The sequence below is a fragment of the Pseudomonas sp. MF6747 genome, assembly GCF_963890955.1.
Taxonomy (GTDB): Bacteria; Pseudomonadota; Gammaproteobacteria; order Pseudomonadales; family Pseudomonadaceae; genus Aquipseudomonas.
The window spans coordinates 1-57,339 of record NZ_CAWPSZ010000052.1 but is presented as its reverse complement, the minus strand read 5'-3'; the positions used below and the strand labels follow the sequence as shown (position 1 = coordinate 57,339).

The window sequence follows — 57,339 nt, the reverse complement described above, 5'->3', positions numbered from 1 at the left end:
CCCGTGTTGCCGGGCGTGGTGCAGGTGGAATGGGCCTTTAACCTCGGCCAGCAGTTGCTCGACCTGCCCGCGACCTTTGCCGGCTTGGAAGTGCTCAAGTTCCAGCAACTGGTGCGCCCCGGCGATCAGGTTGAACTGCACCTGCGCTTCGACCAGGAGCGCGGCAAGCTGTATTTTGCCTACCGCAATGGCGTCGCCGCCTGCTCCAGTGGCCGCATAGTGCTGGAGGCGCCAAGTGCATAACCGTCGATGGCCAGCGGGCCTGGTGTGTCGAGCGGGCTTCCTGTGGCGAGCGGGCTTGCCCCGCGTTGGGCTGCGCAGCAGCCCCAAAACCTGCCAACTCGGTATGCCTGAGACACCTCGGTTACCTTGCGGGGGCCGCTTCGCAGCCCACCGTGGGGCAAGCCCGCTCGCCACAACAAGCGCGCTCAGCACAGTAAGTGCGCTACCAGTCGGTTGGGTCAGCCATGCATAACCCCTGCGCCCTGATCCCGGTCTACAACCATGAAGCCGCCGTGCCCGCCGTGGTCCACAGCCTGTTGAACAGCGGCCTGCCGTGCCTGCTCGTCGACGACGGCAGCAGCCCGGTGTGCGCGGCGGTACTGGCGCAATTGGCGACACTCGAAAACGTCACCCTGCTGACCTTGCCCAACAACCAAGGCAAAGGCGGCGCGGTCATGGCCGGTTTCCGCGAAGCCGCGCGCCTGGGCTTCACGCACGCGCTGCAAGTGGACGCCGACGGCCAGCACGACCTGCGTGAAGTCGAGAGTTTCCTCGACGCCTCACGCACGCACCCAAATGCGGTGATCTGCGGCTACCCCGAATACGACGACACCGTGCCCAAAGGTCGCCTCTACGCGCGCTACTTGACCCACGTGTGGGTCTGGATCAACACCTTGTCGCTGCAAATTCGCGACTCGATGTGCGGCTTTCGCGTGTACCCGCTGTCACCTACGCTGGCCTTGATGGACTCGGCCTACATCGGCACGCGCATGGATTTTGACTCCGACATCCTGGTGCGCCTGGCCTGGCGCAACCAACCCATGCGCTGGCTGCCGACAAAGGTGCATTACCCTGCCGATGGCCTTTCGCACTTCCGCCTGTTTCGCGACAACGTGCGCATCTCGGCCATGCACACGCGGCTGTTTTTCGGCATGTTGGTGCGCGCGCCGATGATTCTGTGGCGACGGTGGCAGGCATGAGCGAGCGCACCAAACACTGGGCCGACCGCGAGGAGCGCGGCAGTTTCTGGCTGATGAAGCTCACTGCCGTCGCCGCCAGGGTCCTCGGCCGCCGCCTGCTGAGCCCGTTGCTGTACAGCATCGTGCTGTACTTCTTCCTGTTCGGCCGCACCGCCCGCCTCAGCGCGTGGGAATACCAACAGCGCCTGGCCGACTGGAGCGGGCGCGATGAGCTGCGGCCCACACATAAAAAAGTCTTCGGTCAGTTCATGGCGTTTGCCGACTCACTGCTCGACAAACTCGACGTGTGGAACGGCAAGCTGCGCCTGGAGCAAATCGAAATCAACGACCCGGCGCAATTGCGCGGTCAACTGCGCGGCGAGCGCGGGCAGATGCTGGTCGGCGCGCACTTGGGCAACCTCGAAGTGTGCCGCGCGCTGGCCGAGATCGGTGAACAAGTCACCATGAACGTGCTGGTGCACACCAAGCACGCCGAGCGTTTCAACCGCCTGCTGGGCGAAGCCGGGGCCACGCATCTGCGCCTGATCCAGGTCAGCGAACTGGACCCGGCGACCATGCTGCTGCTCAGCCAGCGCCTGGACGACGGCGAGTGGCTGGCGATTGCCGGCGACCGCGTGCCGCTGCACGGCGGGCGCAAGGTGCGCGTGGATTTCCTCGGCGTTGACGCGGCGTTCCCGCAGGGCCCGTGGCTGCTGGCCGGGCTGCTCAAATGCCCGGTCAACCTGCTGATGTGCCTGAAGCATAACGGTCGCTATCGCCTGACCATCGAGCCGTTCGCGCAATTGATCGAATGGAAGCGCAGCACCCGCGAGCAGGTCATCGCCCTGTGGACCGCGCGCTACGCCGCACGCCTGGGCCAGTTCTGCCTGGAAGCGCCCCAACAATGGTTCAACTTTTACCCTTTCTGGAAAACCGATGACGACGCATCTTGAGCCAGTAACCTTTGGCGAACGCGCTTTGCGCATTGAAGACGTGCTGGCCTTGGCCAACCGTCAGGCGCCCACGCAGTTGCAGGGCGACGCAGCGTATCGCCAGCGCATAGCCAAAGGCGCGCAGTTCCTCGACTCGCTGCTGGACAAGGAAGGCGTGATCTACGGCGTGACCACCGGCTACGGCGACTCGTGCGTGGTGGCGGTGCCGTTGCAGTACGTCGAGGCGCTGCCGCGTCACCTGTATACCTTCCACGGCTGCGGGCTGGGCAAGTTGCTCGACGCCCAAGCCACCCGCGCGGTGCTGGCGGCGCGTTTGCAGTCGCTGTGCCACGGCGTGTCCGGGGTGCGTGTGGAATTGCTCGAGCGCCTGCACGCGTTCCTCGAACACGATGTGCTGCCGCTGATTCCGGAAGAAGGCTCGGTAGGCGCCAGCGGTGATTTGACGCCGCTGTCCTACGTGGCCGCGACCTTGTCCGGCGAGCGTGAAGTGATGTTCCGTGGCGAGCGTCGCCAGGCGGCTGACGTGCACCGCGAACTCGGGTGGGAACCGCTGGTACTGCGCCCCAAAGAAGCCCTGGCTTTGATGAACGGCACTGCCGTAATGACCGGCCTGGCCTGCCTGGCCTTCGCCCGCGCCGACTACCTGCTGCAACTGGCCACGCGCATCACTGCAATGAACGTCGTGGCGCTGCAAGGCAACCCGGAACACTTCGACGAGCGCCTGTTCGCCGCCAAGCCGCACCCGGGGCAGATGCAAGTCGCTGCGTGGCTGCGCAAAGACCTTGCGATTGATGCGCCGACCGCGCCGCTGCACCGCCTGCAGGACCGCTACTCACTGCGCTGCGCACCGCACGTACTTGGCGTGCTGGCCGACAGCCTGAACTGGCTGCGCTCCTTTATCGAAATCGAACTGAACAGCGCTAACGACAACCCGATCATCGACGCCGAAGAAGAGCGCGTGCTGCACGGCGGGCACTTCTACGGCGGGCACATCGCCTTTGCCATGGACAGCCTCAAGACCCTGGTGGCCAACGTCGCCGACCTGCTCGACCGCCAGCTCGCGCTGCTGGTGGACGTGCGTTACAACCACGGCCTGCCGAGCAACCTGTCCGGCGCGCCGGCCGACCGCGCGATGATCAACCACGGTTTCAAGGCCGTGCAGATCGGCACCAGCGCGTGGACCGCCGAAGCGTTGAAAAACACCATGCCGGCCAGCGTGTTCTCGCGCTCCACCGAGTGCCATAACCAGGACAAAGTCAGCATGGGCACCATTGCCGCCCGTGATGCTATCCGCGTGCTGGAATTGACCGAACAAGTGGCGGCCGCCACGTTGCTCGCGGCCAACCAGGGTGTGTGGCTGCGCGCCCAGGCGGACGATGCGCGCCCCCTGCCACCGGCGCTGGCAGCCATGCATGAAGCGCTGGGTAAAGACTTCCCGCCGGTCATCGAAGACCGTGCGCTGGAGGGCGAGCTGCGCCTGTGCCTGAAACGTATTGCCGAGCAACACTGGAGGCTGCATGCGTAGCCAGGGCGTGTTGCATTGCGACACTGAAATCCTCGTGCCGTTTTTCGACATCGACACCATGCACGTGGTGTGGCACGGGCATTACGTGAAGTACCTTGAAGTGGCGCGCTGCGCGCTGCTGGACAAGATCGGCCATAACTACACGGCGATGCTGGAGTCCGGCTACGCGTGGCCAGTGATCGACATGCAGCTGCGCTACGTGCGCGGCGCGGTGTTCGGCCAGAGGATCAACGTGCGCGCCAGCTTGGTGGAGTGGGAGAACCGTTTGAAGGTCAATTACCTGATCACAGACCTGGCCAGCGGCGAACGCCTGACCCGCGCCAGCACCGTGCAAGTGGCGGTAGAAATCGCCAGCCGCGAGATGCAGCTGGCCTCCCCCAACATCTTCACCGACGCCGTAGAAAGGGCCCTGAAATGCTGACCCCTGTGGGAGCGGGCTTGCCCGCGAAGGACGTTAACGATAACGCGAACCGCCTGACACTGCGCAGCGCCCTCAGGTTCTTCGCGGGCAAGCCCGCTCCCACATTGATCGGGTTGTTGCTGAGCTTCAGCGCCCATGCTTTTGATCTGCAACAGCTCAGCGATCAGTTGGCCAAGCCCTCGGTGATCCACGGCAACTTCATCCAGGAAAAACACCTGCGCGCCCTGCCCCAACCCTTGGTCAGCAAAGGCACCTTCGTGCTCGCCAAAGACCACGGCCTGTTGTGGCTGTTGAAAACCCCGCTGCAGCAGGACTACCGCATCAGCGCCCAAGGCATTGCGCGCCGTGACGCCAATGGCTGGCAACTGCTGCCGAACAAGAGCGCCGGGGCCGAGCAGAACCGCCTGTTCCTCGCTGTACTCCAAGGCGACAGCAGCGGCCTGCAACGCGATTTCGAATTGCAGCTGCAAGGCGAAGCCAAGCAGTGGAAGCTGACGCTGATCCCGCGCTCATTGCTGCTCAAGCAGGTTTTCACCCAGATCAATATCGACGGCGGCGAATTGGTGCAGACCATCCAACTGCTCGAAACCCAAGGCGACAGCACCGTGCTGCGCATGCAGGACAGCACCGCCGCCCAACCGTTAAGCGATGCGGAGCAACACGACTTTGCCCAGTGAGCGCCTGCTGCCGCGCCTGTTCCTGATCCTGCTGGTGGCCGTGCTGGCGCTGGCCGGCTGGCAGTGGCGCCATGGCGCGCCGCTGTCGGCCAACCTCATGGAGCTGGTGCCGGGCAGCACGCCGGATGCGCTTGAGCTAAAAGCCGAACAACGCATGCAGGAGCCGCTGAACCGCGAAATGCTGGTATTGGTCGGGCATGCGGATCGGCAAAAAGCCGTGGCGGTGGCGCAGCAATTGGGCGAGCGCTGGCAAGCCAGCGGGCTGTTCGAAAAAGTGCAGTGGAACCTGCAGGCCGACTTGCCGGCCCTGCGCGAGCAATTGCTGCGCGGGCGCCTGGCGATGCTCTCGGCCAAGGACCGCGAGCAACTGATCGAGCACCCCGACGCGTTCATCCAACAACGCGTGCAAGCCCTGTTCGATCCCTTCACCGGGTTCAGCCTGGTGCCGAGCCAGGACGACTGGCTGGGCCTGACCGGGCGTATCCAGAACAGCCAGCCGCAACACGGCTCGGTGCAATTGGATATCGGCAGCGGCGCCTTGATCGCCGATGCCGACGGCAAAAGCTGGGTGCTGCTGCGTGCGCGCACCACCGGCAATGCCTTTGATATGAAACTGCCGGTGCAAGTGGCGGATCTGCTCCAGGCCAGCCGCGCGCAGGCCGGCGAGCAAGGCGCGCAATTGCTCGCCGCCAGTGGCTTGCTCTACGCGGCCAATGGGCAGCAGCAGGCGACCCGTGAAATTACCTGGGTGGGCGGCGGCGCCACGCTGGGCATCCTGTTATTGCTGTTGCTCGCCTTCCGCCGCTGGCGTGTGCTGCTGGCCTTTGTGCCGGTGCTGGTGGGCATGTTGTTTGGCGCGGTGGCCTGTGTGGCGCTGTTCGGCCATATGCATGTGATGACCTTGGTGCTCGGCTCCAGCCTGATCGGCGTGGCGGTGGATTACCCGCTGCATTACCTGTCCAAAAGCTGGAGCCTGCAGCCGTGGCGCAGTTGGCCGGCGTTGCGCCTGACCCTGCCGGGGCTGAGCCTGAGCCTGGCGACCAGTTGCATCGGCTACCTGGCGCTGGCCTGGACGCCATTCCCGGCGCTCACCCAGATCGCGGTGTTCTCTGCCGCCGGTCTGGTCGGCGCCTACCTGTCAGCCGTGTGCCTGTTGCCCGCGCTGCTCCAAGGCGTGGACCTGCGCCCGGCGCAATGGCCGCTGCGCATCGCTGAAGGCCTGTGGGTGCTGCGGGCCACCTTGATCAAACACTTACCGAGCCCGCTGCTCCTGGCGCTGGTGCTGCTGTTTTGCGCTGGCGGCCTGTGGCACCTGAACAGCAAGAACGATCTGCGCCAATGGATCGGCGCCCCGCCGCAATTGCTGCAGGAAGCCCAGGCCGTGGCGCGCATCACCGGGTTCCAGCCCACCAGCCAGTTCTTTCTGGTGCGCGCCGACAATCAGCAGCAGTTGCTCGAACGTCAGGCAGCCCTGGGCCAACGCCTGGATCAACTGGTGAACATGGACAAGCTGCAGGGCTACCTGGCGCTCAACCAACTGGTCAACCTGCCCGCCGAGCAGCAACGGCTGCGCGACGCTTTGAATCAATTGCCGCAACACTGGCAGCCGCTGTTGGACCTGGGCGTGCCCGCCAGCGCCCTGCACGCCGAAATCGCGCAACTGCAAGCCTTGCCCATCGAAGACATCGACGCGGCGCTGGTCGGCCCGCTCGCCGAGCCTTGGCGCACGCTGTGGCTGGGCCCGGTGGACGGCGGCGTCGCGGCGATGGTCAGCCTGCAAGGCCTGAACAACCCGGCGCTGCTACGGGTGCAGGCGCTGGACTTGCCTGGCGTGCAGCTGGTGGATCGCCTGGGCGACTTGAACCGGGTGTTCGCCGACACGCAGATCAGCGCCGCTGAATTGAAATTGATGTCGTGCGTGCTGATCGTGCTGTTGCTGATCGTGCCGTTCGGTGTCGGCGGCGCCTTGCGCATCGTTGCCCTGCCGCTGCTCGCAGCGCTGTGCAGCCTGGCCAGCCTGGGTTGGCTGGGCCAGCCACTGACCTTGTTCAGCCTGTTCGGCCTGCTACTGGTCACGGCGATCAGCGTTGACTACGCGATCTTGATGCGCGAACAGATCGGCGGCCCTGCCGTGAGTCTTTTAGGTACGCTGCTGGCAGCGCTGACGACCTGGTTGTCGTTCGGCCTGCTGGCGGTGTCGAGTACACCGGCCGTGAGCAATTTCGGCCTGTCGGTCAGCCTGGGCCTGGCCTTCAGCTTTATGCTGGCGCCCTGGGCCGGCCATCAGAAGCACGCCTTATGAATGTGATTATCGCCATAGCGGCAAGGAGCCCTCGTGCCCACAGTTGAAATGGAACGTCGCCAGGTGGTGGTGATCGGTGCCGGCCCGTCCGGTGCCATCGCCGCCGCGCTGTTAAAGCGCAACGGGCATGATGTATTGATTATCGAGCGCCAGCATTTTCCACGCTTCTCGATTGGCGAAAGCCTGCTGTCGCACTGCATCGATTTTATCGAAGAAGCCGGCATGCTCGAGGCCGTGCAGGCAGCGGGTTTCCAGGTAAAAACCGGCGCTGCGTTTGCCTGGGGCGAGCGCTACAGCGCGTTTGATTTTGGCGACACGTTCAGCCACGGCAAACCCACCACCTTCCAGGTGCAGCGCGCTGAATTCGACAAACTTTTGGCCGACCAGGCCGCCTTGCAAGGCGTCGACATTCGCTACGGCGAAAGCGTCGTCGGTGTGGATTTTGCCGGCGACAGCCGCTACCTGCATGTGCGCCGCGAGAATGGCAGCGAGTACCACCTCAAGGCCAAATTTATCCTCGACGCCAGCGGCTACGGCCGTGTGTTGCCGCGCCTGCTGGACCTTGAGGCGCCATCGGATTTCCCGGTGCGCCAGGCGGTGTTCACTCACGTCGAAGACCGCATCGAACACGCCGGTTTCGACCGCACCAAAATCCTCGTGACCACCCACCCGACCCAGCGTGACATCTGGTTCTGGACCATCCCGTTCAGCAATGGCCGCTGCTCGGTGGGCGTGGTCGCGGCGAAGGCGCATTTCGACGGCCGCGACAGCGACCTCGACGCGTGCCTGCGCGGCTTTATCGCGGAAACGCCGAGCCTGGCCGGCGTGCTGCAAAACGCCGTATGGGACACGCCTGCGCGCACCATCGGCGGCTACTCGGCCAACGTCAAAACCCTGCACGGTCCGGGCTTTGCGCTGCTGGGCAACGCGGCGGAATTCCTCGACCCGGTATTTTCCTCCGGCGTGACCATCGCCATGCGCTCGGCGAGCATGGCGGCGGGCTTGCTGCACCGCCAACTCAAGGGCGAAACAGTGGACTGGCAAACCGAGTTTGCCGAGCCGTTGAAACGCGGCGTCGACACTTTCCGCTGCTACGTCGAAGGCTGGTACGCCGGCACCTTCCAGGATGTGATTTTCCATCCGGGCAGCTCGCCGGACATTCGCCGGATGATCAGCTCGATCCTCGCCGGCTACGCGTGGGATGAGCGCAACCCGTTTGTCAGCGAGCCCAAGCGGCGGTTGCGGATGTTGTCGGAGATTTGCGCGGGTGAGCCGGTATGAGCAGTCCAGCGCTGGAAAAAAACTACCTGAGTAAAAACTACGTCGAAGAAACCAGGTTCGGTTTCTGGTTCCTGCGCAGCCACACTTGGCAGCACCACGTGTTGCGCGTGGCGATCAACGACCTGCGCGGCCTGTTCACCGAGCCATTGCCGGTCGCGCCGGTGCTGCTGGACGCCGGTTGCGGCCAGGGCAAGTCGTTCCAGTATTTGCAGCAGGTGTTCGCGCCGCAGCGCCTGATCGGTGTGGATGCCGACCCGCATAGCCTGGCGCTGAGCAAGGCCGAAGCCGCGCGCCAGGGCCTGGCCGTCGAGCTGATCGGCAGTGACTGCGCCACCCTTGAGGTGCCCGACGCCAGCGTCGATGTCGTGTTCTGCCACCAGACCTTCCATCATCTCGTCGAACAGCATCGCGCCTTGAAGGAGTTCTACCGCGTGCTCAAGCCGGGCGGCTACCTGCTGTTTGCCGAGTCCACCGAAGCCTATATCGATACCTGGGTGATTCGCTGGTTGTTCCGCCACCCGATGCACGTGCAGAAAAGCGCCGACCAATACCTGGAGATGCTGCGCGAGCAGGGTTTTGAATTCGCCCCGCAGAATGTCTCGTACCCGTATCTGTGGTGGAGCCGTTCCAGCGATTTTGGCCTGCTCGAGCGCTGGGGCCTGCGCAACCCGCCACCGGTGGGCCAGCGCGAAGAGACGCTGGTCAACTGCGTGGCGCGTAAACCTTTCGCGAGCGCCGCACCATGATCCGCCTGCTGTTGATCGGTTGCCTGTTGCTGCTGAGCGCCTGCGCCAGCCAACCGCCGTTACCCGCAAAAATCCCGGCGCTGGCCTTGCCGATGCAATTGCATGTGCAGCGCCTTTCGGGTGGCCAGAGCCAGGACTGGCTGTTGGTGATCCAGCGCGAAGGCGCGGCCCTTCGCTGGTCGATGATGGACCCGCTGGGCATTCCCCAGGCCCGGCAAAAACTGCTCGATGGCCAGTGGCAGGCCGATGGTCTGCTGCCGCCCAACCCGGCGGCGCGCGAACTGTTTGCCGCCTTGCTGTTTGCCCTGACTTCATCGGATGACGTGCGCGCGCTTTACCCGAGCGCCCAGGCCATGGACCTCACGCGCACGCTGCCGGGTCATTGGCAAATCGTCTATCAGTCTTCAGAGGTGTTCAGCGTGAACATGACGGGCCAACCGCTGAGCTATCGCATCACCCCGCTGGGGGCCGCTCGATGACGGCTTATCTGAATGCTCTGGGCGTGATTTGCGCCCTGGGACGCGGCCAGGCCGAGGTCAGCCGCAGCCTGTTTGCCGGCGACTGCTCGGGCATGCGCGCCGAGAGCGGCTGGGTGCCGGAACGCGTATTGCCGGTTGGCGGCGTGCGCGGCGAGCTGGTGACTATTCCGGCCGAACTGAACCAGCAAAGCAGCCGCAACAACCAGTTGTTGCTGGAAGCAGCGTTGCAGATCGAGGGCGAGATCCGCCACGCCATTCACACCTATGGCGCCTCGCGAGTCGGCGTGGTGCTGGGCACCAGCACCTCGGGCATCGACGAGGCCAGCCGTGGCATCGCCAATTACCTGCGCGACAAGCAGTTCCCCGGCGACTACGACTACCAGCAACAGGAACTCAGCGCCCCCGCCAACTTCCTCGCCGACTGGCTGCAACTGAGCGGCCTGGCCTATGTGATTTCTACCGCCTGCACCTCCAGCGCCCGCGCGCTGATGAGCGCCCAACGCCTGTTGGACCTGGGGGTGTGCGACGCGGTGATCTGCGGCGGTGTCGACAGCCTGTGCAAGCTGACGCTCAACGGTTTTACCGCGCTGGAGGCGGTCTCCAGCGAGCGCTGCAATCCGTTTTCAGTGAACCGCAATGGCATCAATATCGGCGAAGCGGCCGTGCTGTTTCTGATGACCCAACACCCTGCGCCGATTGCCCTGCTGGGCAGTGGCGCCAGTTGCGACGCGCACCATATTTCTGCGCCCGAGCCTACCGGCAAAGGCGCATTGCAGGCGATGCGCAAGGCCTTGGCCAGCGCGAAGCTGGTGCCAGAGCAGATCGGTTACTTGAACCTGCACGGCACCGCGACCCAGCACAACGACGCCATGGAAAGCCTGGCCGTCGCCAGCCTGTTTCCCCACGGCGTGGCCTGTTCGTCGACCAAACCCATGAGCGGCCACACCCTCGGTGCAGCTGGCGCGCTGGAAGCGGCGTTCTGCTGGCTGAGCCTGACGCACGGCCGCGTGCCGCCGCATGTGTGGGACGGCCAGGCCGACCCGGCGCTGCCCGCCCTGCAATGGGCGCAGACCGGCGACACCTTGGAAAAACGCTGCCTGATGAGCAACTCGTTTGCCTTCGGCGGTAACAACGTCAGCCTGATAATCGCAGAGGCCCCATGATTGATTGGCCACTCGCCCAATTGCTGCCCCACGCGGGCGACATGATCCTGATCGACCAGGTGCTGTCGTTCGATGAAGAGCAGATTCACACACGCCTTACCGTCAAGCCCGGTGGCCTGTTCAACCGCCCGGACGGCAGCCTGCCGGCCTGGGTCGGGATCGAGCTGATGGCCCAGAGCGTCGCCGCGTATGCCGGGTGCCGCGCGCGCCAGAACGGCGAGGCCGTGGAGCTGGGCTTCCTGCTCGGCACGCGTAAGTTCGAGTGCAACGTGGAACACTTCCCGGCAGGCGCCGAGCTGCGCATCCACGGCCTGCGCTCGCTGGAAGACGACAACGGCATGGGTGTGTTCGAATGCCACCTCACCGGCGACGGTATCCAGGCCAGCGCGCGCTTGAACGTATTTCGACCGCCCCAGGCGGCCACCTATTTAGATGAACCGAAGGACGAAACGCCATGACTGAATCCGTACTGGTCACCGGCTCCAGCCGTGGCATCGGCCGCGCCATTGCCCTGCGTCTGGCGCAGGCCGGGCATGAAATCGTGCTGCATTGCCGCAGCGGCCGCGCGCAAGCGGACGCGGTGCAGGTCGAGGTTGAAGCCCTGGGCCGCAAGGCGCGGGTGCTGCAGTTTGACGTGGCCGATCGCGCCAGCTGCAAGCAAATCCTTGAAGCCGACGTGGAGCAGCATGGCGCCTACTACGGCGTGGTGCTCAATGCCGGCCTGACCCGTGACGGCGCGTTCCCGGCCTTGTCCGAAGACGATTGGGACATGGTGATGCGCACCAATCTCGACGGTTTCTACAACGTGCTGCACCCGGTGATGATGCCGATGATTCGTCGTCGCGCCGCCGGCCGCATTGTGTGCATCACCTCGGTGTCGGGGCTGATCGGCAACCGTGGGCAGGTCAATTACAGCGCGTCGAAGGCCGGTCTGATTGGCGCGGCCAAGGCGCTGGCCATCGAGCTGGGCAAGCGCAAGATCACTGTCAATTGTGTAGCGCCCGGCTTGATCGACACCGCGATGCTGGACGAAAACGTGCCGGTCGAAGAGCTGATGAAAATGATCCCCGCGCAGCGCATGGGTACCCCGGAAGAAGTGGCCGGTGCAGTGAATTTCCTGATGTCGGCCGAAGCCGGCTACATCACGCGCCAGGTGCTGGCCGTGAACGGAGGCCTGTGCTGATGAAACGCGTCGTCGTCACCGGCATGGCCGGCATGACCTCCCTGGGCAGCGATTGGGACACCATCGCCGCCAACTTTCGCGCCAACCGCAGCGGCATTCGGCGCATGGACGAGTGGGACCGCTTCACCGAACTGAACACGCGCCTGGCCGGGCCGATTGACGATTTCGTGGTGCCCGCCCACTGGACCCGCAAGCAACTGCGCAGCATGGGCCGCGTGTCGCGCCTGGCGGTGTGGGCGGCGGAACAGGCGTTGCAGGACGCCGGCTTGCTCGGCGACGAGTCGATCAAGGACGGGCGCATGGGCGTGGCCTGTGGCTCGTCCACCGGCAGCACCGACGAGATCAAGGCATTCGGCAACATGCTGCTGAACTCGGTCGCCGAGGGGCTGAATGCCAACTCCTATGTGCGCATGATGCCGCACACCACGGCGGCGAATATCAGCATCTTTTTTGGCCTCACCGGACGGCTGATCCCGACGTCCAGCGCCTGCACCAGCGGCAGCCAGGGCATCGGTTATGCGTATGAAGCGATCAAGTTCGGACGCCTGCCGTTGATGCTCGCCGGCGGCGCCGAAGAGCTGTGCCCCACCGAAGCCATGGTGTTTGATGCGCTCTACGCCACCAGCCTGAAAAACGACGCGCCGCAGACCAGCCCACGTCCTTACGACAGCGGCCGTGATGGCCTGGTGATTGGTGAAGGCGGCGGCATGCTGGTGCTCGAAGAACTGGAACATGCGTTGGCGCGCGGTGCGCACATCCACGCCGAACTGGTCGGCTTCGGCAGTAACGCCGACGGCCAGCACACCACCCGCCCGGAGCAGAAAACCATGCGCCGCGCGATGGAGTTGGCCCTGGAAGATGCCGGGCTTGAGCCTTCTGCCATTGGCTACGTGAACGGTCACGGCACCGCCACCGACCAAGGCGACATCGCCGAAACATTGGCCACCAGCAGCCTGTTCGGCAGCCGCATGCCTATCAGTTCGCAGAAAAGCTTTCTTGGCCACACCCTGGGCGCATGCGGCGCGCTGGAGTCGTGGTTCAGCATCGAAATGATGAACCGCGACCAGTACGTACACACCTTCAACCTGGATGTGGTCGACCCGCAATGTGGCGAGCTGGATTACCTGCAGGGCGGCTTTCGCGAGATGCACCACGATTACGTGATGAACAACAACTTTGCGTTTGGCGGCGTCAACACCTCGCTGATTTTCCGTCGCTGGGCCTGATTTTTTAATTGATTGGAGAAAATGGAATGTCTTCCTTGCTACGCGCCACCCTGATCACCCTGGCCTTGCTGACCGCCGGCGGTTGCACCAGCAAACCCGTGCTCAACACCCAGCACGCGCTGCCGGCCGGCACTCAGGTGAGCGAAGAAACCATGAAGCAGGTCATCGTCACGGCCCTGCAAAAACGCGAGTGGACCGTGCAGCGTTTCAGCCCACAACTCGTGCAGGCCGAGATCACCGTGCGCAACCAGTTCTACGCAGCCATCGACATCCGTTACAGCCGCAACAGCTACGCCATCACTTACCGCGACAGCCGCGACCTGGGCTACAAGGACGGCAAGATCCATCGCAACTACAACCGCTGGGTGAGCATGCTCGATCGCGACATCATGGCGGCGCTGCGCAGCAATGGCGTGAGTAACGCACCCGGATCGGCGGCGCAGTCGTTTGAGCAGACAGGGGCGTCGAAGCAGAACTGAGGATCGCGGTCCGTCAGAAACGACAAAGGGCGCCTTTCGGCGCCCTTTTCACAAACAGGTTGGCTTGTCATCGCCGCTTCCTGCCTGGCTCTGCGATGGCTGGTTACCCAGGATCCTCAGAGTCTCACAAGCCCCTTTCGGGAACTCGGCCAGTATGCCTGAAAACAACTCGGCTGCAATCGGTGGCAAAACGCCGCTTGTTCTTTACCCACTTCATCGCAACCCCAGCGCACTGCGCACCGCTGCTTTTATTGCTGAAAACTGATCATTGGTGAGCTCCGCGATTGTGTAAGTTCGTTTTCCACGACGGTCTTTGCTTTTGATTCGATCCAGTCGCCCCAGGCTTACGGTCGCCACAATGTCGCACTTCGCCCAGCAGATGGGGTTCGCGCCCTGCAGATGACTGTCTAGCTGCAAATGATGCGCCAGCAGCGTTTGCGGGGCGGTGGTACTCAAAGGCACGACCGTCACCAGCAGCTTATTGGTTCGGTGTTTGCGTATCACAATCACGGGTCGAACCTTGATGATTTCCGGGACCTCATAGCCTCGAAAATCACACATCAACACGCTGCCCTCCTTGGGCTGATAGAGCAGTGGCATCCATATCACTCGCTTGAAAAAGAGCGATTCTGCGCAGGTTTCTGGCTAATCACTAAGCCAGTTCCGTTACCTGATATGTGACTTCGCCTACACCACGGCCTTGCGCGTCAACAACTCCACAAACGCCTTCGCCCTCGGCGACTGCGCGCCCTTGCGCTGCACCAGCCACACCGCCGTGACCGCCTCCTGATCGAGCAGCGTGCGATACACCACGCCATCAATGCGTATGCGCTGGTAAGACGCCGGCAGCACCGACACGCCCAAGCCCGCCGCCACCAACCCGATAATCGTCATCGCCTCCCCCGCTTCCTGGGCGAAGTGCGGGCTGAAGCCTGCGTCACGGGCCAGGCTGAGCAATTGGGCATAAAGGCCGCTGCCATAGCTGCGCGGGAAGAATACAAACGGCTCCTGCGCCAATTGCGCCAGGTGCAAACCGCGTTCGCTGCCTTCCGCCAGCGGGTGGCCGGCGTTGAGTACGGCTACCAGCGGTTCGCGCATCAGCTCGATGACACTCAGCGAATCCGGCAACGGCAGCGGGCGCATCAGGCCGACCTGGATCGATTGATCCACCAACGATTCGGCCACTTCGGTGCTGCTCATTTCCTGCAGGTTCAAGTGCACCGCCGGGAAGGCCTGACGAAACGCAAAGATCGCCTGCGGAATGCTCGAATTGAAGGGCGCGGACGAGGTGAAACCAATCTTCAGCTCCCCCAGCTCTCCCAACTGCGCACGCCGAGCGACATCCGCGGCCTTATCGACCTGCGCCAGCACCAGTCGCGCCTCTTGCAGGAACAACCGCCCGGCCTCACTGAGCTCGACCCGACGATTGGTGCGCTCAAACAAGCGCGCGCCCACCTCTTGTTCCAGGGCCTGGATCTGCTGGCTAAGCGGCGGCTGCGAGATGCCCAGCACCTGTGCAGCGCGGCCAAAATGCAGTTCTTCGGCGACGGCGATGAAGTACCGCAGGTGACGCAATTCCATGCAAACCTCATTAGGTCGTAAAAGCTATCAAACAGGTCGAACAATATATTGGAAAGAATCATTAGCCAGCTATATTCTTTTTGCATTGCCAGTCCTGGCAGGCTTTCCCTCGCCGAGGTCCCCGTGAAATCTGCTGTCGCTTCATCCGCTCAAGAAATCCCGCCTACCGCCCTGGATGAGGTGGTGGCCCAGCTCAACGAACAGTTCATCGAAAAAGGCACGCCGATGTTCATGCGCACCGTGCTGGCGCTGTTCTCCGGTGGCTTTGCCACCTTTGCCCTGCTGTATTGCGTGCAGCCGATGATGCCCGCGCTGTCCCACGAGTTTTCCATCAACGCGGCGCAGAGCAGCCTGATCCTGTCAGTCGCCACCGCCATGCTCGCGTTTGGCCTGCTGATCACCGGACCGATTTCCGACACCCTCGGGCGTAAACCGGTGATGGTCGCCGCGCTGTTTTGCGCCGCCCTGGCCACCATCGCCAGCGGCCTGATGCCGTCCTGGGAAGGCATCCTGCTGATGCGTGCGCTGGTCGGCCTGTCCCTGAGCGGCCTGGCAGCCGTTGCGATGACTTACCTGAGCGAAGAGATCCACCCGCAACACATCGGCCTGGCCATGGGCTTGTACATCGGCGGCAACGCGATTGGCGGCATGAGCGGGCGCCTGATCATGGGCGTGCTGATCGACTTCGTCAGTTGGCACACCGCCACGCTGATCATCGGCGCCCTGGCGCTGATCGCTGCCACGGTGTTCTGGAAGATCCTCCCCGAGTCGCGCAACTTCCGCGCCAGCAGCCTCAAACCGCGCAGCCTGGTGGACGGCTTCGTGATGCACTTCAAGGATGCCGGCCTGCCCTGGCTTTTTCTCGAAGCCTTCCTGCTGATGGGCGCGTTCGTGACGATGTTCAATTACATCGGCTATCGCCTGCTGGCGTCGCCTTACGCGTTGAGCCAGGCCGTGGTCGGCCTGCTCTCGCTGGTGTACCTCTCGGGCATCTACAGCTCGGCGAAAATCGGCTCGCTGGCCGACCGCCTTGGCCGGCGGCGCGTGTTGTGGGGCACGATCGTATTGATGCTGTCGGGCATGTTACTGACCCTGTTCACCCCGCTGTGGCTGGTGGTGCCGGGCATGCTGATCTTTACCTTCGGCTTCTTCGGCGCGCACTCGGTGGCCAGCAGCTGGATCGGCCGGCGCGCGGTCAAGGCCAAGGGGCAGGCGTCGTCGCTGTACCTGTTCTGCTACTACGTGGGCTCAAGCATTGCGGGGACGGCGGGCGGGTTCTTCTGGCACTTTGCCGGGTGGAACGGGATTGGCGGGTTTATCGTGGCGCTGTTGATTGGCGCGCTGCTGGTGGCGCTGAAGCTGGCGAAGTTGCCACCGCTGGGGAATGTGCAGGCCTGAGGCTTTCTCGCTTTTAATGTGGGAGCTGGCTTGCCCCCGATAGCAGTGTGTCAGCCAATGAATGTGGTGGCTGATACACCGCTATCGGGGGCAAGCCCCCTCCCACATTTGTTGCGCGTGTTATTCGTGGTACTGCGCCGACAGCTCGTGCACCGCGCGCAAGAACGCGCCGGCATGCTCCGGATTCACTTCCGGGGTGATGCCATGGCCGAGGTTGAACACGTGCCCCGTGCCCTTGCCGTAGCTGGCCAGGATGCGGCCGACTTCGGTGCAGATCGCTTCCGGCTTGGCGTAGAGCACGGTCGGGTCCATGTTGCCTTGCAGCGCGACTTGGTTGCCAACGCGACGGCGAGCTTCGCCAATGTCGCAGGTCCAGTCCAGGCCGAGTGCATCGGCGCCGGCATCGGCGATGCTTTCCAGCCACAGGCCGCCGCCTTTTGTGAACAGGATGACCGGCACTTTGCGGCCTTCGTGTTCGCGGATCAGGCCGCTGACGATCTTGCGCATGTAGGCCAGGGAGAACTCCTGATACGCCGCCGCCGACAAGTTGCCACCCCAGGTATCGAAAATCTGTACCGCTTGCGCGCCGGCCATGATCTGGCCGTTGAGGTAGGCGGTAACCGACTGCGCCAGTTTATCCAGCAGCAGGTGCATGGCCTGCGGGTTGTCGTAGAGCATGGCTTTGGTCTTGCGGAAGTCTTTCGACGAGCCGCCTTCGACCATATAGGTGGCCAGCGTCCACGGGCTGCCGGAGAAGCCGATCAGCGGCACGCGGCCGTTCAGCTCGCGGCGGATGGTGCTGACGGCGTCCATCACGTAGCCCAGGTCTTTGTGCGGATCGGGGATCGGCAGTGCTTCGATGTCGGCCAGGGTGCTGACGACTTTCTTGAAACGCGGGCCTTCGCCGGTTTCGAAGTACAGGCCTTGGCCCATGGCGTCAGGGATGGTCAAAATATCGGAGAACAGGATGGCCGCGTCCAGTTGTGGGTAGCGGTCCAGCGGCTGCATTGTGACTTCGCAGGCGAACTCCGGGTTCATGCACAGGCTCATGAAGTCGCCGGCGTGGGCGCGACTGGCGCGGTATTCCGGCAGGTAGCGACCGGCTTGACGCATCATCCACACGGGCGTGACGTCTACGGGTTGCTTGAGCAGGGCACGAAGGAAACGGTCGTTCTTGAGGGCAGTCATGTCGGCATCCGCAAAAAAAGTGCGGGCATTTTCTCAGAGCGCGACGCAAAAGGCACGGAGTGAGCCGTGCCTTTTGTCTATCGGGTCAATTTGTCGCGGATATCAAAGCGCTGCAAAACCAATGTGGGAGGGGGCTTGCCCCCGATTGCAGTGTGTCGATTTCAGTATCTGCAACTGAACCACCGCTATCGGGAGCAAGCCCCCTCCCACATTTTGATCCCATTTCAACCTGGGATCAGGGGTCAGACCTGCAAGTAATCCAGGATACCTTCGGCGGCGTTGCGGCCTTCGAAGATCGCGGTTACCACCAGGTCAGAGCCGCGCACCATATCGCCACCGGCGAAGATTTTCGGGTTGCTGGTCTGGTGCTTGTACTGGCCTTGTTCCGGGGCTACAACGCGGCCCTGGCTGTCGGTCTGGATTTCGAACTGCTCGAACCACGGCGCCGGGCTTGGGCGGAAACCAAAGGCGATGACCACGGCGTCGGCCGGGATGATTTCTTCGGAACCCGGGATCGGCTCAGGGCTGCGACGGCCACGGGCATCCGGCTCGCCGAGACGGGTCTCGACCACTTTCACGCCTTCAACACGGTCCTCGCCCACAATGGCGATCGGCTGGCGGTTGTAGAGGAATTTCACGCCTTCTTCCTTGGCGTTCTTCACCTCTTTGCGCGAGCCGGGCATGTTGGCTTCGTCACGGCGATAAGCACAGGTCACCGACTTGGCGCCCTGGCGGACCGAGGTACGGTTGCAGTCCATCGCGGTGTCGCCACCACCCAGCACCACAACTTTCTTGCCTTTCATGTCGACGAAATCTTCCGGCGACTTTTCAAAGCCCAGGTTGCGGTTGACGTTGGCGATCAGGAAGTCGAGCGCGTCATACACGCCCGGCAGGTCCTCACCGGCAAAGCCGCCTTTCATGTAGGTGTAGGTGCCCATGCCCATGAACACGGCATCGTATTCGGCGAGCAGTTGCTCCATGGTGATGTCTTTGCCGATTTCGGTATTGAGACGGAACTCGATACCCATGCCGGTGAAGACTTCACGACGGTTGCTCAGTACGGTTTTTTCCAGCTTGAACTCGGGGATGCCGAAGGTCAGCAAGCCACCGATTTCCGGGTTCTTGTCAAACACCACCGGGGTCACGCCACCACGCACCAGCACGTCGGCACAGCCCAGGCCCGCCGGGCCCGCGCCGATGATCGCAACGCGCTTGCCGGTTGGCTTGACCTTGGACATGTCCGGGCGCCAGCCCATGGCGAACGCGGTGTCGGTGATGTACTTCTCCACCGAACCGATGGTCACCGCCCCAAAGCCGTCGTTGAGGGTGCAGGCACCCTCGCACAGACGGTCTTGCGGGCACACCCGGCCGCACACTTCCGGCAAGGTGTTGGTCTGGTGCGACAGCTCGGCGGCGGCGAGGATGTTGCCCTCGGCCACCAGTTTGAGCCAGTTGGGAATGAAGTTGTGCACCGGGCACTTCCATTCGCAATACGGGTTACCGCAACCCAGGCAGCGGTGGGCCTGGTCGGCCGAATGCTGGGGTTTGAAGGGCTCGTAGATTTCCACGAACTCTTTCTTGCGTTGACGCAACAGTTTCTTCTTCGGATCTTTGCGCCCGACATCGATGAACTGGAAGTCGTTATTCAGACGTTCAGCCATGTTAAAACCTCATCAAACTCTTCAGGCGCATATCACTGCGGGTTGGCACGGATGCTGGAAAGCAACGATTTCAGGTTGGCAGCCTTGGGCTTGACCAGCCAGAAACGACGCAGGTAATCATCGAGGTTTTCGGCGAGGTTACGACCCCATTCGCTGCCGGTCTCCTCGACGTACTCGTCCAGCACGTGCTGCAAGTGGTTCCGGTAGGATTCCATGGCTTCGCCGCTGATCCGCTGGATCTCGACCAACTCGTGGTTGACCTTGTCGACGAAGGTGTTGTCCTGATCGAGCACGTAGGCGAAACCGCCGGTCATGCCCGAACCGAAGTTGTAACCGGTCTTGCCCAGTACCGCGACAAAACCCCCGGTCATGTACTCGCAGCAGTGATCGCCCGTGCCTTCCACCACGGTGTGGGCACCGGAGTTACGCACGGCGAAACGCTCACCGGCCGTGCCGGCGGCGAACAGCTTGCCACCGGTGGCGCCGTACAGGCAGGTGTTGCCGATGATCGCGCTTTCCTGCGACTTGTAGACGCTGCCGATGGGCGGAACGATCACCAGCTTGCCGCCGGTCATGCCTTTGCCCACGTAGTCGTTGGCGTCGCCTTCCAGGTACATGTTCAGGCCGCCGGCGTTCCACACGCCGAAGCTCTGGCCCGCAGTGCCTTTGAAGCGGAAGGTGATTGGCGCTTTCGCCATACCCTGGTTGCCGTGCTTGCGTGCGATTTCGCCGGAGACGCGTGCGCCAATCGAACGGTCGCAGTTGCAGATATCAAGCGCGAATTCGCCACCGCTGGCGTCGTTGATTGAGGAGCTGGCCATTTCGACCATCTTCTCGGCCAGCAGGCCTTTGTCGAACGGCGGGTTGCGGTCCACCTGGCAGAATTGTGGCTTGTCTGCCGGGATGTGGTCGCTGCCCAACAGCGGCGTCAGGTCCAGGTGCTGTTGCTTGGCGGTCTGGCCTTCGAGGATGTCCAGCAGGTCGGTACGCCCGATCAGCTCTTCCAGCGAGCGCACGCCCAGCTTGGCCAGCCACTCACGGGTTTCTTCGGCGACGTAGGTGAAGAAATTCACCACCATGTCGACGGTGCCGATGTAGTGATCCTTGCGCAGCTTCTCGTTCTGAGTGGCGACGCCGGTGGCGCAGTTGTTCAGGTGGCAGATGCGCAGGTATTTGCAGCCCAGGGCGATCATCGGCGCAGTGCCGAAGCCGAAGCTTTCGGCGCCGAGGATCGCAGCCTTGATCACGTCGAGGCCGGTTTTCAGGCCGCCGTCGGTCTGTACCCGAACTTTGCCACGCAGGTCGTTACCGCGCAGGGTCTGGTGGGTTTCCGCCAGGCCCAGCTCCCACGGCGCACCGGCGTACTTGATGGAGGTCAGCGGCGATGCGCCGGTGCCGCCGTCGTAGCCGGAGATGGTGATCAGGTCGGCATAGGCCTTGGCCACGCCGGCGGCAATGGTACCCACGCCGGCTTCCGCGACCAGTTTCACCGAGACCAATGCCTGCGGGTTGACTTGTTTGAGGTCGAAAATCAGCTGCGACAAGTCTTCAATCGAGTAGATGTCGTGGTGCGGCGGTGGCGAAATCAGGGTCACGCCGGGCACTGCGTAACGCAGCTTGGCGATCAGACCGTTGACCTTGCCGCCGGGCAGTTGCCCGCCTTCACCCGGCTTGGCGCCCTGGGCGACCTTGATCTGCAGCACTTCGGCGTTGACCAGGTATTCCGGAGTGACACCGAAACGGCCGGTCGCGACCTGCTTGATTTTCGAGCTCTTGATGGTGCCGTAGCGCGCCGGGTCTTCACCGCCTTCGCCGGAGTTGGAACGCGCACCCAGGCGGTTCATGGCTTCGGCGAGGGCTTCGTGGGCCTCAGGCGACAAGGCGCCGAGGGAAATACCGGCAGAGTCGAAACGCTTGAGGATCGATTCCAGCGGTTCGATCTCGCTGATGGCCAGCGGCGTGTCCAGGGTTTTCACCTTGAACAGGTCACGGATCATCGACACCGGGCGGTTATCCACCAGCGCGGTGTAGGCCTTGAACTTGGCGTAGTCGCCCTGCTGCACAGCGGCTTGCAGGGTGCTGACCACGTCCGGGTTGTAGGCGTGGTATTCGCCACCGTGCACGAACTTGAGCAGGCCGCCTTGCTGGATCGGCTTGCGCGCGCTCCAGGCTTCGGCTGCCAAGGCTTTCTGTTCAGCTTCGATGTCGACGAAACGCGCGCCCTTGATGCGGCTCGGCACGCCACGGAAGCTCAGCTCGCAGACTTCTTCGGACAGGCCGATGGCCTCGAACAGTTGCGCGCCGCGGTAGGACGTGACGGTGGAGATGCCCATCTTCGACAGGATCTTCAGCAGGCCCTTGGTGATGCCTTTACGGTAGTTCTTGAACACCTCATAGAGGTCGCCCAGCACTTCGCCGGTGCGGATCAGGTCACCGAGCACTTCGTACGCCAGGAACGGGTACACCGCCGACGCGCCGAAACCGATCAACACCGCAAAGTGGTGCGGGTCACGGGCGGTGGCGGTTTCGACGAGGATGTTGGAGTCGCAACGCAGGCCTTTTTCGGTCAGACGGTGGTGCACCGCGCCGGTGGCGAGCGAGGCGTGGATCGGCAGCTTGCCTGGGGCGATGTGGCGGTCGGTCAGCACGATCTGGGTACGGCCGGCGCGCACGGCTTCTTCGGCCTGATCGGCGACGTTACGCACCGCGGCTTCAAGGCCGAGGCTCTCGTCGTAGTTCAGGTCGATGATCTGGCGGTCGAAGCCTGGGCGTTCCAGGGTCATCAACGAGCGCCACTTGGCCGGAGACACCACCGGCGAGCTGAGGATCACACGCGAGGCGTGCTCAGGCGATTCCTGGAAGATGTTGCGCTCGGCCCCGAGGCACACTTCCAGCGACATCACGATGGCTTCACGCAGCGGGTCGATCGGCGGGTTGGTCACCTGCGCGAACTGCTGGCGGAAGTAGTCGTACGGCGTGCGCACGCGCTGGGACAGCACGGCCATTGGCGTGTCGTCACCCATGGAGCCGACAGCCTCATAGCCTTGCTCACCGAGCGGACGCAGCACCTGGTCGCGCTCTTCGAACGTGACCTGGTACATCTTCATGTACTGCTTGAGCTGGTCCACATCGTAGAAAGCCGAACCGTGGTCGTTGTCTTCCATGGTCGCCTGGATGCGCAGGGCATTCTTGCGCAGCCATTGCTTGTACGGGTGACGCGACTTCAAGCGGTTATCGATGGCATCGGTGTCGAGGATCTGCCCGGTTTCGGTGTCCACGGCCAGGATCTGGCCAGGGCCGACGCGGCCTTTGGCGATCACGTCTTCAGGCTTGTAGTCCCACACGCCGATTTCCGACGCCAGGGTGATGAAACCGTTGGTGGTGGTGACCCAACGCGCCGGGCGCAGACCGTTACGGTCGAGCAGGCACACCGCGTAGCGGCCGTCGGTCATGACCACGCCGGCCGGGCCGTCCCACGGCTCCATGTGCATCGAGTTGTACTCGTAGAACGCACGCAGGTCCGGGTCCATGGTCTCGACGTTCTGCCACGCAGGCGGAATGATCATGCGCACGCCACGGAACAGGTCGATGCCGCCGGTGACCATCAACTCGAGCATGTTGTCCATGCTGGAGGAGTCGGAACCCACGCGGTTGACCAGCGGGCCGAGCTCTTCGAGGTCCATCAAATCGTTGGCGAACTTGGTGCGACGGGCCACGGCCCAGTTGCGGTTGCCGGTGATGGTGTTGATCTCGCCGTTGTGGGCGAGGAAGCGGAATGGCTGGGCCAGCGGCCATTTCGGCAGGGTGTTGGTGGAGAAGCGCTGGTGGAACACGCAGATTGCGGTTTGCAGGCGCTCATCGCTCAGGTCCGGATAGAAGGCGGTCAAATCCGCCGGCATCATCAGGCCTTTATAAATGATGGTTTTGTGCGAAAAGCTGCAGATGTAGTGGTCGGTGTCGGCGGCGTTGGACACCGACGAACGACGACGCGAGGTGAACAGCTTGATCGCCATGTCCTGGTCGCTCAGGCCTTCGCCTGCGATGAACACTTGTTCGATCTGCGGCAGGCGCTCCAGGGCCAGGCGGCCGAGCACGCTGGTGTCGATTGGCACTTTGCGCCAGCCAACCAGTTGCAGGCCGGCAGCCAGGATCTCGCGGTTCATGTTCTCGCGAGCGGCCTCGGCTTTCACCGGGTCCTGGTTGAAAAACACCATGCCCACGGCGTATTGCTTGGGCAGGTCGACCGCAAATTGCTCTTTTGCGACAGCGCGCAGGAACTGGTCGGGCTTTTGAATCAGCAAGCCGCAACCGTCACCGGTCTTGCCGTCGGCGTTGATCCCACCGCGGTGGGTCATGCAGGTCAGGGCCTCGATGGCCGTTTGCAAAAGGGTATGACTGGGCTCGCCCTGCATGTGGGCTATCAGGCCGAAACCGCAGTTATCCTTGAATTCATCGGGTTGGTACAGACCTGCTTTCATAGACACTTTCTCACCAGGCTGCCTCTTATATCGAGGCAAATTTCTTTTCAATTCAACCGGTTACCTTCCACGCCGAACGTACGCCGGCTTAGCGGGGGCAAAAGGGAGGTCATTGTACACACCGACACGAACGCTCACAAATTTAACGACGAAATGTCGCAAATCTATGTCGCATTTATGAAAGGTTTAAAACGATATGCTGTGCTAGTCAAAACTTTTTTAGTCTTGACTGCCACGACTCAAACGCAACGTGCGCAGACACCACAAAGCGCGCGGCCTTCAGGGCTGCACGCTTTTGTAGTTTTTTGAGGTGCCGGGAGAGGCGGCCTGGGTAAGGCCGCCGAATCTTCAGCGAGTTGTTGCGAGTTCTTGTTGAACGCTGGCAACAGTGCGAGGCCAAGGTTTACCAGCCTGAACCTTCGCTGGCAAGGCCTTGATAGCGGATTCAGCTGCTGCACGGCTGGAGAAGTTGCCGTAGGTGATCACGTAGAGAGGCTTGCCGTTGAGCACTTTCTTGAAATAACGGTACTCACCGCCCTGCTCTTTCACGAACGCCTGAGCGTTGGCTTCGGAGCTGGTGCCGAGGATCTGCACCACGAAGTTGCCGGTTGGCTGGCTGGTGTACCAGCTGCTGCCGGTGCCGCCGGCCTTGGCGACGGTGGCGGCGGGCTTCTCAGCAGGCTTGGCAGCCGGAGCCGGCGCTGGCTTGGCGGCTGGCGCGGGTGCGACAGGCTTGGTCACCGGCGCTGGCGCTGGCTTGGCAGTGGCGACAGTCGGTGCAGGGGTCGGCTTGGCAGCCGGAGCTGCTGGCTGACCGGCTGGCACGCCCGCAGGCGGCGCGGTAGTGGTCACGGTCGGCGGCGTGGCGCTGGAGCCCTCCACCGGCACACCGTCGTCACCTTCGGAAATGCCACCGGCTTCTTCGGCGAGTGGGCCGCGCATTACCGGCTGGCCAACCATCGGCAGGTTGGTCGGTTGGCCGGAGTTGGCGAATTCGACGTTTGGCGTGGGTTTGCCCAGTGGCAACTGCGCCTGTTCGGTTGGCGCGCCGGCGGTGGCGGGAGCCTTGCTACGACCTGGGATCAACCAGGCGGCGGCGACAGCGACCACGACAACGGCGGAAATAGCCAATACGTGCTTCTTAGGCATAGTAAACCCCATCTTTGGACGCTTAACCGCAGAGCGGCTTGCAATCATGGCTTCGATCAAGGCATCCCGGGCAACCTGGTTGATGGTGCCAGGCCAGCCGTCGGAGCTTTCGTGAATATCAGAGATCTGCGCAGCGGAGAAAAGTTCGATACCGGCCCCGGCGCCCTCAAGGCGTTGGGCCAGGTATTCGCGGGTTTCTTCCTCTTCGTACGGCTGCAATTCGATGACGTGAAACAGCTCCTGATCACCGCTGATCTGCTCCAGATCGGCGATCAACGACGACTCGCCAAACAGGAACACGTGCGGGCGGCCTTCAGGCGTACCCGCCGCCAGCGCCAGCAGCGCTTCCAGGGCGGATTCGTCGAGCTGCTCGGCGTCGTCTACCAGCAAGTAGACTTCCTGGCCGGTCAGGCCCAGTTGCACCACTTGCTTGAGAATCGCGTTCGGCTCGGCATTGGGTACATTCAGCGCCTGGGCCACTTGGCGCAACACGCCCGCCGCGTCACCGGCACCACGGGCCGACACCACCACGCTCTGTACCGATTGTTTGTTGGTGCTGGCGACCAGTGCCTGGCGCAGCAGGGTCTTGCCGCTGCCCAACGGCCCGGTGACCACCAGCAACAGCTGGCTGTAGCGCGCCAGATGGTGCAACTGGCCAAGCACCGGCTTGCGCTGGGCAGGGAAAAATTTGAAGCCAGGTACCCGCGGAGCAAAAGGGTCGTGGCTTAACTGGTAATGGCCGAGGAACGCCTCGTCGGCATGCAAACTAGTCATCGGGATCTTATTAACCTTTAAGCTGGGCCAGGGCGCGGTAATCCGCTCCCAGCGTGGCCTGTAAAATCTCTTTCGGATAATCGTCGGTCACTACCGCTTCGCCCATGTGGCGCAGCAGCACCAGTCGTAGGCGACCGTCGATCACTTTCTTGTCTATTGCCATATGTTCGAGGAAATCCGCCTCGGTCATCTCCTGAGGAGGAACAACCGGCAAACCGGCGCGCTGGAACAGGCGAATACCCCGATCCCGCTCCTGGGCACTGATCCAGCCCAGGCGGTGCGACATCTCCAACGCCATCACTGTGCCAGCCGCTACGGCTTCCCCATGCAACCACACACCATAGCCCATGTGCGTTTCGATCGCATGGCCGAAGGTGTGACCCAGGTTCAAGGTGGCGCGTACGCCGGACTCCCGCTCGTCGGCATTTACCACCAGCGCCTTGGCGGCGCAGGAGCGTGAAATCGCCTTGGTCAGTGCCACCTGATCCAGAGCGCGCAGGGCGTCCATATGCTCTTCAAGCCAGGTCAGGAACGGCTCGTCGCAGATCAGCCCGTACTTGATGACTTCCGCCAGGCCCGCCGACAGCTCGCGCGAAGGCAGGGTGTTCAGCGTCGCGGTGTCGATCAGCACGGCCTGGGGCTGATAGAACGCACCCACCATGTTCTTGCCCAGCGGGTGGTTGATGCCGGTCTTGCCACCGACCGACGAATCGACCTGGGACAACAAGGTGGTTGGCACCTGGATAAAGTCCACGCCGCGCTGGTAACAGGCCGCCGCAAAGCCGGCCATGTCGCCGATCACACCGCCGCCCAGGGCGACTACGGTGGTCCGGCGGTCATGACGCGCAGTCAGCAGGCCATCAAAGATCAGTTGCAGGGTTTCCCAGTTCTTGTGGGCCTCGCCGTCAGGCAGGATCACCGAAATCACCGAGTACGCCGCAAGGCTGCGGCTCAGGCGCTCAAGATACAGCGGCGCGACCGTTTCATTGGAGATGATCGCCACTTGCCGACCGGCAATATGCGGGGCAAGCAACTCGGGCAGGTCCAACAAACCTTCGCCAATATGGATTGGGTAGCTGCGCTCGCCTAGATCGACCTTAAGTGTCTGCATGTGTCCCCGCGTGAAGATGGATATACGATCGGCAACGCTCAGATCTGACGCTGCCTGATGGCTCTACGCCACACCTCGAAGGCTGTTAGCGCGCCGCCGAGAATAGCGCATTTCGGGTCTGGCTTTAACGGGGTGGCAGCTGCTGTAAACGCTCGAGAATGTCGAGAACGACCATTCGCGGCGGCCGCTCATCGGTTTCCACCACCAGATCGGCAATTTCCCGATACAGCGGATCGCGCAGCGTCAGCAAATCCCGCAGGGTTTTTGCCGGGTCGGCAGTGCGTAACAACGGGCGATTCCGGTCGCGGGCGGTGCGGCCCACTTGCTGCTCGACCGACGCATGCAGGTAGACCACGCGCCCACCGGCATGCAGCGCCCGGCGGTTTTCATCGCGCATCACAGCGCCGCCGCCGGTGGCCAATACCACGCCGTCGCAACCGCACAGCTCGGCAATCATCGCCTGCTCGCGGTCGCGAAAGCCCAGTTCGCCTTCCTTATCGAAGATCCATGGGATATTGGCGCCCGTGCGCAATTCAATTTCCTTGTCGGAATCTTTGAATGGCAGGCGCAGCTCTTTGGCCAGCAAACGGCCGATGGTGCTTTTTCCAGCCCCCATCGGTCCTACAAGAATCAAATTTCGCACAGAATCAACGACTCACAGCAATCGCCTGGTTATTCATAATACGCGGAGTCAGGAATACCAGCAGCTCGGATTTTCTTTCCGCCATCACATCGCGCCGGAAAAGGCGGCCAAGATACGGCACATCGCCTAAAAATGGCACTTTATCTACCACTTTGCTCTGGGTATTGGAGAAAACGCCACCGATGACGATGGTCTCGCCATCCTTGACCAGCACCTTGGCGTTGACTTCGTTTTTCTTGATCGGTGGCACGTCGTTGAGCTTGTTCAGGTAGTCGGGCTCATCCTTGGTAACCTTGACCTCCATGATCACCCAGCCATCAGGGGTGATTTGCGGGGTCACTTCCAGCGATAGCGAAGCTTCCTTGAACGACACTGAAGTGGCGCCACTGGAGCTGGATTCCTGATAGGGAATCTCGGTGCCCTTGAGGATCCGTGCCGTCTCCTTGTCGGAAGTGACCACCTTGGGCTGTGAGACGATTTCGCCGTTGCCGGTTTTCTCCATGGCCGTCAATTCAAGGTCCAGCAACAGGTTGTTGGTGATATAGGCGATGCCCAAGCCCGATGTACCGGTGAGCGCACCCATGTCGACAAATGGCGAACTGACAGGGTTCTGCGGTGGCTCGGCACCGGAGGCCAAGGGTTTGCTGATGCCCCCAGCGCCCCAATTGGCACGGTTGAGTCGCCCTCCCCAGCGCACGCCGAGGCTTTTGTCATAATCAACATTGGCCTCGACGATCCGCGCCTCGATCATCACTTGGCGCACCGGGACGTCCAGTTGCGCCACAATCCGGCGCAGCTCTTCGAGGCGCTCGCCAGTCTGGTACGCAATGATGTTATTGGTGCGGTCATCCACTGCCACGGAACCGCGCTCATCGCCGGCGCCTTCAAGGCCTGTCACCGACTGGAACAGCTTGGCCAGGTCCGCCGCCTTGGCGTAGTTGACCTGCAACAGCTCGCGGCGCAAAGGCGCCAGCTCGGCCATCTGCCTGCGCGATTCCAGCGTGAGCAATTCACGCGCCGCCAGCTCATCGGCAGGTGCCACCAGCAAAACGCCGGCCTTCACGCGCTTATCCAGCCCCTTGGTCTGCAATACCAGGTCCAGCGCCTGGTCCCAGGGCACGTCCTTGAGCCGCAAGGTAATGGAGCCTTGCACTTCATCGCTGGCAACCAGGTTGAGCCCGGCGACATCGGCAATCTGCTGCAATACCGCGCGCACATCGATGTTCTGGAAGTTGAGGTTCAGTTTGGCGCCGTTATAGGTGCCTGGCGCCGCGCTGCCAGGCGGCGGCAGCTGGATAAGGTCCACACGATTGGGCACAGCGAATGCCGTCGGTGCCATGAACGCTATCCATAGCGCCACACCGAAGGACGAGAAAGTCCATTTCATTGTTTGATTCCGTTATGAGTTGAGTTTCAACACGAGGGTTCGCGGGCGCTCCAGCCACGCGCCCTGTTTATCGGGGAACAGCTCTGCCAGCTCGATGTAGCCGTCATGAATGGCCGTGACCTTGCCGTGGTTCGGCCCCAGGTAGTCGCCAACGGCCAGCCGGTGCACCGTGGAGGCCACACGCAACAGCGCAAAGTTCTGCTCACCGCGAGACAGCGTACCGACCATCTCGAACTGGTCGATGGCGACCTTTTCCAGGGCGCCGCGGGCTCGGGCAAGGTCGGGCGCCAGCACCGGGCGTCCGGGCAGGTGATCAACCTGCAATGCAACCGGCTGGAACGGGTCACGCAGGGAAAATGCGTCGTAGACGAATGCTGGCCCCGACTCGAAAACCGAGTCAGGTTCGCCGCGCAGCGACGTGCTGCGGTAGGTCTTCACCAACATGCCGAGGCGCAGCAACGACCCTTCAGAACGAAGCGTGATGTCATGCACGGTAACGATCCGGGACAAGCCGCCCAACGCACTCACGAAGGTAGCCAGGTCGTGGTAGGCCCCAACCACATCGACCTGCACCGGCTCCTCGATGTAAAACGGCCGAGTTTGCTCGTCCAGCACCGTGATACCTTCGACCACCACGCCGTTGGCAGCCACCAGCCGCGCAATTTCATCCAGCAGGGCAGGCATGTCAGGTGTGCCAGACAAATGCCCTAAGGCCCCGCCGGTTTTTTCCTGCATCACCTGAGCCGGGTGGGCACCGCCCTCAAGCCGGGAGGCCAGATCGACTTTCTGCGCGAGCACCTGTTGTAAGACCTCTTCCTGCGCCTCCCGCTCGTGCAAACGCTCGCGTGACGGGCTCAAATAAACGCAATCGCCCACCACCAGCACCAAGCCTGCCAGCGCACAGCCCAGCAGAAGCTTGCCCGGCAAGGGCCATTTCGAAGCGTTGTGAGAGAACGTGGAAAAGTCGAGCCTGGGCAGGCTCAAGGCTGAGCCTCGGTGGATTCCCCCTGGCGCACCATCAACTGGAATTCGTTACCGCCCCGCTCGCCCTCTGCTCGCACATGCTGCAGCCGAGTGGCGTGGGTGCCCTGCGAGGCTTCCAGGCGGCGCATCAGTTGAGCAATGTCCTGGCTGGACTCGGCACTGCCGCTGACGCTGATGGTGTCGCCGTTCGCCACCACTTCATGCAGATGGACACCCTCGGGCACCGCGCGGGCCAGTTGATCAAACATCTGGGCGCTGGAAGAGCGGGCATCATGCAGGTCCTGCACGACTTTCATGCGCGCGGCCAGTTGCTGGCTTTGCTCCTGCAAGTCACCGATGGTCTTGATGCGCGAATCGACGACTGTCACTTCTTTGCTCAGGTGGTTATTGCGTGCGCCCTGCCGGTCGATGGCCTGGTCGATCACCTGGTCCGCCAGCCATAACGCCGCGAAGGCCGCACAGGCAAACGCCAGCAAAAACATCAGAAAGTATTTGCGACGCCGGTCCGCCAGGGCTTGTCGCCAGGGCAAAAGGTTGATTCTTGTCATCAAGCGAAACTCCTCAGGGCCAACCCGCAAGCAATTCCCATCCCGTGGGCATCCACGGCCCATTGTGTGCCATCGACTTGATGACCCGGCGTGAAGCTGGCGAAATCCTGACTGCAAGCGCGCTCCAATGCAAACCCTTCGACATCCACCACCCGCGTCACGAGCCCCGCCAGGGCCAAAACCGCAGTGCGAGCCTCGACTTGCTCCCTCAGGCAGGCAGCCAGTAAAACCTCGACCCGGGCCGGATCCTGGGCCGAAGGGCCACGCACCTGAAAATCGATGGCCACCTCATCCAGCGGGTAAGGAATGTACTGGTCGGCTTCCATCTGGATCTTCCACACCATCTCTTCATCACTGAGCCCTGCCTCCATGTCGATGACCCGCGTGATGACCGACGGGCCCGCTACAGCAACCGCCGCCTGCCGTGCGGACGTGCGTAGTCGGGATAACGCCAGGTGCAAGGCTCGCCCTGCCTCTTCAAGGTCCAACAAAGTGCCATCAACCATCGCATTCGGCGGCAACATTTGGGTGCTGTAGCCCTGCACCTGGTAACCCGCGGCCGAACGGCCCAGTTCTATCAGCTTGATGCCCGTGTCATTGATGTCGACACCCAGCAGGGTGTCGGTTTTGCGCCTGAAAAATCCCTTTCTCATAAAACTCCCCAAAACTTTGCCTGTCATACCGCCTGATTACCACCGGCCACCGTGCATTCGGTCGACTTGTTTGAGTGGCGTGAATGACGCCCCAAGCCGAAAAATGCTTTAATGCCCAGCGTTTTTTCCCGCTATTTATCTGCTGCTCGGGTCGATCCATCGTTTGCCATGCATGCCCCGACGCCTAACTCATTCTTTTCTCTGGAAATCCAAAAGCCTTGATTCGTCTGCTGAAGTTTTTCGGGTACTCCATTGTCGCGATCGTCTGCGGGCTGCTGCTCGTACTCAGCGGTGCCTACCTCTACCTTAGTCCGGGTTTGCCTTCCGTAGAGGCACTCAGAAGTATCCAGTTGCAGATTCCTTTGCGGGTCTACAGCAGCGACGAGAAACTGATCGCGGAGTTCGGCGAGATGCGCCGCACACCGATCCGTTTCGCCGACATTCCACCCAATTTCATCAATGCCCTGCTGTCGGCAGAAGACGATAATTTCGCCAATCACTACGGCGTTGACCCCAGCAGTCTGGTGCGTGCGGCTACCCAGCTGGTAAAAAGCGGACACATTCAATCCGGTGGCAGCACCATCACCATGCAGGTGGCGAAGAACTTCTTCCTCACCAGCGAGCGCAGTTTTTCGCGCAAGGCCACTGAAATCCTGCTGGCCCTGCAGATCGAACGCCAGCTGACCAAGGACGAGATCCTTGAGCTGTACGTGAACAAGATCTACCTGGGTAACCGCGCCTACGGCATCGAAGCGGCGTCGCAGGTCTACTACGGCAAGTCGATTCGTGATGCCAGCCTGGCGCAAATGGCAATGATTGCCGGCCTGCCCAAGGCCCCTTCGCGCTTTAACCCGCTGGCCAACCCGGCGCGCAGCAAAGAGCGCCGCGACTGGATCCTTGGCCGCATGTACAAGCTGGGCAAGATCGACCAGGCCGCCTATGAAAGCGCCGTGGCCGAGCCCCTGAATGCCAGCTACCACGTGCCGACGCCGGAAGTGAACGCACCGTATATCGCTGAAATGGCGCGCGCCGAGATGGTCGGCCGTTACGGCAGCGAGGCCTACACCGAAGGCTTCCGCGTGACCACGACCGTTCCCAGCAACTTGCAGGAAATTGCCAACAACTCGGTACGCGATGGCCTCGTCACCTATGACCAGCGCCACGGCTACCGCGGCCCCGAATCCCGCCTGCCCGGCAAGACGCTGAGCGCCTGGACCACTGAACTGGGCAAACAGCGCCCGATCAGCGGCCTGGAACCCGCCATCGTCACCCAAGTGAAGAAAGATGGCGTGCAGGTGCTGACCCGCTCCGGCGAAGCGCATGTGCCGTGGGACAGCATGAAGTGGGCACGCCCCTTCCTGAACACCAACAGCATGGGCCCGATGCCCAAGCAGCCCTCGGACGTGGCGCAGGTGGGTGATTTGATCCGCGTGCAACGCCAGAAAGACGACAGCCTGAAATTCAGCCAGGTCCCTGTGGCCCAAGGCGCGCTGGTGTCCCTGGACCCGCAGAACGGTGCGATCCGCGCCCTGGTCGGCGGTTTTGCCTTCGAGCAGAGCAACTACAACCGTGCGACCCAGGCCAAGCGCCAGCCGGGCTCGAGCTTCAAGCCGTTCGTCTACAGCGCCGCACTGGATAACGGCTACACCGCCGCCAGCCTGGTCAACGACGCCCCGATAGTGTTTGTCGACGAGTACCTGGACAAGGTCTGGCGCCCGAAGAACGACACCAACACCTTCCTCGGCCCGATCCGCATCCGCGAGGCGCTGTACAAGTCGCGTAACCTGGTGTCGATCCGCCTGCTGCAGGCAATGGGCGTCGGCAAAACCATCGACTACATGACGCGTTTCGGCTTCAACAAGTCGGACCTGCCGCCCAACCTGTCCCTGGCGCTGGGCACCGCGACCCTCACGCCGATGGAAATCGCCACGGGCTGGAGCACCTTTGCCAACGGCGGCTATAAGATCTCACCGTACCTGATCGACAAAATCGAAAGCCGCAATGGCGACACCCTGTTTACCGCCAACCCTCCGCGCGTACCGGGTGACGTGGTCAACGGCGTGGCGGCGCCTGATGGCATCGCGGCGCCCAGCAACGGCGGCATCACCATCGAGCCGACACCGGGCGCAGCGCCAGCCACACCGAACACTGCCGCCGCAAACGAGCCACAAACGCCCGCAGTCGCTGAACGCGTAGTGGATGGCCGCACCACGTATATCCTCAACAGCATCCTGGAAGACGTGATCAAGAAAGGCACCGGCCGTCGCGCCCTGGCGCTGGGCCGTGCGGACATTGCCGGCAAGACCGGTACCACCAACGACTCCAAGGACGCCTGGTTCTCCGGCTACAACGCCGACTACGTGACCACCGTGTGGACCGGCTACGACCAGCCGGAAAGCCTGGGTCGCCGCGAGTTTGGTGGCACCGTCGCGTTGCCGATCTGGATGAGCTACATGGGCGCGGCCTTGAAGGACAAGCCGTTGCACACCCAGCCTGAGCCGGAAGGCATTCTCAGCCTGCGCATTGACCCGGTGAGTGGCCGTGCGGCTTCGCCAAGCACGCCGAACGCGTACTTCGAGCTGTTCAAGAGCGAAGACACGCCGCCGTCGGTCAACGAACTGGGCAATGGCGTTGCACCGGGCAGCCCGCTGCCGGCGGATGAAGGGGCGCCGATCGATTTGTTCTGATCGCGACCGCGAGCTGACGAGGTGCAAAATGTGGGAGGGGGCTTGCCCCCGATAGCGAACTTCCAGCCAATGAAGCTGCTGACTGATACATCGCAATCGGGGGCAAACCCCCTCCCACATCTGGATTCCTACACAGCTCCAGTTAATCGCAGGCAATAAAAAAGCCCCGACTCGCAAGAGCCGGGGCTTTTTGTTGGTGCGCTACAACGGCTTAGCCGTTGAACACATCATCCACGCTTTGCAGCGGGTAGTGCTTCGGATACGGCAGGGTCGCCACACCGGTCTCGATAGCGGCTTTGGCCACGGCATCGGATATCAGGGTGATCAGGCGCTTATCCATTGGTTTCGGAATGATGTACTCACGGCCGAATTCCAGCTTGATGCCACCGTAGGCGTCGCACACTTCCTGAGGCACCGGCAGCTTGGCCAGTTCACGCAGGGCGTTGGCGGCAGCGACTTTCATCTCTTCGTTGATGCGCTTGGCGCGAACGTCCAGGGCACCGCGGAAGATGAATGGGAAGCCCAGTACGTTGTTGACCTGGTTCGGGTAGTCCGAACGGCCGGTGGCCATGATCACGTCGTTACGGGTGGCGTGTGCCAGTTCCGGGGAGATCTCCGGATCAGGGTTGGAGCAGGCGAACACGATCGGGTTGGCCGCCATGGACTTGAGGCCTTCGGCGCTCAGCAGGTTCGGGCCAGACAGGCCGACGAACACGTCTGCACCGTCAAGGGCGTCAGCCAGGGTGCGCTTGTCGGTCGCGTGGGCAAACATCGCCTTGTACTGGTTCAGGTCGGTACGCTCGGACTGAACAACGCCCTTGCTGTCGACCATGAAGATGTTTTCCAGCTTGGCGCCCATGCTCACCAGCAATTTCATGCAGGAGATGGCTGCAGCGCCGGCACCCAGGCAGACGATCTGCGCGTCAGCCAGGGTTTTGCCGGCGATTTCCAGGGCGTTGATCATGCCGGCCGCGGTAACGATCGCGGTGCCGTGCTGGTCATCGTGGAATACCGGAATGTCGCACTGCTCGATCAGGGCCTTTTCGATCTCGAAGCACTCAGGTGCCTTGATGTCTTCCAGGTTGATGCCACCGAACGTGATGGAAATGCGCTTTACGGTGTCGATGAAAGCCTGCGGGCTTTCGGAGTCGACTTCGATGTCGAAAACGTCGATGCCGGCAAAGCGCTTGAACAGCACGCCCTTACCTTCCATGACTGGCTTGGAAGCCAATGGGCCGAGGTTGCCCAGGCCGAGAATCGCGGTGCCATCGGAAATCACTGCAACCAGGTTGCCTTTGCCGGTGTACTTGTACGCCAGTTCAGGGTCGCGGGCGATTTCACGTACGGGCTCGGCAACGCCAGGGCTGTAGGCCAGCGACAGGTCGCGGGCGGTGGCAGTGGCTTTGGTGAGCTCTACACTCAGCTTTCCTGGACGAGGATGGGCATGATATTCGAGAGCGGCAGTTTTCAAATCAGACATATCGGCATTCCGCTTTTACTGTTGGTCGACGGACCGCCGAGGATACGCGTGTCGCAAAGTCCCTACAAGACTGGGCAGTCACAGGTGTCAAGGGCCCTGCGCTACGACTTTTGGCCAAGAGCCACGGGATACAAGGGCTCAACTGTTCACAATCGCATTAAAAAATGTCTACAATTCTTTTTATTAAAATCGATTTGAATCACGCGCAGCCAAATTGCAGGCACAAAAAAGGCGTCCCAAAGGACGCCTTCTTCAACAGCTGACAAAAACCCGGAGGGCTTTTGAGCCTTACTCTGCTGGAGTAGCAGGCTTCTTGCCGAAAGCACCAAAGCGATCTGCGAAGCGCTGTACACGGCCGCCGGTGTCCAGAGTTTTCTGCTTACCGGTGTAGAACGGGTGGCACTCGTTGCATACGTCAGTACCCAGTGGCTTGCACAGGTTCGAACGTGTTTCGAACTTGTTGCCGCAGCTGCAGGTTACTTCGATGGTTTCGTACGCTGGATGGATATCGGCTTTCATGGTGACTTCCTCGGGCTAGCGTGCCGCCACTCGACACTATTGTCGAATACCGCACGTAATTAGGCCGCGGATTCTACCAGACCTTTTTAAACGCGCAAGCTGCGCTTCCGGCCGATTTCCCACATATGAGCCCCTTTCATCAGAAAAACTGCCGGTTCACCACGATCAATGTGGGAGCCGGGCGTGTTGTGGCGAGCAGGCTTGCCCTGCGCTGGGCTGCAAAGCAGCCTCAATAGGCCAATGGTGTTTTTGCAGTCAAAACTCGCTGTAGGCATCGGGGCCGCTGCGCGCCCCAACGCAGGGCAAGCCTGCTCGCCACGATAGGCCCGGTTCCCACAGAAGTGCTGGCTGCTGCAGCAGAGACGGGACACCTCTACCGCAGGTCTGCTAGGCTCCCGCCCCTGCGCCACCGCCTGCCTTTATATGAGACTCCCCCGCGTGCCCGACGCCATTTTGCGCCTAGCCCTGCCCTCGCCTCTGCGCCGTCTGTTCGACTACCGAGCCCCCGCCGGCGTGCTGCGGGCGCAGTTGCAGCCAGGCATGCGCGTGCGCGTGCCGTTCGGGCGCCGAGAAATGATCGGCATTCTGGTCGAAGTCGCCGACCACAGCGAAGTACCCGCAGAAAAGCTCAAGCCCGCCATAGCCATCCTCGACACCACTGCGCCGCTGCCACCGGCCCTGTTCAAGCTGTGCCTGTGGACCGCTCAGTATTATCAGCACAGCCTGGGCGATACGTTGAGCTGGGCGCTGCCGGTGCTGCTGCGTCAGGGCGAGCTGGCCGAAGCACGCCAGGAGCGCTTCTGGTCGATGGTGCCCGGCGCGCGCCTCGATGACCCGCGCATCGCCCGCGCGCCGCGCCAGCGTGAAGCCCTGGCCACGCTGGCGCAGCATCCCCACGGCGTAGCGCATCAGCTATTGAGCAAGCTGATGCTGAGCAAGGACAGCCTCGACCTGCTGCTGGCCAAGGGCTTGGTGCAGGTGGAAATCCGCAAGCACGCTCCCGACCCACGCCACGAACACTGGCTGGCCCAGCCCGAACTGCCGCTGAACACCGAGCAACGTGCTGCTTATGAAGCGATCCGCGCAGGCTTCGACAGTTTCCACGCGTTCCTGCTGGCGGGCGTGACGGGCAGCGGCAAGACCGAAGTCTATCTGCAGCTCATCCGCGAAACCCTGCAGGCCGGCAAGCAGGCGCTGGTGCTGATCCCCGAGATCAACCTGGGCCCGCAAACCCTGGCGCGTTTCGAGCAGCGCTTCAACGCGCGCATCGCCCTGGTGCACTCGGCGGTCAACGACCGCGAACGCCTGGAGTCCTGGTTGGCCGCGCGGGACGGCGAAGCCGACATTATTATCGGCACCCGCTCGGCGCTGTTCACGCCGATGAAAAACCCCGGGCTGATCATCATCGACGAGGAGCACGACGGCTCCTATAAACAGCAGGAAGGCCTGCGCTACCACGCCCGCGATCTGGCGCTGGTGCGCGCACGCCAGGAAGACATCCCGATTGTGCTGGGCTCGGCCACGCCGTCCCTGGAAAGCCTGCACAACGCCTACACCGGCCGGTACGGACTCCTTCGTTTGAATGAGCGTGCAGGCGGCGCCAAGCAACCGCGCTTCCTACGCCTGGATGTAAAAAGCCGTCCACTGGACAGCGGCATTTCCGGACCGATGCAGCAAGCCATCGGCCAGACCCTCGCCGCTGGCCAGCAAGTGCTGGTGTTTCTCAACCGCCGAGGGTTTGCGCCGACGTTGCTGTGCCATGATTGCGGCTGGATGTCCGAGTGCGAGCGCTGCGATGCGCGCATGACCGTGCACCAGCGCCACGGCGAGCTGCGCTGCCATCACTGCGGCCATGTGGAGCGGGTGCCGCGCCACTGCCCGCAGTGCGGCAAAGTGGATTTGCGCCCAGTGGGTGCGGGCACCGAGCGCGCCGAAGAGCGCCTGGGCATTCTGTTCCCGGACTACCCGGTGCTGCGGGTCGACCGCGACAGCACTTCGCGCAAAGACGCGATGAACCAGCTGTTCGCGACCATCCAGAAAGGCCAGCCGTGCATCCTGATCGGCACGCAGATGCTTGCCAAAGGGCACCATTTTCCGCGGGTGACGCTGGTGTCGATCCTGGATGCCGACGGCGGCCTGTTCTCCGGTGATTTTCGCGCCAGCGAGCGCATGGCGCAGCTGATCGTGCAGGTCGCAGGCCGCGCCGGGCGCGCTGAAGAGCCGGGCAAAGTGATTATCCAGACCCACCTGGCCGACCATCCGCTGCTGATCCAGCTAACAGAACAAGGCTATTTCGCCTTCGCCGAGCAGGCGCTGAGTGAACGCCGCTCTGCCGGCTTGCCGCCCTTCTCTCACCTTGCCCTGCTGCGGGCCGAGGCCCATAAACCGGGGCAGGCGGAAGGTTTTCTGGATGAGGCATGCAGCGCCGCCGAACGTTTGCTCGGCGAACTGAGTCTGACCGGCATCGAATTGCTCGGCCCGGTGCCTGCACCTATGGAACGCCGCGCCGGGCGTTATCGCGCTCAGCTACTCTTGCAGGCAACCTCCCGCGCGCCCCTGCATCGGCTATTAAGTAGCTGGTTGCTTGCTCTGGAGCAAATGCCCAGTGGCCGCCAGGTGCGATGGTCGTTGGATGTGGACCCGGTAGATTTGTATTGATAGCAAAACCGCTATCGCAGGCAAGCCAGCGCCCACATTTTGAAATGTGAATACCCTTAAATGTGGGAGCGGGCTTGCCCGCGACGAGGCCCGCAGGTCTACCAACCCGTCTGAACGGTTGGCAAGCCTGCCCTCGCCACGGATAATGCCCAGTTTTTCCACCTGCGCATCGCGCGCCGCCGCTTGCGGTCGAAAGAGAACACCATGAAAGACACCATTCGCCAGCTGATCCAACAAGCCCTCACCCAACTCGTCAACGAAGGTGTGTTGCCTGAAGGCCTGACGCCGGCGATCCAGGTGGAAAACACCCGCGACAAGACCCACGGTGACTTCGCCAGCAATATTGCGATGATGCTGTCCAAGCCTGCGGGCATGAAACCGCGCGACCTGGCGGAAAAAATCATTGCCGCGCTGCCGGCTGACGACAGCGTCACCAAGGCCGAAATTGCCGGCCCTGGCTTCATCAACTTCTTCCAGAACACCCAGGCCCTGGCCTCGCGCCTGGACGCCGCCCTGGCCGACACCCGGATCGGCGTGCGCAAGGCCGGCCCGCTGCAGCGCGTGGCCATCGACCTGTCGGCACCCAACCTGGCCAAAGAGATGCACGTCGGCCACTTGCGTTCGACCATCATCGGCGACGGCGTGGCGCGGGTGCTGGAGTTCCTCGGCGACACCGTGATCCGTCAGAACCACGTGGGTGACTGGGGCACCCAGTTCGGCATGCTGATGGCCTACCTGCAGGAAAACCCGATCACCAGCAACGAGCTGGCCGATCTGGAAAACTTCTACCGCGCCGCCAAAAAGCGTTTTGACGAATCCGAAGAATTCGCCGACCGCGCCCGTGGCCTGGTGGTCAAGCTGCAAGCCGGTGACGAGGAATGCCTGGCGTTGTGGGGCCGCTTCCGCGAGATCTCGCTGTCGCACTGCCAGGAAATCTACGAGTTGCTCAACGTGAAGTTGACCATGGCCGACGTGATGGGCGAAAGCGCCTACAACGACGACCTGATCAACGTGGTCAACGACCTCAAGGCCAAAGGCCTGCTGGTCGAGAGCAACGGCGCGCAGTGCGTGTTCCTCGAAGAATTCAAGACCGCCGACGGCGAGCCGCTGCCGGTGATCATCGTCAAGGCCGATGGCGGCTACCTCTACGCCACCACCGACCTGGCGGCCGTGCGCTACCGCAGCGGTGTGCTCAAAGCCGACCGCGCGCTGTATTTCGTCGACCAACGCCAGGCCCTGCACTTCCAGCAAGTGTTTGAAGTGGCACGCCGCGCAGGTTTCGTCACGCACCCGATGCACATGGAACACATGGGCTTCGGCACCATGAACGGCGCCGATGGCCGCCCGTTCAAGACCCGCGACGGCGGCACCGTGAAGCTGATCGACCTGTTGAACGAAGCCCAGGAACGTGCCTACAACCTGGTGAAGGAAAAGAACCCGGAACTGGCCGAAGCCGAGCTGCGCAACATCGCCCGCGTGGTGGGCATTGGCGCGGTGAAATACGCCGACCTGTCCAAGCACCGCACCAGCGACTACAGCTTCAACTTCGAACTGATGCTCAACTTCGAAGGCAACACCGCGCCGTACCTGCTGTACGCCTACACTCGCGTCGCCGGTGTGTTCCGCAAACTGGGCAAGGACTTCAGCGAAGTTGAAGGCCGGATCGTGCTGGATGCCCCGCATGAACAGGAACTGGCGGCCAAACTGGCGCAATTCGGCGAAGTGCTGAACAGCGTCGGTGAGAAAGGCACGCCCCATATCCTGTGCACCTATTTGTACGAAGTCGCCGGCCTGTTCTCCAGCTTCTACGAGAACTGCCCGATCCTCACCGCCGACGACGAAGCCCAAAAGCAAAGTCGCCTGCGCCTCGCCGCACTGGCTGGACGGACCCTCAAGCAAGGCCTGGAACTGTTAGGCCTGGAAACCCTGGAGCGTATGTAAGTTGGCTGCCAAGAAAAAACCTGCACCCAAGCGCGGCGCCAGCCGCTATCAAGCCCCGGCAAAGAAGCCTATTCCGGGCTGGTTGTGGATGGCCATCGGCCTGGCGGTCGGTGCGTTCGTCGTGATCCTGATGAAGCTGGAGCCGGGCAAGGGCGATGACGTCAAGCGCGTCAAGCAAGAGCAGCAGAAGGCCACGAAAATGGCCGAAGCCAACAAGACGGCGCCAAGCCCGACTGCACCGGTGAAGCCGAAATACGACTTCTACACGCTGCTGCCGGAATCGGAAGTGATCGTGCCGCCCGACGCCGTGCCGGAGAAAACCCTGCCGACGCCGCAAGTGCCGACCACGCCGGTGACGCCAGCGGAAGCGGCGAAAATCGACACCGCGCGGGCGCAAGCTGCGCTGGCCGGGATCACCCCGCCGCCACCGCCGCCTGTGGCCACCACCAAGGCTGCGCCGGTGACCAAGTTCTTCCTGCAAGCGGGCTCGTTCCCGAAACAGGCGGACGCGGATCGCGTGCGTGCGCAGATCATCCTGCTGGGCCAGGCGGTGACGGTGGAGTCCGGCACGGTGAAGGATGCGACGTGGTATCGCGTGCTGGTGGGGCCATTCAGCAACCGTGAACAGCTGACCGTGGCGCAGAAGCAGCTGGCCGGCGCAGGGTTTAGCAACCTGTTGTTACAACAACGCCAGAGCCGCTGATTCTTTAGTCAACGCGGATCAAAATGTGGGAGGGGGCTTGCCCCCGATAGCGGTAGATCAGTCACTATTTTTGGCGACTGAAGCGCCGCCATCGGGGGCAAGCCCCCTCCCACATTCGGTTTTGAGGTGTGCTTGAGAAGGTGTAAGGCTTATAAACACCGCCCGTCCGCCATAACCCTCTACGGTTGAAATCCCTCCCGCCACCCCCATATGAGATTCCATCAGGGCATTTTCGCCCCGCTGCGTGGAGACTCTCCCCTTGACCACCATCGTTTCAGTACGTCGCCACGGCAAAGTCGTCATGGGCGGCGACGGCCAGGTTTCCCTTGGCAACACCGTGATGAAAGGCAACGCCAAAAAGGTGCGTCGTCTATACCACGGGCAGGTTCTCGCGGGCTTTGCCGGCGCTACCGCCGACGCCTTCACCCTCTTCGAGCGTTTCGAGGGCCAGCTGGAAAAACACCAGGGCCACCTCGTTCGCGCCGCGGTCGAACTCGCCAAAGAATGGCGTACCGATCGCTCCCTCAGCCGCCTGGAAGCCATGTTGGCCGTCGCCAACAAAGACGCGTCCTTGATCATCACCGGTAACGGCGATGTGGTTGAGCCGGAACATGGCCTGATCGCCATGGGTTCCGGCGGTGGTTATGCCCAAGCGGCGGCCAGCGCCTTGCTGAAGAAAACCGATCTGTCGGCCCGTGAAATCGTCGAGACTGCCTTGGGCATTGCCGGCGACATCTGCGTGTTCACCAACCACAACTTCACCATTGAGGAGCAGGACCTCGCCGAGTAAGCCGTAGGCTTATTCCCGCTTGAGGCCGCCAAACACTATGTCCATGACTCCCCGCGAAATCGTCCATGAACTTAATCGCCATATCATCGGCCAGGACGATGCCAAGCGCGCCGTTGCCATTGCGCTGCGTAACCGCTGGCGCCGGATGCAATTGCCGGAAGAATTGCGCGTTGAAGTAACGCCGAAAAACATCCTGATGATCGGCCCGACCGGCGTCGGTAAAACCGAGATCGCCCGGCGCCTGGCCAAATTGGCCAACGCCCCGTTCATCAAAGTCGAAGCCACCAAGTTCACCGAAGTGGGCTATGTGGGCCGCGACGTCGAGTCGATCATTCGTGACCTGGCCGACGCCGCACTGAAGTTGCTGCGCGAACAGGAAATGACCAAGGTCAGCCACCGCGCCGAAGACGCCGCCGAAGAACGCATCCTCGACGCCCTGCTGCCACCGGCGCGCATGGGCTTTAACGAAGATGCCGCGCCGTCGTCCGATTCCAATACCCGTCAGCTGTTCCGCAAGCGCCTGCGTGAAGGCCAGCTGGACGACAAGGAAATCGAGATCGAAGTCGCCGAAGTGTCTGGCGTGGATATTTCCGCACCGCCTGGCATGGAAGAAATGACCAGCCAGCTGCAGAACCTGTTCGCCAACATGGGCAAGGGCAAGAAGAAAAGCCGCAAGCTCAAGGTGAAAGAGGCGCTGAAACTGGTGCGCGACGAGGAAGCCGGGCGCCTGGTGAATGAGGAGGAACTCAAGGCCAAGGCGCTGGAAGCGGTCGAGCAGCACGGCATCGTGTTTATCGACGAGATCGACAAGGTGGCCAAGCGCGGTAACTCCGGTGGCGTCGACGTGTCCCGCGAGGGCGTACAGCGCGACCTGCTGCCGCTGATCGAAGGCTGCACCGTGAACACCAAGCTGGGCATGGTCAAGACCGACCACATCCTGTTTATCGCCTCCGGTGCGTTCCACCTGAGCAAGCCAAGCGATCTGGTGCCGGAGCTGCAAGGCCGTCTGCCGATTCGTGTGGAGCTCAAGGCGCTGACCCCAGGCGACTTCGAACGCATCCTCAGCGAGCCGCATGCGTCGCTTACCGAGCAGTACCGTGAGCTGCTGAAAACCGAAGGCTTGGCGATCGAGTTCCTGCCGGACGGTATCAAGCGCCTGGCGGAGATTGCCTGGCAGGTCAACGAGAAGACCGAAAACATCGGTGCGCGTCGCCTGCACACCTTGCTTGAGCGCCTGCTGGAGGAAGTGTCTTTCAGCGCCGGTGACATGGCCGGTGCGCAAAACGGCGAAGCGATCAAGATCGACGCCGACTACGTCAACAGCCACCTGGGCGAATTGGCGCAGAACGAAGACCTGTCTCGTTATATCCTGTAAGCCTCACTCAGGACCGCTTTGCTTTACTGTGGGAGCGGGCTTGCTCGCGAATGCGGTGTCTCAGTATCAGATCTGCTGACTGACACACCGCATTCGCGAGCAGGCCCGCTCCCACATTTTGAAGCCGGTTCCTTCAGGATGATCGCCATGACCAAATTCCCTACTGCTGTAAACCTGCACAAAACCTCCAACACCCTCGGCCTCACCTACGGGCCCGATGAGGCCTACCAGCTCAGCGCCGAGCTGCTGCGCACCCACTCGCCTTCCGCCGAGGTCCAGGGCCACGGCAAACCCATCCTGCAATTCGGCAAGATCAACGTCAGGCTGATCAAGATAGAACCGGCCGGTCAGTACGCACTGAAATTGACCTTCGACGACGGCCATGACAGCGGCCTGTTCACCTGGGATTACCTCTACCAGTTGGCCGTGCGCCAGGAAGCCCTGTGGGCCGACTATCTCGCTGAGCTCAAAGCAGCCGGTAAAACCCGCGACCCGAGCGAGTCGGTCGTGCGGCTGATGCTCTAACTCAGGCGTCTTGCTCTTTAGAGGGCATTTTCTAATTTCATCTGCTTGAATGCCCTGTCGCGTGGTCAACGATTGGCCCGCTTGCGAAAAAAATTAAACTCGGGTAACCAATGGAACTGGCAAGTTCCCTGCATTTGACGATGCGGTATCAACGGTCACCCGAGTCGCAGTACCAGGCTGGTGTCGTGTATCGAAATTGGGTGCGCAGCAATCGCCGGTACTCGTCTTTCGGACAATGGAGCGTCGTAGATGAGTAACAAGAATAACGATGACTTGAAACGCCAGGCCTCTGAAAACACCCTGGGGCTGAACCCGATCATCGCGTTACGAAAAAAGGACTTATTAGCTTCGGCGAAGATGGTGCTGACCCAAGCCATCAAGCAACCGTTACACAGCGTCAAACACGTCGCGCATTTTGGTGTCGAGTTGAAGAACGTGATGTTCGGCAAATCCGCGCTGCTGCCCGAAGGCGATGACCGTCGCTTCAACGACCCGGCGTGGAGCCAGAACCCGCTCTACAAACGTTACCTGCAAACCTACCTGGCGTGGCGCAAGGAACTGCACGACTGGATCGGCGACAGCAACCTGTCGGAACAAGACATCAGCCGCGGCCACTTCGTGATCAACCTGATGACCGAAGCCATGGCCCCCACCAACAGCGCGGCCAACCCGGCGGCGGTCAAACGCTTCTTTGAAACCGGCGGCAAAAGCCTGCTCGATGGCTTGTCCCATCTGGCCAAGGACATGGTGCACAACGGCGGCATGCCCAGCCAGGTCAACATGGGTGCCTTCGAAGTGGGCAAGACCCTGGGCACCACCGAAGGCGCCGTGGTCTTTCGCAACGACGTGCTGGAGCTGATCCAGTACAAGCCGATCACCGAACAGGTGCACGAGCGCCCACTGCTGGTGGTGCCGCCGCAGATCAACAAATTCTATGTATTCGACCTGAGCCCGGAAAAGAGCCTGGCGCGCTTCTGCCTGCGTAATGGCCAGCAGACGTTTATCGTCAGCTGGCGCAACCCGACCAAGGCCCAACGCGAGTGGGGCCTGTCGACCTATATCGAGGCGCTCAAGGAAGCGGTCGATGTGGTCACGGCGATTACCGGCAGCAAAGACATCAACATGCTCGGCGCCTGCTCCGGCGGTATCACCTGCACCGCGCTGCTGGGCCACTACGCGGCGCTGGGGGAGAAGAAGGTCAACGCCCTGACCTTGCTGGTGAGCGTGCTGGACACCACGCTGGACACCCAGGTAGCGCTGTTCGTCGACGAGCAGACCCTGGAGGCAGCCAAGCGCCACTCCTACCAGGCCGGTGTGCTGGAAGGCCGCGACATGGCCAAGGTGTTTGCCTGGATGCGCCCCAACGACCTGATCTGGAACTACTGGGTCAATAACTACCTGCTGGGCAACGAGCCGCCGGTGTTCGACATCCTCTTCTGGAACAACGACACCACGCGTTTACCGGCCGCCTTTCACGGTGACCTGATCGAGCTGTTCAAGAACAACCCGCTGGTGCGTGCCAACGCCCTGGAAGTGTGCGGCACGCCGATCGACCTCAAGCAGGTTACCGCCGACATCTACTCACTGGCCGGCACCAACGACCACATCACGCCGTGGCAGTCCTGCTACAAGTCGGCGCAGCTGTTTGGCGGCAAGGTCGAGTTTGTGTTGTCCAGCAGTGGGCATATCCAGAGCATCCTCAACCCGCCGGGCAACCCCAAGGCGCGCTACCAGACCAGCGATGGCCTGGCGGGCAAGGCGCTGGAATGGCAGGAAAATGCGACCAAGCACACTGACTCGTGGTGGCTGCATTGGCAGGTGTGGCAGGCAGAGCGGGCGGGTAAGTTGAAGAAAGCACCTACGATTCTGGGTAACAAAACCTATGCGGCCGCTGAGGCGGCGCCGGGCACATACGTTCACGAAAGGTAGGCTGGAATGGGATCAAATGTGGGAGCTGGCTTGCCTGCGATGGCATCCACTCGGTAGGCCTGATACACCGCAGCGCCTGCATCGCAGGCAAGCCAGCTCCCACATTGACCGTGTTCCCGCAGGGAAATAGCGCCATTTTGCAGGGTAAGCCCATGCCGCAACCGTTCATCTTCCGTACCATCGACCTGGATGGCCAGGCCATCCGCACGGCGGTACGCCCGGGCAAGCCTCACTTGACGCCGCTACTGATTTTCAACGGCATCGGCGCCAACCTTGAGCTGGTGTTTCCGTTCGTCCAGGCGCTGGACCCGGACCTGGAAGTAATCGCCTTCGATGTACCGGGCGTCGGTGGCTCCTCGACGCCGAGTCGGCCCTATCGCTTTCCTGGCCTGGCCAAACTCACCGCGCGCATGCTCGATTACCTCGACTATGGCCAAGTGAATGCCGTGGGCGTGTCATGGGGTGGCGCGCTCGCGCAGCAGTTCGCCTATGACTACCCGGAGCGCTGCAAAAAACTCATTCTCGCCGCCACCGCTGCCGGTGCGTTCATGGTGCCGGGCAAGCCCAAGGTGCTGTGGCTGATGGCAAGCCCACGGCGCTACATCCAACCGTCCCACGTGGTGCGCATTGCGCCGATGATTTATGGCGGCTCGTTCCGGCGCGACGCGAAACTGGCCGCCGAGCACGCGAGCAAAGTGCGCTCGGCCGGCAAGCTCGGCTATTACTGGCAGCTGTTCGCCGGGCTGGGTTGGACCAGCATTCACTGGCTGCACAAGATCCGCCAACCGACCCTGGTGCTGGCGGGTGACGACGATCCGCTGATTCCGCTGATCAATATGCGCATGCTCGCCTGGCGTATTCCCAACGCGCAGTTGCACATCATCGATGACGGTCACCTGTTCCTGATCACCCGGGCCGAAGCCGTGGCGCCGATCATCATGAAGTTTCTTGAAGAGGAGCGCCTGCGGGCCGTGATTCACCCGCGACCGGCCGTGTAAGGACCGCACTGCCGCGCAACTTGCCGAGAACCGACTATGGTTCTGAATTGGCGTGCCTGTTGTTGCCTTGACGAAGGAGTGTTGGCTCATGCGAGAAAGACCCGTGACGAACCCGGCGCCCACCCCTGCCGTGTTCATCAACGCGCAAAATGCAATCACCGGCCTGCGCGGTCGGGATTTGCTGGCGACCCTGCGCAGCGTCGCCGCCCACGGCTTGCGCAACCCGGTGCACACCGCGCGCCACGCCCTGGCGCTGGGTGGTCAGCTGGGCCGCGTGCTGTTGGGCGAAACCGTGCATGAGCCCAACCCCAACGACGCGCGCTTCATCGACCCGACCTGGAAGCTCAACCCGCTGTACCGCCGCAGCCTGCAAGCCTATTTGAGCTGGCAGAAACAGACCCGCCACTGGATCGACGACAGCAGTCTCAACACTGACGATCGCGCCCGCGTGCACTTTGCGTTCTCGCTGCTCAACGATGCGGTGTCGCCTTCCAACACCTTGCTCAACCCGCTGGCCGTCAAGGAACTGCTCAACTCCGGCGGCAACAGCGTGGTGCGTGGCGTGAGCAACCTGTTTGATGATCTGCTGCACAACAACGGCCTGCCCCGCCAGGTCAGCAAACACGCTTTCGAAGTCGGCAAGACAGTGGCGACCACCCCCGGCTCAGTGGTGTTTCGCAACGAACTGCTGGAGCTGATCCAGTACAAGCCCATGAGCGAAAAACAGTACGCCAAGCCGCTGCTGATCGTGCCGCCGCAAATCAACAAGTACTACATTTTTGACCTCAGCCCGGCCAACAGCTTTGTGCAGTACGCACTGAAAAACGGCCTGCAGACGTTTATGGTCAGCTGGCGCAACCCGGATGTGCGTCATCGTGAATGGGGCCTGTCCACCTACGTCGCCGCGCTGGAGGAAGCGCTGAACGTGTGCCGCGCGATCACCGGTGCCCGCGAAGTCAACTTGATGGGCGCCTGCGCGGGTGGCCTGACCATCGCCGCACTGCAAGGCCATCTGCAAGCCAAGCGCCAGTTGCGGCGCATCTCCAGCGCCAGCTACCTGGTGAGCCTGTTGGACAGCCAGATCGACAGCCCCGCCACCCTGTTTGCCGATGAGCAGACCCTGGAAGCCGCCAAGCGCCGTTCCTACCAGCAAGGCGTGCTCGACGGCCGGGACATGGCCAAGGTGTTTGCCTGGATGCGTCCCAACGACCTGATCTGGAACTACTGGATCAACAATTACCTGCTGGGCAAGGAACCGCCGGCGTTCGATATCCTTTACTGGAACAACGACAACACGCGCCTGCCTGCCGCGCTGCATGGCGACTTGCTGGACTTCTTCAAGCACAACCCGTTGAGCCATCCCGGTGGCCTGGAAGTGTGCGGCACGCCTATCGACTTGCAGAAGGTCACGGTGGACAGCTTCAGCGTGGCTGGCATCAACGACCACATCACGCCGTGGGATGCGGTGTATCGCTCCACGCAATTGCTGGGCGGTGAGCGGCGCTTCGTGCTGTCCAACAGCGGGCATGTGCAGAGCATCCTCAACCCGCCGGGGAACCCCAAGGCCAATTACGTCGAAAACCTCAAGCTGAGCAGTGACCCGCGTGCCTGGTACTACGACGCCCACCACGTCGAAGGCAGCTGGTGGCCGCAATGGCTGGAGTGGATTCAACAACGCTCCGGCGTGCAGCGCGAAACCCTGACCGCCCTGGGCAACCAGAATTACCCACCGATGGAAGCGGCGCCGGGCACTTACGTGCGTGTGCGCTGATCTCAACGATCACATTAAGAAGACTGGATGAAGACCCGCGACCGTATCCTTGAATGTGCCTTGCAGTTGTTCAACCACAAGGGCGAACCGAACGTGTCGACCATGGAGGTAGCCAATGAAATGGGGATCAGCCCCGGCAACCTCTACTACCACTTCCATGGCAAGGAGCCGTTGGTGCTTGGGCTGTTCGAGCGCTTTCAGAATGAACTGGCGCCGCTGCTTGACCCGCCGGCGGATGCGCAACTCAGCGCCGAGGATTACTGGCTGTTCCTGCACCTGATCGTCGAGCGCATGGCCCATTACCGGTTCCTGTTTCAGGACCTGTCAAACCTGGCGGGGCGCCTGCCAAAGCTGGCCAAGGGCATTCGCACCTTGCTCACGGCGCTCAAGCGCACGCTGGCGTCGCTGCTCGCGCGCTTGAAGGCGGCGGGGCAGCTGGTCAGTGATACCCAGGCACTGGGCCAATTGGTGGAGCAGATCACCCTGACGCTGCTGTTTTCGCTGGACTACCAGCGCATCCTCGACCGAGAGGGCGAAGTGCGCGTGGTGGTGTACCAGATCATGATGCTGGTGGCGCCGCATCTGTTGCTGCCGGCGCGACAGGCGACCGAAAAATTTGCCCTCAAGTACCTGGATGACACGGATTAAAACCTGTGGGAGCGGGCTTGCCCACGATAGCGCCAGATCAGTTGGCACCTATGTCATCGATACACCGCCATCGCGGGCAAGCCCGCTCCCACAGTGGACATGAGGGAGGTCATAAAATCGCCAATAAAAAACGCCCGACCTTCACAGGCCGGGCGTTTTTTGTGCCCTGAAAAAATCAGGACTGACTGGATGGCGTCGGGGTTGCCGGCGATGCAGTCGGGGCAGTAGCAGCGTGCGTCGGTGCGGACACCGAGTTGGCTGTCGAAGCGGTAGGCGCCGGCGTTGCAGGCTTGGCCGCAACCGCTGGTTTTGCCGCTGCGGGTTTTTTCGCTGCAGCAGGCTTCTTGGCGGCGGCTGGTTTTGCCGCTGGCTTGGCAGCCACAGCTTTGGCAGCCGGTTTTGCCGCGGCTGGCTTGGCCGCAGATTTCGCCGCAGGCTTGGCAGCCGGTTTTGCAGCAGCCGTTTTAGCCGCAGGTTTCGCGGCCGCCTTGGCAGCCGGTTTAGCCGCTGGCTTGGCAGCTGCTTTAGCGGCCACGGGTTTAGCAGCAGACTTGGCGGCAGGTTTGGCAGCGGCTGTTTTAGCGGCAGGCTTGGCAGCCGGTTTAGCCGCCGATTTGGCCGGAGCCTTCGCCGCAGGTTTGGCAGCGGTTTTTGCCGCCGCTTTAACCAGAGGCTTGGCTGCAGTTTTCGCAGCAGGTTTTGCCGCAGCCGTTTTAGCGGCAGGCTTGGCAGCTGGTTTGGCCGCTGCGGTTTTAGCCGGAGCCACTTTCGCACCCGTGAGTTTTTCGATTTGACGGGTTAGGGTATCGACCTTGCCGTGCAGCGTCTTCAGCTCAGCTTTGCTCGGCACGCCCAGTCGCGAAATGGCACTGTTAAGGCGCTTGTCGAAAGTTTCTTCCAACTTGCCCCACGTGTCAGAAATGCTCGACTTGGCAGAACCCGCACTCGCCTTTGCCGCTTCTACTTTCTTACCGACTGTAGTCTTGGTCAACTTCTCGGCCTTTTCGCCGTCCTTGACCAAAGTCTCGAAGTACTTACCGCCGTCACTGCTAACCTTCGAGTACACGCCTAAACCAGCAAGCCAGATCTTACGGGAATATTTTTCAACTTCCCCGATCCACGAGCTGCCTTCTTTCTGAGTAGTCTTTTTAACAGCCATCCCGATGTCTCCTTAGTGTTTACGCGCGACACGTTCTAGCAATGCCGTCAGCTCTTCGAGCTTAGCAGAGAGTGTCTCAACGTCATGTTTAGACGCAATGCCGATCCGATTCAAGGCACTGGCAACACGCGTGTCAAAAGCTTTTTCAACTTTATCCAGTTGAACTTCAACCACACCTTTGACGCTTGAGACATTACTCTTGACTTGATCAATCTGACTGTTGGCAGCATCAAGTTGTTCAACGACAACTTTTTTACCTTTACTTTCAACATGTTGACCAGTCTTAACCAGCTCTTTGAAGTACTCGCTGCCTTCACTGCCGACCTTGGCGTAGGCACCAAGACCTGCCAGCCAGATCTTGCGGGCGTAGCTTTTAACGTCACTCAGGGCGGTGGTCTGAATGTCGATTTTTTTCTTCAAAATAACTTTGGCCATGGTGCACCTCACGCAAATTAGGGTCGAGGAACGGCCCACAGGAGTTGAGGGCTTGGGCACAAAGTAGGGTGAAAAATTAGAATCGGCACCCTAAGCGCACTCGAATCAGGCCAACGCCTTATCCACGGCTTTCTCGATTTCGGATTTGATAGTGCCACTCATGGCCGACATCAACAGGCCCAGTTCCACATCAATGCGCAGCGAATCATCCGCAACAAGTACCGTGCCTTTAACCCCGGACCGTTTGAGCATCAGGGTGTCGCCGGACCACGTGGGCTCAAGGCCATATTGCTCTTTGAGTTTGTGCGCCAACTTCTCGGCCTTCGCCCGCGCGCCTTCTTTACCCAGGGAATGTGCACGCTCTACGGTAATACGGGCCATTGCAATGACTCCTCTTTATAACGACTCAGAACACCTGCCATGCGGCAAAAGGTCTCGGTGACCGTCTATCTTACCTTCAGCCTTGCCAAGACAAAGCAAGCCTTGGGGATTATCATGTCCCGCATTCTCTTTTGGTGACAGCGATATGACTGATCAGCGCAAAGGCAGCGATGCCGAACCCACCACTCACTTCGGCTTCAAGAACGTTCCGGAAAGCCAGAAAGCGGAAAAAGTCGCTGAGGTGTTCCACTCCGTAGCCGCCAAGTACGACCTGATGAACGACGTGCTGTCGGGCGGCATGCACCGCCTGTGGAAGCGCTTCACTATCGAGTTGTCGGGTGTACGCACCGGCAACCGCGTGCTGGACATCGCCGGCGGTACGGGCGACCTGGCGGCCAAGTTCTCCAAGCTGGTTGGCCCTACCGGCCAAGTAGTGCTGGCGGATATCAACGGTTCGATGCTCAAGGTTGGCCGTGATCGCCTGCTGGATAAAGGCGTGGCCGGCAACATCGAATTCGTCCAGGCCGACGCTGAAAAGCTGCCGTTCCCGGATAACCATTTCGACTGCGTGACCATCGCCTTCGGCCTGCGCAACGTAACGCACAAAGAAGACGCTATCCGCTCGATGCTGCGTGTGCTCAAGCCGGGTGGCCGCCTGCTGGTGCTGGAGTTCTCCAAGCCGACCAACGCGTTGATGTCCAAGGTCTACGACACCTACTCGTTCGCCTTCATGCCGTTGATGGGCAAGCTGATCACCAATGACGCCGAGAGCTACCGCTACCTGGCCGAATCGATCCGCATGCACCCCGACCAGGAGACCCTGAAGTCGATGATGGTAGACGCCGGCTTCGACCGCGTGACCTACCACAACATGACCTCGGGCATCGTCGCCCTGCACCGCGGCATCAAACCCTGATGCTGTTCGCAGGCCTTCTCGCCAGCGTTGAACACGGCCTCAATCGTGTTCTGCGCCTGGACAGCACCGCCCTGGCGCGGCTCGCGCACTTGAACGGCAAAGTCATTGCCGTCGACTGCACGAGCCCCGCCTTGCAGCTGTTTATCCTGCCCAGCGATGAAGGCGTGCTGCTCGCCAGCCAATGGGCCGCCGAAGCCGATTGCACCCTGCGCGCACCGGCGTCGAGCCTCTTGCACCTGGCACTGAGCCGCAACAAGACCGCCATCCTCCACGGCCCCGACGTGGAACTGGAGGGCGACAGCGCGGTGCTGATGGACCTGGCCGCCGTGCTGCAAGACCTGGAACTGGACTGGGAATACGAGCTGTCCCGCTGGATCGGCCCCGTCGCCACCCAGTTGATCAGCGGGCACCTGCGCAGCCGCTCGCGCTGGTACCAGCAAGGGTTCGCCGCCCTCAACCAGAACCTTGCCGAATACCTGAGCGAAGAATCGCGCACCCTGGTCGGGGAACGGGAAGCGCAAGCGCGCTTTCGCGAACTCGACAAGGCCAAAATCGACCTGGAACGCCTCGAGGCGCGCGTTGAGCGCCTGAGCCGTTCCCTTGATCCAAGCGATAACGCATGAAGCTGCTCGCCGTCCGCCGTCTGTTTCGTATCCAGCGCGTCGTAATCCGCTACCGCCTCGATGACCTGCTGTTCGCCCTGCCCTTGCCGTGGTTTCTGCTGGCGGTGCGCTATGCACTGCCGTGGCGCTGGTTCCCGCGCAAACCGCTGGACCTGAGCCGCGGCGCGCGCCTGCGCCTGGCGTTGCAGGATTTGGGGCCGATTTTTATCAAGTTCGGGCAGATCCTCTCCACCCGCCGCGACCTGTTGCCCGAAGACATCGCCGATGAGTTGATGCTGCTGCAGGACCGCGTGCCGCCGTTTGATTCCCAACAGTCGATGAGGCTGATCGAAGAGCAGTTGGGCAAGAAGATCAGCGACGTATTCAGCCGTTTCGACGTCGACCCGCTGGCCTCGGCCTCGGTCGCACAAGTGCACGCCGCGCAGCTCAAGACTGGCGAAGAGGTGGTGGTGAAGGTGATTCGCCCCGGCCTCAAGCCGATCATCGGCCAGGACCTGGCGTGGCTGTTCATTCTTGCGCGCGCCGCCGAGCGCTTCTCCGCCGACGCGCGCCTGCTGCACCCGGTGGACGTGGTCGCCGATTACGAAAAAACCATCTACGACGAACTCGACCTGCTGCGCGAGGCCGCCAACGCCAGCCAGCTCAAGCGCAACTTCGAAGGCTCGCAGCTGCTGTACGTACCGCAAGTGTATTGGGACTGGTGCCGCCCCAAAGTGCTGGTGATGGAGCGCATCTACGGCGTGCAGGTCACCGACCTCGCCACCCTGGCCGACCAGCGCACCGACATGAAAATGCTCGCCGAGCGCGGCGTGGAGATCTTCTTCACCCAGGTATTCCGCGACAGTTTCTTCCACGCCGACATGCACCCGGGCAACATCTTCGTCAGCACCGTCAACCCGTGGAGCCCGCAGTACATTGCGATCGACTGCGGCATCGTCGGCAGCCTGACCCCGGAAGACCAGGACTACCTGGCGCGCAACCTGTTCGCCTTCTTCAAGCGTGACTACCGCCGCGTGGCGCAACTGCACATCGATTCGGGCTGGGTGCCGGCAGAAACCAAGCTCAACGAATTCGAAGCGGCCATCCGCACCGTGTGCGAACCGATCTTTGAAAAACCGTTAAAAGATATTTCATTCGGCCAGGTACTGATGCGCCTGTTCCAGACCGCGCGGCGCTTCAATATGGAAGTGCAGCCGCAGCTTGTTCTTTTGCAGAAAACCCTGCTCAACATCGAAGGCCTGGGCCGTCAGCTGTACCCGGACCTCGACCTGTGGAACACCGCGCAGCCGTTCCTGGAGCGCTGGATGCGTGAGCGGGTCAGCCCAAAAACCTTGCTGGGCAACCTGCAAAGCCAGGTCGAGCAGCTGCCGCACCTGGCCAACATGACGCGCGACCTGCTGGAGCGCATGTCCCAGCCCCATGCCAAAGACCCCGCGCCGCCCTGGCAGAAGCGCAAGGACGATTGGTTCCTGCGCCTGCTGGGCGCCGCGCACCTGGTGGGCGGCGTGATGCTGGCCATCGGTGGGCCGTTGAACCAACTGGGCCACTGGCCGGCCGGCATCATGGTCGCCGTGGGTGTTTATCTGATCGTGCGCCGATAGCCGATCCGGTTATACACTGTCGCAAATTGCCGGAGCGGAACATGAAAGACTGGCTGGACGAGATCAAATGGGACAGTGACGGCCTGGTGCCGGCCATTGCCCAGGACTACAAGACCGGGCGCGTGCTGATGATGGCCTGGATGAACCGTGAGGCCCTGAGCCTGACTGCCACTGAGCAGCGCGCCATTTACTGGTCACGTTCGCGTGGCAAACTGTGGCGCAAGGGCGAAGAGTCCGGGCACGTGCAAACCCTGCACGAGATGCGCATCGATTGCGACGCCGACGTGGTGATCCTCAAAGTCGAGCAGATCGGCGACATCGCTTGCCACACCGGCCGTCACAGCTGCTTCTATCGCGTGTTCGAGAATGGCGAATGGAAGGTGGTCGAACCGGTGCTCAAAGACCCGCACGCCATTTACTCGGCAGGACACTAGACATGAGCGATACCCTCAACCGCGTGGCCCAGGTGCTGGAAGACCGCAAAGGCGCGGACGCCGACAGCTCCTATGTCGCCAGCCTGTACCACAAGGGTTTGAACAAGATTCTGGAAAAACTCGGCGAGGAATCCGTCGAAACCATCATTGCTGCCAAAGACGCACAGATCAGCGGCGACTGCAGCGATGTCATCTACGAAACCGCTGACCTATGGTTCCACAGCCTGGTCATGCTCGCCCAACTGGGGCAGCATCCACAGGCCGTGCTGGACGAACTGGACCGTCGCTTCGGCTTGTCCGGGCACGCCGAAAAGGCCTCGCGCCCGTCCGCCTGAATAACTTTTACAGAGGAATTGCAGCATGGGCATTTTTGACTGGAAACACTGGATCGTCATTCTGGTGGTGGTGGTACTGGTGTTCGGCACCAAGAAACTCAAAAACCTGGGCACCGACGTGGGCGAATCGATCAAGGGCTTTCGCAAAGCCATGAACGATGACGAAAAGCCAGCCGACCCCGTGGTCAACCCTGTCGTTAACCCAGCGCCGCCGGTCCAGCCTGTGCACCCGCAGGCCACCCAGCCCATCACCGAGCGTCGTACCTTCGACGTGCAGGCTGAAAAAGTCCAAGAGCCGACCCGCAAAGACTCGTGAGCACTGACTAATGTTTGGTATCAGCTTCTCTGAACTGCTCCTCGTCGGCCTCGTCGCCCTGCTGGTATTGGGGCCGGAACGCCTGCCCGGTGCCGCGCGCACGGCCGGCCTATGGATCGGGCGCCTGAAACGCAGTTTCAACGCCATCAAACAGGAAGTTGAACGGGAAATCGGCGCCGACGAGATTCGCCGCCAACTGCACAACGAACATATCCTTTCGCTGGAGCAGGAAGCGCGCAAGATTCTGTCGCCGGTCAATGAGCCGAGCAAACCGGCAGAGCCCGTGGCCGAGCACAGCATCGCGCCGCCGCCTGTGACCGAAGCTGCACCGGTGCTGGAACACACCCCGGCACCCACCGCACCTGCCCCGACAGCGCCAGCGCCGACGCCCGTTGCGTCGCCCGCTCCCCATGACCCTACATTGCCGCCGCGAGCCCCATGAGCGCTGATAAACCGGAAAACGACCAGCACATGCCGCTGGTCTCGCACCTCACCGAGCTGCGTACCCGCCTGCTGCGTTGCGTAGCGGCCATCTTCATCATCTTTGCCGGGCTGTTCGCCTTCACCCAGCAGATCTACACCTTCGTTTCGACACCGCTGCGCCAGTACCTGCCGGCCGGCGCAACGATGATCGCCACCGACGTGTCGTCACCGTTCCTGACGCCGTTGAAGCTGACCATGATGGTTTCGCTGTTCCTGGCGATTCCGGTGATCCTGCATCAGATCTGGGGCTTTATCGCGCCGGGCCTGTACAAGCATGAGAAGCGCATCGCGGTGCCATTGCTGGTGTCGAGCATCCTGCTGTTCTACACCGGCATGGCCTTCGCCTATTTCCTGGTGTTCCCGCTGATCTTCAAGTTCTTCGCCGCCGCCACCCCGGCCGGCGTGGAGATGATGACCGACATCACCAGTTACCTCGACTTCGTAATGACGCTGTTTTTCGCCTTTGGCGTCGCCTTCGAAATCCCGGTCGCCGTGGTGCTGCTGGTATGGATCGGCGTGGTTGACGTCAAGTACCTGAAGAAAGTGCGCCCGTACGTGATCATCGGTTGCTTTGTGGTGGGCATGATCCTGACGCCACCGGACATCTTCTCGCAGACCCTGTTGGCTGTGCCGATGTGGATGCTGTTCGAGATCGGCATCCTGTTTGGCAGTTTGATCAGCAAGCGTGGCGAGCACCCGGACGACCAACCCGCCGACGACGATCAGCCGCCAGCGACCCAGCCGTGAACCTGCTGCTGCTTGAGGAGGCCGACTTTATCGCGGCCGACCGGGTGATCCTGCGTGATCGCCGCCTGGTGCATATGCAGGACGTCCACCGCGCTGCGGTGGGCGACAACCTGCGTGTGGGGCGCATTGGCGGGCTGATGGGCAATGCCCAACTGCTGCGCCTGGAACCCGGCGAAGCCGAGTTGCAAGTCAGCTTCGACCTGCAGCCGCCGGCCAAACTGCCGTTGACCCTGCTGCTGGCCCTGCCGCGCCCGAAGATGCTGCGCCGGGTGTTGCAAACCGTTGCAGCCATGGGCGTGCCCAAAGTGGTGCTACTCAACAGCTACCGCGTGGAGAAGAGCTTCTGGCAAACCCCGTTCCTTGAGCCCGAGGCGATTCGCGAGCAGCTGGTTCTGGGTCTGGAGCAGGCGCGCGATACAGTGCTGCCCGAGATCGTTATCGAAAAGCGCTTCAAGCCGTTCGTCGAAGATCGCCTGCCGGCCATGACCGCAGGCACCCTCGGCCTGATCGGCCATCCCGGCGACTACCCGGCCTGCCCGCGGGCGCTGGATGAACCGGTAACGCTGGCCATCGGCCCGGAAGGTGGCTGGATACCCTACGAAGTGGACCTGCTGACCAAAGCCGGCCTGCAACCCGTGCAGCTTGGTGCGCGAATCCTGCGCGTAGAAACCGCCGTCACCGCCCTGCTCGCCCGCCTGTTCTAAACCTCACCGC

The 57,339-nt window shown here is 61.9% G+C and carries 52 protein-coding genes and 1 pseudogene (1 of these 53 only partly in view); 36 read left to right on the top strand and 17 right to left on the bottom strand.

The features are described from left to right. From AACW30_RS28945 to AACW30_RS28875, 15 genes are all read left to right on the top strand, one after another. On the top strand, positions 1–243 hold the final stretch of the coding sequence (locus AACW30_RS28945; RefSeq protein WP_200623998.1) for an acyl-CoA synthetase family protein. Its footprint begins 1,428 nt before the window's first position; only the last 243 of its 1,671 coding nucleotides appear in the window; its start codon lies beyond the left edge, outside the window; the stop codon is at positions 241–243. A 224-nt stretch (positions 244–467) separates the two neighbouring features. Then, a complete protein-coding gene (locus AACW30_RS28940; protein ID WP_200623997.1) occupies positions 468–1,202 on the top strand; it encodes a glycosyltransferase family 2 protein in 735 nt (244 codons plus the stop codon). Then, positions 1,199–2,134 carry an LpxL/LpxP family acyltransferase gene (locus tag AACW30_RS28935; protein WP_200623996.1) on the top strand — a complete coding sequence of 312 codons (936 nt, stop codon included), beginning with the start codon at positions 1,199–1,201 and terminating at the stop codon, positions 2,132–2,134. Before AACW30_RS28940 ends, AACW30_RS28935 begins: the two co-directional genes overlap by 4 nt. Further along, complete coding sequence (locus tag AACW30_RS28930) at positions 2,118–3,659, top strand: HAL/PAL/TAL family ammonia-lyase (RefSeq protein ID WP_200623995.1); 1,542 nt, start codon at positions 2,118–2,120, stop codon at positions 3,657–3,659. The genes AACW30_RS28935 and AACW30_RS28930 overlap by 17 nt, the downstream gene beginning before the upstream one ends. Beyond that, a complete protein-coding gene (locus AACW30_RS28925) occupies positions 3,652–4,080 on the top strand; it encodes an acyl-CoA thioesterase (RefSeq protein ID WP_169368048.1) in 429 nt (142 codons plus the stop codon). The genes AACW30_RS28930 and AACW30_RS28925 overlap by 8 nt, the downstream gene beginning before the upstream one ends. Then, complete coding sequence (locus AACW30_RS28920) at positions 4,074–4,757, top strand: outer membrane lipoprotein carrier protein LolA (RefSeq protein WP_119738028.1); 684 nt, start codon at positions 4,074–4,076, stop codon at positions 4,755–4,757. The genes AACW30_RS28925 and AACW30_RS28920 overlap by 7 nt, the downstream gene beginning before the upstream one ends. Further along, complete coding sequence (locus AACW30_RS28915) at positions 4,747–7,059, top strand: MMPL family transporter (RefSeq protein WP_200623994.1); 2,313 nt, start codon at positions 4,747–4,749, stop codon at positions 7,057–7,059. Before AACW30_RS28920 ends, AACW30_RS28915 begins: the two co-directional genes overlap by 11 nt. A gap of 33 nt (positions 7,060–7,092) precedes the next feature. Then, positions 7,093–8,340, top strand: a complete 1,248-nt coding sequence (locus AACW30_RS28910; RefSeq protein WP_200623993.1) for an NAD(P)/FAD-dependent oxidoreductase — start codon at positions 7,093–7,095, stop codon at positions 8,338–8,340. Positions 8,341–8,351: 11 nt separating this feature from the next. Continuing rightward, positions 8,352–9,086 (top strand): class I SAM-dependent methyltransferase, encoded by a 735-nt coding sequence (locus tag AACW30_RS28905; RefSeq protein WP_200624072.1) that lies wholly within the window; start codon positions 8,352–8,354, stop codon positions 9,084–9,086. Then, positions 9,083–9,565, top strand: coding sequence for a hypothetical protein (locus AACW30_RS28900; RefSeq protein WP_200623992.1), 483 nt, complete (start codon positions 9,083–9,085; stop codon positions 9,563–9,565). Before AACW30_RS28905 ends, AACW30_RS28900 begins: the two co-directional genes overlap by 4 nt. Further along, the gene (locus tag AACW30_RS28895; protein ID WP_200623991.1) at positions 9,562–10,728 is read left to right on the top strand and encodes a beta-ketoacyl-[acyl-carrier-protein] synthase family protein; all 1,167 of its coding nucleotides are present in this window, start codon (positions 9,562–9,564) and stop codon (positions 10,726–10,728) included. The genes AACW30_RS28900 and AACW30_RS28895 overlap by 4 nt, the downstream gene beginning before the upstream one ends. Then, positions 10,725–11,186, top strand: a complete 462-nt coding sequence (locus AACW30_RS28890) for an ApeP family dehydratase (protein WP_119738035.1) — start codon at positions 10,725–10,727, stop codon at positions 11,184–11,186. Before AACW30_RS28895 ends, AACW30_RS28890 begins: the two co-directional genes overlap by 4 nt. After that, a complete protein-coding gene (gene fabG / locus AACW30_RS28885) occupies positions 11,183–11,911 on the top strand; it encodes a 3-oxoacyl-ACP reductase FabG (protein WP_200623990.1) in 729 nt (242 codons plus the stop codon). The genes AACW30_RS28890 and fabG overlap by 4 nt, the downstream gene beginning before the upstream one ends. Beyond that, positions 11,911–13,137 (top strand): beta-ketoacyl-ACP synthase, encoded by a 1,227-nt coding sequence (locus AACW30_RS28880; protein WP_119738037.1) that lies wholly within the window; start codon positions 11,911–11,913, stop codon positions 13,135–13,137. The genes fabG and AACW30_RS28880 overlap by 1 nt, the downstream gene beginning before the upstream one ends. 26 nt (positions 13,138–13,163) lie before the next feature. Then, positions 13,164–13,616 (top strand): hypothetical protein, encoded by a 453-nt coding sequence (locus AACW30_RS28875; RefSeq protein ID WP_200623989.1) that lies wholly within the window; start codon positions 13,164–13,166, stop codon positions 13,614–13,616. Between the two features lie 213 nt (positions 13,617–13,829). Here the strand turns inward: AACW30_RS28875 and AACW30_RS28870 are convergent, their stop codons facing one another. Then, the gene (locus AACW30_RS28870; protein ID WP_200623988.1) at positions 13,830–14,216 is read right to left on the bottom strand and encodes a type II toxin-antitoxin system PemK/MazF family toxin; all 387 of its coding nucleotides are present in this window, start codon (positions 14,214–14,216) and stop codon (positions 13,830–13,832) included. Positions 14,217–14,303: 87 nt separating this feature from the next. Then, positions 14,304–15,197 carry a LysR family transcriptional regulator gene (locus AACW30_RS28865; protein WP_119738043.1) on the bottom strand — a complete coding sequence of 298 codons (894 nt, stop codon included), beginning with the start codon at positions 15,195–15,197 and terminating at the stop codon, positions 14,304–14,306. 123 nt (positions 15,198–15,320) lie between these two features. On the opposite strand from AACW30_RS28865, the gene AACW30_RS28860 reads away from it, so the two are divergent. After that, entirely contained in the window at positions 15,321–16,595 is a 1,275-nt protein-coding gene (locus tag AACW30_RS28860; protein WP_119738045.1) for an MFS transporter, read from the top strand. 120 nt (positions 16,596–16,715) lie between these two features. On the opposite strand, the gene hemE is transcribed toward AACW30_RS28860, so the two are convergent. The 10 genes and pseudogenes from hemE to pilM all read right to left on the bottom strand — a co-directional run bounded on the left by hemE (position 16,716) and on the right by pilM (position 31,171). After that, positions 16,716–17,783, bottom strand: coding sequence for a uroporphyrinogen decarboxylase (gene hemE / locus AACW30_RS28855; protein WP_200623987.1), 1,068 nt, complete (start codon positions 17,781–17,783; stop codon positions 16,716–16,718). Between the two features lie 242 nt (positions 17,784–18,025). Next, positions 18,026–19,444, bottom strand: coding sequence for an FAD-dependent oxidoreductase (locus tag AACW30_RS28850; RefSeq protein WP_200623986.1), 1,419 nt, complete (start codon positions 19,442–19,444; stop codon positions 18,026–18,028). A gap of 32 nt (positions 19,445–19,476) precedes the next feature. Beyond that, a complete protein-coding gene (gene gltB, locus AACW30_RS28845; RefSeq protein WP_169368040.1) occupies positions 19,477–23,922 on the bottom strand; it encodes a glutamate synthase large subunit in 4,446 nt (1,481 codons plus the stop codon). 348 nt (positions 23,923–24,270) lie between these two features. Next, the gene (locus tag AACW30_RS28840; protein ID WP_200623985.1) at positions 24,271–25,845 is read right to left on the bottom strand and encodes an SPOR domain-containing protein; all 1,575 of its coding nucleotides are present in this window, start codon (positions 25,843–25,845) and stop codon (positions 24,271–24,273) included. 10 nt (positions 25,846–25,855) lie between these two features. Further along, positions 25,856–26,956, bottom strand: a complete 1,101-nt coding sequence (aroB, locus tag AACW30_RS28835; protein WP_200623984.1) for a 3-dehydroquinate synthase — start codon at positions 26,954–26,956, stop codon at positions 25,856–25,858. A 124-nt stretch (positions 26,957–27,080) separates the two neighbouring features. Further along, a complete protein-coding gene (gene aroK, locus AACW30_RS28830; RefSeq protein ID WP_017138567.1) occupies positions 27,081–27,599 on the bottom strand; it encodes a shikimate kinase AroK in 519 nt (172 codons plus the stop codon). Between the two features lie 4 nt (positions 27,600–27,603). Next, positions 27,604–28,857: pseudogene (locus AACW30_RS28825) on the bottom strand (type IV pilus secretin PilQ); the annotation flags it as partial. A 141-nt stretch (positions 28,858–28,998) separates the two neighbouring features. Further along, positions 28,999–29,970 carry a pilus assembly protein PilP gene (locus AACW30_RS28820; protein ID WP_200623982.1) on the bottom strand — a complete coding sequence of 324 codons (972 nt, stop codon included), beginning with the start codon at positions 29,968–29,970 and terminating at the stop codon, positions 28,999–29,001. Then, entirely contained in the window at positions 29,967–30,518 is a 552-nt protein-coding gene (locus AACW30_RS28815) for a PilN domain-containing protein (RefSeq protein WP_106577526.1), read from the bottom strand. Before AACW30_RS28815 ends, AACW30_RS28820 begins: the two co-directional genes overlap by 4 nt. Next, positions 30,518–31,171 carry a type IV pilus assembly protein PilM gene (pilM, locus tag AACW30_RS28810; RefSeq protein ID WP_106577763.1) on the bottom strand — a complete coding sequence of 218 codons (654 nt, stop codon included), beginning with the start codon at positions 31,169–31,171 and terminating at the stop codon, positions 30,518–30,520. Before pilM ends, AACW30_RS28815 begins: the two co-directional genes overlap by 1 nt. Before the next feature lie 221 nt (positions 31,172–31,392). Between pilM and AACW30_RS28805 the strand changes: the two genes are divergently transcribed. After that, positions 31,393–33,858, top strand: a complete 2,466-nt coding sequence (locus AACW30_RS28805) for a penicillin-binding protein 1A (RefSeq protein ID WP_372239314.1) — start codon at positions 31,393–31,395, stop codon at positions 33,856–33,858. Positions 33,859–34,069: 211 nt separating this feature from the next. Here the strand turns inward: AACW30_RS28805 and AACW30_RS28800 are convergent, their stop codons facing one another. After that, positions 34,070–35,338, bottom strand: coding sequence for a malic enzyme-like NAD(P)-binding protein (locus AACW30_RS28800; RefSeq protein WP_071497103.1), 1,269 nt, complete (start codon positions 35,336–35,338; stop codon positions 34,070–34,072). A 288-nt stretch (positions 35,339–35,626) separates the two neighbouring features. Continuing rightward, positions 35,627–35,857 carry a 50S ribosomal protein L31 gene (rpmE, locus tag AACW30_RS28795; RefSeq protein ID WP_049710411.1) on the bottom strand — a complete coding sequence of 77 codons (231 nt, stop codon included), beginning with the start codon at positions 35,855–35,857 and terminating at the stop codon, positions 35,627–35,629. 438 nt (positions 35,858–36,295) lie between these two features. On the opposite strand from rpmE, the gene AACW30_RS28790 reads away from it, so the two are divergent. The 10 genes from AACW30_RS28790 (at position 36,296) to AACW30_RS28745 (ending at position 49,195) form a co-directional block, all read left to right on the top strand. Beyond that, complete coding sequence (locus AACW30_RS28790) at positions 36,296–38,515, top strand: primosomal protein N' (protein WP_169368035.1); 2,220 nt, start codon at positions 36,296–36,298, stop codon at positions 38,513–38,515. A 204-nt stretch (positions 38,516–38,719) separates the two neighbouring features. Further along, on the top strand, positions 38,720–40,456 hold the full coding sequence (argS, locus tag AACW30_RS28785) for an arginine--tRNA ligase (RefSeq protein ID WP_200623981.1): 1,737 nt from the start codon (positions 38,720–38,722) through the stop codon (positions 40,454–40,456). A gap of 1 nt (position 40,457) precedes the next feature. After that, on the top strand, positions 40,458–41,159 hold the full coding sequence (locus AACW30_RS28780) for an SPOR domain-containing protein (protein ID WP_053253947.1): 702 nt from the start codon (positions 40,458–40,460) through the stop codon (positions 41,157–41,159). 259 nt (positions 41,160–41,418) lie between these two features. Then, on the top strand, positions 41,419–41,949 hold the full coding sequence (gene hslV, locus AACW30_RS28775) for an ATP-dependent protease subunit HslV (RefSeq protein ID WP_010563201.1): 531 nt from the start codon (positions 41,419–41,421) through the stop codon (positions 41,947–41,949). A 37-nt stretch (positions 41,950–41,986) separates the two neighbouring features. Further along, positions 41,987–43,324 carry an ATP-dependent protease ATPase subunit HslU gene (hslU, locus tag AACW30_RS28770; RefSeq protein ID WP_076018085.1) on the top strand — a complete coding sequence of 446 codons (1,338 nt, stop codon included), beginning with the start codon at positions 41,987–41,989 and terminating at the stop codon, positions 43,322–43,324. A gap of 147 nt (positions 43,325–43,471) precedes the next feature. Beyond that, positions 43,472–43,849 (top strand): gamma-butyrobetaine hydroxylase-like domain-containing protein, encoded by a 378-nt coding sequence (locus AACW30_RS28765; protein WP_169368033.1) that lies wholly within the window; start codon positions 43,472–43,474, stop codon positions 43,847–43,849. A gap of 249 nt (positions 43,850–44,098) precedes the next feature. Beyond that, positions 44,099–45,778: a class II poly(R)-hydroxyalkanoic acid synthase gene (gene phaC, locus AACW30_RS28760; protein ID WP_200623980.1), complete on the top strand. Its 1,680-nt coding sequence runs from the start codon at positions 44,099–44,101 to the stop codon at positions 45,776–45,778. A 152-nt stretch (positions 45,779–45,930) separates the two neighbouring features. Then, positions 45,931–46,776 carry a poly(3-hydroxyalkanoate) depolymerase gene (gene phaZ / locus AACW30_RS28755; protein WP_106577519.1) on the top strand — a complete coding sequence of 282 codons (846 nt, stop codon included), beginning with the start codon at positions 45,931–45,933 and terminating at the stop codon, positions 46,774–46,776. An 88-nt stretch (positions 46,777–46,864) separates the two neighbouring features. Next, positions 46,865–48,547 (top strand): class II poly(R)-hydroxyalkanoic acid synthase, encoded by a 1,683-nt coding sequence (phaC, locus tag AACW30_RS28750; RefSeq protein WP_200623979.1) that lies wholly within the window; start codon positions 46,865–46,867, stop codon positions 48,545–48,547. Positions 48,548–48,574: 27 nt separating this feature from the next. Beyond that, positions 48,575–49,195 carry a TetR/AcrR family transcriptional regulator gene (locus AACW30_RS28745; protein ID WP_169368031.1) on the top strand — a complete coding sequence of 207 codons (621 nt, stop codon included), beginning with the start codon at positions 48,575–48,577 and terminating at the stop codon, positions 49,193–49,195. A 175-nt stretch (positions 49,196–49,370) separates the two neighbouring features. Here the strand turns inward: AACW30_RS28745 and AACW30_RS28740 are convergent, their stop codons facing one another. The 3 genes from AACW30_RS28740 to AACW30_RS28730 all read right to left on the bottom strand — a co-directional run bounded on the left by AACW30_RS28740 (position 49,371) and on the right by AACW30_RS28730 (position 51,170). Beyond that, entirely contained in the window at positions 49,371–50,354 is a 984-nt protein-coding gene (locus tag AACW30_RS28740) for a phasin family protein (protein ID WP_200623978.1), read from the bottom strand. 12 nt (positions 50,355–50,366) lie between these two features. Further along, positions 50,367–50,789: a phasin family protein gene (locus AACW30_RS28735; RefSeq protein WP_106577515.1), complete on the bottom strand. Its 423-nt coding sequence runs from the start codon at positions 50,787–50,789 to the stop codon at positions 50,367–50,369. Positions 50,790–50,894: 105 nt separating this feature from the next. Then, on the bottom strand, positions 50,895–51,170 hold the full coding sequence (locus AACW30_RS28730) for a polyhydroxyalkanoic acid system family protein (RefSeq protein WP_106577514.1): 276 nt from the start codon (positions 51,168–51,170) through the stop codon (positions 50,895–50,897). 145 nt (positions 51,171–51,315) lie between these two features. On the opposite strand from AACW30_RS28730, the gene ubiE reads away from it, so the two are divergent. From ubiE to AACW30_RS28685, 9 genes are read left to right on the top strand one after another with little or no spacing between them, the layout of a single operon-like run. Then, positions 51,316–52,086: a bifunctional demethylmenaquinone methyltransferase/2-methoxy-6-polyprenyl-1,4-benzoquinol methylase UbiE gene (ubiE, locus tag AACW30_RS28725; RefSeq protein ID WP_106577513.1), complete on the top strand. Its 771-nt coding sequence runs from the start codon at positions 51,316–51,318 to the stop codon at positions 52,084–52,086. Then, positions 52,086–52,709 carry a ubiquinone biosynthesis accessory factor UbiJ gene (locus AACW30_RS28720; RefSeq protein ID WP_106577512.1) on the top strand — a complete coding sequence of 208 codons (624 nt, stop codon included), beginning with the start codon at positions 52,086–52,088 and terminating at the stop codon, positions 52,707–52,709. The genes ubiE and AACW30_RS28720 overlap by 1 nt, the downstream gene beginning before the upstream one ends. Further along, on the top strand, positions 52,706–54,310 hold the full coding sequence (ubiB, locus tag AACW30_RS28715; protein ID WP_200623977.1) for a ubiquinone biosynthesis regulatory protein kinase UbiB: 1,605 nt from the start codon (positions 52,706–52,708) through the stop codon (positions 54,308–54,310). Before AACW30_RS28720 ends, ubiB begins: the two co-directional genes overlap by 4 nt. 41 nt (positions 54,311–54,351) lie before the next feature. Next, entirely contained in the window at positions 54,352–54,744 is a 393-nt protein-coding gene (gene hisI, locus AACW30_RS28710) for a phosphoribosyl-AMP cyclohydrolase (protein ID WP_012721796.1), read from the top strand. 2 nt (positions 54,745–54,746) lie between these two features. Then, positions 54,747–55,079, top strand: a complete 333-nt coding sequence (locus AACW30_RS28705) for a phosphoribosyl-ATP diphosphatase (RefSeq protein WP_003209299.1) — start codon at positions 54,747–54,749, stop codon at positions 55,077–55,079. 25 nt (positions 55,080–55,104) lie between these two features. Next, on the top strand, positions 55,105–55,395 hold the full coding sequence (locus tag AACW30_RS28700) for a twin-arginine translocase TatA/TatE family subunit (RefSeq protein WP_106577509.1): 291 nt from the start codon (positions 55,105–55,107) through the stop codon (positions 55,393–55,395). Positions 55,396–55,405: 10 nt separating this feature from the next. Beyond that, entirely contained in the window at positions 55,406–55,837 is a 432-nt protein-coding gene (gene tatB, locus AACW30_RS28695) for a Sec-independent protein translocase protein TatB (RefSeq protein WP_200623976.1), read from the top strand. After that, positions 55,834–56,625 carry a twin-arginine translocase subunit TatC gene (tatC, locus tag AACW30_RS28690; protein ID WP_106577507.1) on the top strand — a complete coding sequence of 264 codons (792 nt, stop codon included), beginning with the start codon at positions 55,834–55,836 and terminating at the stop codon, positions 56,623–56,625. Before tatB ends, tatC begins: the two co-directional genes overlap by 4 nt. Further along, on the top strand, positions 56,622–57,329 hold the full coding sequence (locus tag AACW30_RS28685; RefSeq protein ID WP_119738074.1) for a 16S rRNA (uracil(1498)-N(3))-methyltransferase: 708 nt from the start codon (positions 56,622–56,624) through the stop codon (positions 57,327–57,329). The genes tatC and AACW30_RS28685 overlap by 4 nt, the downstream gene beginning before the upstream one ends. Positions 57,330–57,339: the final 10 nt, after the last annotated feature.

Bases quoted from the DNA above. Each gene is read 5' to 3' on its own strand.
- aroB (WP_200623984.1), bottom strand. From the start codon at position 26,956: ATGCAGACACTTAAGGTCGATCTAGGCGAGCGCAGCTACCCAATCCAT.
- AACW30_RS28930 (WP_200623995.1), top strand. From the start codon at position 2,118: ATGACGACGCATCTTGAGCCAGTAACCTTTGGCGAACGCGCTTTGCGC.
- AACW30_RS28925 (WP_169368048.1), top strand. From the start codon at position 3,652: ATGCGTAGCCAGGGCGTGTTGCATTGCGACACTGAAATCCTCGTGCCG.
- ubiE (WP_106577513.1), top strand. From the start codon at position 51,316: ATGACTGATCAGCGCAAAGGCAGCGATGCCGAACCCACCACTCACTTC.
- AACW30_RS28700 (WP_106577509.1), top strand. From the start codon at position 55,105: ATGGGCATTTTTGACTGGAAACACTGGATCGTCATTCTGGTGGTGGTG.
- hslU (WP_076018085.1), top strand. From the start codon at position 41,987: ATGTCCATGACTCCCCGCGAAATCGTCCATGAACTTAATCGCCATATC.
- fabG (WP_200623990.1), top strand. From the start codon at position 11,183: ATGACTGAATCCGTACTGGTCACCGGCTCCAGCCGTGGCATCGGCCGC.
- ubiB (WP_200623977.1), top strand. From the start codon at position 52,706: ATGAAGCTGCTCGCCGTCCGCCGTCTGTTTCGTATCCAGCGCGTCGTA.
- AACW30_RS28745 (WP_169368031.1), top strand. From the start codon at position 48,575: ATGAAGACCCGCGACCGTATCCTTGAATGTGCCTTGCAGTTGTTCAAC.
- AACW30_RS28895 (WP_200623991.1), top strand. From the start codon at position 9,562: ATGACGGCTTATCTGAATGCTCTGGGCGTGATTTGCGCCCTGGGACGC.
- AACW30_RS28840 (WP_200623985.1), bottom strand. From the start codon at position 25,845: ATGACTAGTTTGCATGCCGACGAGGCGTTCCTCGGCCATTACCAGTTA.
- pilM (WP_106577763.1), bottom strand. From the start codon at position 31,171: ATGAGAAAGGGATTTTTCAGGCGCAAAACCGACACCCTGCTGGGTGTC.
- rpmE (WP_049710411.1), bottom strand. From the start codon at position 35,857: ATGAAAGCCGATATCCATCCAGCGTACGAAACCATCGAAGTAACCTGC.
- AACW30_RS28740 (WP_200623978.1), bottom strand. From the start codon at position 50,354: ATGGCTGTTAAAAAGACTACTCAGAAAGAAGGCAGCTCGTGGATCGGG.
- hemE (WP_200623987.1), bottom strand. From the start codon at position 17,783: ATGACTGCCCTCAAGAACGACCGTTTCCTTCGTGCCCTGCTCAAGCAA.
- AACW30_RS28730 (WP_106577514.1), bottom strand. From the start codon at position 51,170: ATGGCCCGTATTACCGTAGAGCGTGCACATTCCCTGGGTAAAGAAGGC.
- phaZ (WP_106577519.1), top strand. From the start codon at position 45,931: ATGCCGCAACCGTTCATCTTCCGTACCATCGACCTGGATGGCCAGGCC.
- tatC (WP_106577507.1), top strand. From the start codon at position 55,834: ATGAGCGCTGATAAACCGGAAAACGACCAGCACATGCCGCTGGTCTCG.
- tatB (WP_200623976.1), top strand. From the start codon at position 55,406: ATGTTTGGTATCAGCTTCTCTGAACTGCTCCTCGTCGGCCTCGTCGCC.
- AACW30_RS28815 (WP_106577526.1), bottom strand. From the start codon at position 30,518: ATGACAAGAATCAACCTTTTGCCCTGGCGACAAGCCCTGGCGGACCGG.
- AACW30_RS28935 (WP_200623996.1), top strand. From the start codon at position 1,199: ATGAGCGAGCGCACCAAACACTGGGCCGACCGCGAGGAGCGCGGCAGT.
- AACW30_RS28735 (WP_106577515.1), bottom strand. From the start codon at position 50,789: ATGGCCAAAGTTATTTTGAAGAAAAAAATCGACATTCAGACCACCGCC.
- AACW30_RS28875 (WP_200623989.1), top strand. From the start codon at position 13,164: ATGTCTTCCTTGCTACGCGCCACCCTGATCACCCTGGCCTTGCTGACC.
- AACW30_RS28920 (WP_119738028.1), top strand. From the start codon at position 4,074: ATGCTGACCCCTGTGGGAGCGGGCTTGCCCGCGAAGGACGTTAACGAT.
- AACW30_RS28880 (WP_119738037.1), top strand. From the start codon at position 11,911: ATGAAACGCGTCGTCGTCACCGGCATGGCCGGCATGACCTCCCTGGGC.
- AACW30_RS28800 (WP_071497103.1), bottom strand. From the start codon at position 35,338: ATGTCTGATTTGAAAACTGCCGCTCTCGAATATCATGCCCATCCTCGT.
- AACW30_RS28720 (WP_106577512.1), top strand. From the start codon at position 52,086: ATGCTGTTCGCAGGCCTTCTCGCCAGCGTTGAACACGGCCTCAATCGT.
- AACW30_RS28890 (WP_119738035.1), top strand. From the start codon at position 10,725: ATGATTGATTGGCCACTCGCCCAATTGCTGCCCCACGCGGGCGACATG.
- AACW30_RS28765 (WP_169368033.1), top strand. From the start codon at position 43,472: ATGACCAAATTCCCTACTGCTGTAAACCTGCACAAAACCTCCAACACC.
- AACW30_RS28870 (WP_200623988.1), bottom strand. From the start codon at position 14,216: ATGCCACTGCTCTATCAGCCCAAGGAGGGCAGCGTGTTGATGTGTGAT.
- AACW30_RS28940 (WP_200623997.1), top strand. From the start codon at position 468: ATGCATAACCCCTGCGCCCTGATCCCGGTCTACAACCATGAAGCCGCC.
- phaC (WP_200623979.1), top strand. From the start codon at position 46,865: ATGCGAGAAAGACCCGTGACGAACCCGGCGCCCACCCCTGCCGTGTTC.
- AACW30_RS28705 (WP_003209299.1), top strand. From the start codon at position 54,747: ATGAGCGATACCCTCAACCGCGTGGCCCAGGTGCTGGAAGACCGCAAA.
- phaC (WP_200623980.1), top strand. From the start codon at position 44,099: ATGAGTAACAAGAATAACGATGACTTGAAACGCCAGGCCTCTGAAAAC.
- hisI (WP_012721796.1), top strand. From the start codon at position 54,352: ATGAAAGACTGGCTGGACGAGATCAAATGGGACAGTGACGGCCTGGTG.
- argS (WP_200623981.1), top strand. From the start codon at position 38,720: ATGAAAGACACCATTCGCCAGCTGATCCAACAAGCCCTCACCCAACTC.
- gltB (WP_169368040.1), bottom strand. From the start codon at position 23,922: ATGAAAGCAGGTCTGTACCAACCCGATGAATTCAAGGATAACTGCGGT.
- AACW30_RS28865 (WP_119738043.1), bottom strand. From the start codon at position 15,197: ATGGAATTGCGTCACCTGCGGTACTTCATCGCCGTCGCCGAAGAACTG.
- AACW30_RS28900 (WP_200623992.1), top strand. From the start codon at position 9,083: ATGATCCGCCTGCTGTTGATCGGTTGCCTGTTGCTGCTGAGCGCCTGC.
- AACW30_RS28850 (WP_200623986.1), bottom strand. From the start codon at position 19,444: ATGGCTGAACGTCTGAATAACGACTTCCAGTTCATCGATGTCGGGCGC.